Here is a 57,671-nt window from a genome sequence, read left to right as displayed (position 1 = left end):
TCCTCATCTCGAGACGGCACGTGGCCTCGGGGAGATCCCCTCGAACGCCGACACCGGCCAACTGGCCTCCGCCGCCGTCGCCTTCGTCCACGGACTCGTCGTCCAGGCACTCTTCGACCCCGGACGATTTCCCGAGGACGTGCAGATCGCCATGCTCGACGACTTCGTGGCCCGGCTCGCCGGGCCCGGGACCGACACGGCCCCGGGCTCCTCGCGGGATACCTGAGGCACGGGAGGAGCCTGGCGCTGCTGACGGGGTACGAACCCGGGACTGCAGTCCCGGGTCGTCGACTAGCCGCGGTTGTAGGGCTGCTGCCGGTTCTGGCTGTGGTACTGCTCGTCGCCGTAGGGCTGCTGCGGGTAGCCCTGCTGGGGCTGCTGCGGGTAGCCCTGCTGGGGCTGCTGCGGGTAGCCCTGCTGGGGCTGCTGGGGCTGCTGGGGGTAGCCCTGGTTGCCGTAGCTCTGCTGGGGCGGCGGCGGGGTGGCCGGGGTGATGCGGCGCAGCTGGGTGGTGGCATCGTCCATCACCGGGGGCTGGGCGTACTGCGGGGCGGCGGCCGGGGCCTCGGCGGCGGCGCGCTTCTTCTTCCCGCGCTCGCGCAGGTACTCGATGATGATGGGCACCACGGAGATCAGGACGATCAGGACGAGGATCGGCTCGATGTTGGTCTTGATGAGTTCGATCTGGCCGAGCCAGTACCCGGCGAGGGTGACACCGCAGCCCCAGGCGACACCGCCGATGAGGTTGTACGTGAGGAACGTGCGGTACTTCATGCGGCCGGCGCCCGCGACGATGGGGGCGAAGGTACGCACGATCGGCACGAAACGGGCCAGGACGATCGCCTTGGGGCCGTACTTCTCCATGAACTCGTGGGCCTTCTCCAGGTTCTCCTGTTTGAAGAGCTTGGAGTTGGGCCGGTTGAACAGCCTGGGCCCGAAGAACTTGCCGATCATGTAACCGACCTGGTCGCCGATGACCGCGGCCATCACGATCAGCGTGCACACCAGCCACAGCGGCTGGCTGATGTAGGTGCCCTCGGCCACGAAGAGACCCGCCGTGAAGAGCAGGGAGTCACCGGGCAGGAACGCGAAGAGTCCGGATTCCGCGAAGACGATCAGCAGGATGCCGGGAAGGCTGAAGGTCTCGATCAGGTAGTCCGGGCTCAGCCACTCAGGGCCGAGCGCAAGCGTGGTCACGGGGATGTGGCTCCTGCACTGGGGGGTAAGGGCTGGGCTGGCTGCCCAAATTATGAACGCAGCCGTCGAGGCCCAGGTTCCGCGGGGTATCCAGCATGCACTGTCCCCCGCCCCGGAGAAAGCCGTGAGCCGGAGCCATGGGTGATCACCGCTGGTCGTGGCCCGGAAGTGTGCCGGGCCACGACGCTCAGGAGGTGTGTCGCGTGGCGTTCGCGACGATCGCGTCCCGCATGTAGACGGCGAGACCGGGCTTCGCCTGGTCGATGTTTCGCGTGAAACGTTCGTCGTTGACGTACATCTCACCCAGGCAGGTGTGCATCTCGTGCCCGCAGTCGTAGTGGTTGCGGGAGATGCCCTGGCGGTGGGCCTCGGCGGCGTCCATCGCCGCCTCGGAGTCCGCCGGCTCCCCCGCCTCCATCAACCCGACGAACCGCCGGGTGAGGTCGTCGGCCTCGCGCTGGATCCGCTGCCAGTCCTCCTTGCTGTAGGAGGCCGCCCGCCGCTGCGACTGGCGGTAGGCGTCGGTCCCGCCCCATCGCTCCTGGACCTCGTCCGCGTACTGGTCGGGGTCGAAGTCCCCGAACACCTCGAACTTCTCCTCCGGCGTCAGATTGATCCCCATCGTGCGTGCCTCCATCGCGTGTTCCACGGCGGCCGCCATCTTCTGCAGCCTCTCGATCCGGGCGGTCAGCAGGGTGTGCTGGCGGCGCAGGTGCGCGCGCGGGTCCGCGTCCGGGTCGTCGAGCAGCACGGCGACCTCCTCGAGCGGGAAGCCGAGCTCGCGGTAGAACAGGATCTGCTGCAGCCGGTCGAGGTCGGCGTCGCTGTAACGCCGGTGCCCCGCGTGGCTGCGCTCGCTGGGCACGAGCAGGCCGATGCCGTCGTAGTGGTGCAGGGTACGCACCGTGACGCCGGCGAAGCCGGCCACCTGTCCCACGGAGTAGCTCACTTCCGCTCCTTTCCGGTTTCCGTGCTCCAGCCTGGGTCCTCACGCCGCGTGAGGTGCAAGCAGGTTCCTGATTTGTCCGCCTCGTCCCTTTATCGTGCTGTGCGTGTCCGTCGTGCTCGCCGCCATCGGCATGGCCCGCTCGGCCGGCACGGAGCTGGACGGCGACTTTCCTCACCCCCGTCGTTCCCGAGACCAGGAGACACCCATGCCGCTCCACGAAGGCCCGCAGCACGACGAGCGCCCCATGTCCGTCAACCCCTTCCTGGGGCCGGCGAACCCGGTCGGCGACATGACCGAGGCGCCGCCCAGGCACCGGATGCCCACCGCGCCGATGGCGCCGTCGACGGCGTATCAGCTGGTCCACGACGAGCTGATGCTGGACGGCAACGCGCGGCTGAACCTGGCCACCTTCGTGACCACCTGGATGGAGCCCCAGGCCGGGGTCCTGATGGCGGAGTGCCGGGACAAGAACATGATCGACAAGGACGAGTACCCGCGCACGGCCGAGCTGGAGCGGCGCTGTGTGGCGATGCTCGCCGACCTGTGGCACGCGCCCGATCCCTCGGCGGCCGTGGGCTGTTCGACCACCGGTTCGAGCGAGGCATGCATGCTCGCCGGGATGGCGCTGAAGCGGCGCTGGATGCGCCGCAACGTCGACCGCTACCCGTCGCGGGACGCCCGGCCCAACCTCGTCATGGGCGTCAACGTCCAGATCTGCTGGGACAAGTTCTGCGCCTTCTGGGAGGTGGAGGCCCGTCAGGTGCCGATGGAGGGCGAACGGTTCCACCTCGACCCGCGCGCCGCCGCCGAGCTCTGCGACGAGAACACCATCGGGGTCGTGGGCGTCCTGGGCTCCACCTTCGACGGGTCGTACGAGCCGGTCGCGGACCTGTGCGCGGCGCTCGACGAGCTCCAGGAGCGCACCGGTCTCGACATCCCCGTGCACGTCGACGCGGCGTCCGGCGGGATGATCGCGCCCTTCCTCGACGAGGACCTGGTGTGGGACTTCCGCCTGCCGCGCGTGGCGTCGATCAACACCTCCGGGCACAAGTACGGGCTCGTCTACCCGGGCGTCGGCTGGGCGCTGTGGCGGGACGCGGACGCGCTACCGGAGGAGCTCGTCTTCCGGGTGAACTACCTGGGCGGCGACATGCCGACCTTCGCACTGAACTTCTCCCGGCCGGGCGCGCAGGTCGTGGCGCAGTACTACACGTTCCTGCGGCTGGGCCGGGACGGCTACCGCGCGGTGCAGCGGGCCTCACGGGACGTGGCCACGCGCCTGTCCGCGCGGCTCGAGTCGCTGGGTGACTTCCGCCTGCTCACCCGGGGCGACGAACTGCCCGTGTTCGCCTTCACGACCGCGCCGGAGGTGACGGCGTACGACGTCTTCGACGTGTCCCGGCGGATGCGGGAGAACGGCTGGCTGGTGCCCGCGTACACCTTCCCGGCGAACCGCGAGGACCTCTCGGTGCTGCGGGTGGTGTGCCGCAACGGCTTCTCGGAGGACCTCGCGGACATGTTCGCCGAGGACCTGGCCCGGCTGCTGCCGGACCTGCGCCGGCAGCAGCGCCCCCTCACCCGTGACAGGAACGCCGCCACCGCCTTCCACCACTGACCCCGGCTACCGGCTGAGCCGCGCGAACCGGCGGACCGCCAGCGGGAAGAACACGGCGAGCAGCGCCAGCGGCCATACGACGGCGGCCCACACGTGCCCCGGTTCCCCGCCGGGGCTGCCGAAGAGGTCGCGGACCGCGGTGGCGGTCTGGGACAGGGGGTTCCACTGGACGACCGTGCCCAGCCAGTCGGGCATGGACCCGGGCGCGGCGAAGGCGTTGGACAGGAAGCCGACCGGCCAGACCAGGATCTGCACGGCCTGGACCAGCTCCGGCTTCCCGGCCACCAGCGCGAGGTGGATGCCGATCCACAGCATCGCGAACCGGAACAGCAGGAGCAGTCCCACGGCACCCAGGAAGCCCGCGGGACCGCCGTTCACGCGCCAGCCGAGGGCGGCGGCGACGGCGAGCAGCACCGCCAGGCCGAGCGCGGACTGGAGCATGTCGGCGGCGGACCGGCCGACCAGCACCGCGCCGTTGGCCATGGGCATGGAACGGAAGCGGTCGATGACCCCCTTGGTGAGGTCCTGGGTGACGGCGACCATCGTGCCCTCCAGGCCGAAGGCCATCGTGAGCGCGAGCATGCCGGGCACCAGGAAGTCGAGGTACTCGCCGCTCACGCCCCGGCCGCCGCCGACCAGGTAGCCGAACATCAGCAGGAGCATCACCGGGAAGACGAGGTTCACGACGACCGTGACCGGCTGCCGCCCCCAGCGGGCGAGTTCGCGGCGGGTCATGGTCCAGGAGTCGGTCAGCGCGTAGGTGGTCACGCGGCCTCCTTCACTCGGTCGTCGGGCCCGGTCAGGTGCAGGAACACCTCGTCGAGCGTCGGTCTGCGCAGGGCGATGTCCTCGGCCTCGATGCCCGCGTCCTCCAGCGCGCGGACGACCCCGGCCAGGGTCGCCATGCGGTCGGTGACCGGGGCGCTCAGCAGCCGCCGGTCGGTGTCCACGGTGACCACGTCCTGCGGTACGGGCAGCAGGGCGACGGCCGCCCCCAGGTGCCCGGCGTCGCGCAGGACGACGTCGATGCGGTCGCCGCCGGTGGCCGCCTTGAGCTCGTCCGCCGTGCCGTCGGCGATGACGCGGCCGGCGTCCACCACCGAGATGCGGTCGGCGAGCTGGTCGGCCTCCTCCAGGTACTGGGTGGTCAGGAGGACCGTCGTACCGCCGCCGACCAGGGAGCGCACGGAGCCCCACACCTCCGCGCGGCCGCGCGGGTCGAGGCCGGTGGTCGGTTCGTCCAGGAAGAGCACCTCCGGTTCGGTGATCAGGGAGGCGGCGAGGTCGAGCCGCCGGCGCATGCCGCCGCTGTACTGCTTGACCGGCTTGCGTCCGGTGGCGGAGAGCTCGAAGCGCTCCAGGAGTTCGTCCGCACGCGCACGTGCGCGCCGGGCGCCCAGGTGGTGCAGGCGGCCGAACAGCTCCAGGTTCTGCCGGCCACCGAGCTCCTCGTCGAGCGCCGCGTGCTGGCCGAGCAGGCCGATGCGCAGCCGCACCGCGTACGCCTCGCGCACGACGTCGTGTCCCGCCACCTCGATGCGGCCCGCGTCAGGGCGGAGCAGGGTGGCCAGGATCCTCACCAGGGTGGTCTTGCCCGCGCCGTTCGGCCCGAGCACCGCGTGCACCGTGCCGCGCGCGACCGTGAGGTCGAGCCCGTCCAGTGCGGGTCTGCCGTTCTTGGCGCCACTTCCGCCGTACGTCTTGCGTGCTTCCTCGACGGTGATCGCCGCGTCGGCCACTGACACTCCCTCGCTAGTCAAACTTGACTACAAGCAGGAGCGTAATACCCGTCCTCCCCTCTGGTCAAACTTGATTAGCGACTGTCTCCGGGATGCCGCTCCCCCGTCGCGTAGGGGTTCTCCTCACCCTCCGCCAGGACGCCGACGAACGGCTCGCCCTCTCCCCTGAAGGTGTAGGCGCCGCCCCGGATGCGCTCGATCAGGGCACGGGTCCACTCGGCGCCGGTGTCCGCGGAGTGGACCCAGAAGTTCATGATCTCCCCGATGTGGCCCAGTTGCCCGGGCCCGTCCTCGGGCGTGTAGTACTCGGTGACGGCCCTGCGCCACTCTCCGATGGAGCGCACCCGCCGCTCCAGGAGGTCGAGAACCTCCGCGCGGTCGAGGTCGACCATGCAGCCGAGCCCCGCCGAGAGCACGTCCGGCTTCTGGTCGTAGGCGGTCAGCGCCTCCCGCACCAGCCGGAAGTACTCCTCGGTGCCCTGCTCGGTGATCTCGTACTCGGTGCGCGGCGGGCCGCCGGCCGTGGACGGGGCGACCTCGTGCGCGTGCAGCAGGCCCTGCTTGGCCATCTGCTTCAGCGCGTGGTAGATCGAGCCGGGCTTGGCGTTGGACCACTCGTGCGCGCCCCAGTACTCCAGGTCGTTGCGCACCTGGTAGCCGTGGGCCCGCCCGTGCTGGCGCACCGCGCCGAGCACGAGGAGACGGATCACTGACATGTGCCCAGCGTAGGACCCCCGGGGACGGCCCCGGGGGCTGCCCTGCCCGTTCAGAACGGGAAGCCGCTCCGCCCGTGCTGCACCGAGATCCACTTCGTCGTGGTGAAGGCGTCCAGCATGGTGTCACCGTTGAGCCGGCCGCTGCCCGAGTGCTTCTCGCCGCCGAAGGGGACGATCGGCTCGTCGTGCACGGTGCCGTCGTTCACGTGGAACATCCCCGTGTCGATCCGCTTGGCGAAGCTCACGCCCCGCTCGATGTCACCGGTGTGCACGGCACCGCTGAGCCCGTACGGGGTGTCGTTGACGATGCGTACGGCCTCGTCCTCGCCGTCGAACGGGACGAGGAAGGCCACGGGTCCGAAGACCTCCTGCTGCAGCAGGGCCGAGTCCGCGGGCAGGCCGGTGATGACGGACGGCTCGACCAGGTTCTCCCTGCGCGCGCCCCGCACCAGGGCGGTGCCGCCCTCGGCGAGCGCCTGCTCGACGACACCGGTCAGGGCGTCCGCCTGCCGCGAGTTGATCACCGGGCCGATGACGGTCTCCGGGTCCCGCGGGTCACCGGCCTTGAGGGACCTGACCTTGGCGACGAACTTCTCGGTGAACTCGTCGGCCACCACGCGGTCCACCAGGACGCGGTTGGCGGCCATGCAGACCTGGCCCTGGTGGACGTAGCGGCTGAACACGGCCGCGTCCACGGCATAGTCGAGGTCGGCGTCGTCGAGGACCACCAGGGCGCTGTTGCCGCCCAGTTCGAGCACCGAGCGCTTGAAGAGGGAGGCGCAGACGGTCGCCACGTGGCGGCCGACCTGGTCCGAGCCGGTGAAGGAGATGACCTTCGGGACCGGGTGCTCCAGGAAGGCGTCGCCGATCTCCGCGATGTCGGTGATGAGCACGTTCAGCAGACCGCCGGGCAGGCCGGCGTCCTCGAAGATCTTCGCGACCAGCGAGCCGCCGACGATCGGCGTGTTCTGGTGCGGCTTGAGCACCACGCCGTTGCCGAGGGCGAGCGCGGGGGCGACCGACTTCAGGGACAGCAGGAACGGGAAGTTGAAGGGGCTGATCACGCCCACGACGCCGACGGGCACGCGGTAGACGCGGTTCTCCTTGCCGTCCACCGGCGAGGGGATGATCCGGCCCTCGGGACGCAGCGCCAGGTGGACCGCCTCGCGCAGGAACTCCTTGGCGAGGTGCAGTTCGAAGGCCGCCTTCAACCGCGTCCCGCCGAGCTCGGCGACGATCGCCTCGGCGATGTCCTCCTCGCGCTCCTCGACCAGTCTCAGCGCCCTCTCGAACACCGCGCGGCGGGCGTACGGATTGGTCGCCGCCCATTCCTTCTGCGCGCGGGCGGCCGCCCGGTACGCCTGGTCGACCTCGTCGACCGTGGCTATCGTGATCGACGCGAGCTTCTCGTCGTCGTACGGGTTGAAGTCGATGATGTCCCAGGAGCCCGTCCCCTGGCGCCACTCACCGTCTATGTACTGCTGAGCCAGGTCCGTGAAGTACGACGACATGTGATCCCCCTCGATCCCTTGCTGCATCAGCAGAACACCGACCGACCGCGCGGTCTGATTGCACGTCATCGTACTGATGTTTCAACCGAGTTGAGGGGAAACCTCAGGAGAGTTGCAGCAATCCCCGCAGGAGGTCCCGGCTCTCCGACGGACCCGGGCTGTCGTGCTGGAGCTCCTTGAGCGCCTTCTCGTACTGGGCCACGTCCTCGGCCTTGTCGAGGTACAGCGCGCTGGTCAGCTGCTCCATGTACACGACGTCCGACAGGTCGGACTCGGGGAAACTGAGGATGGTGAAGGAGCCCGACTCACCGGAGTGCCCGCCGAGGCCGAACGGCACGACCTGCAGTCGGACATTGGGCCGCTCGGAGACGTCGATCAGGTGCTGGAGCTGCCCGCGCATCACCGCGCGGTCGCCGTACGGCCGGCGCAGGGCGGCCTCGTCGAGGACGACGTGGAACTCGGGGGCGTTCTCGGCGACCAGGTACTTCTGCCGCTCCAGACGCAGCGCCACCCGCCGCTCGACATCGGCGTCGCTCGCGCTCTTCATGCCCCGCCGCACCACCGCGCGGGCGTACTCCTCCGTCTGCAGCAGACCGTGCACGAACTGCACCTCGTACGCGCGCAGCAGCGAGGCCGCGCCCTCCAGGCCGACGTAGGTCGGGAACCAGCTCGGCAGCACGTCCGAATAACTGTGCCACCAGCCCGCGACGTTGGCCTCCTTGGCGAGGGCGATCAGTGAGGTCCGCTCCTGCTCGTCCGTGATGCCGTACAGCGTGAGCAGATCCTCCACATCCCTGGTCTTGAAGCTCACCCGGCCCAACTCCATACGGCTGATCTTCGATTCGGAGGCGCGGATCGAATAGCCCGCCGCCTCGCGCGTGATCCCCCGCGCCTCACGCAGTCGCCTGAGTTGTGATCCGAGCAGCATGCGCCGCACCACCGATCCCGGCTCTCCCGCGCTCACGTTCGCCAGCCTCCCCAACGTCTTCAGGGCCCGCAGTCTGCCACTAAAACACTTCGAGCAGTACTCGCCCGGTTACACAAACGGAATCGAGCCGAGGTTTCCGCTCAGGAAGTGGCACGGAACGGGCAGGGGCGGAGCAACGAGGAGACAGCAGAGCAGCCAGGAGAGGACGGGAAGATGACGGAAAAATTGGCCAACAAACCAGTACGGGCAGGCTGATTTCGGTCAGCTGCACGTGCATCTGCCCTTGCATCTGCTGTACGCATCCGAAACCATGGTCCCCGCACCACCGCCGCTCGCTACGACCGCGAATTCCCGGGAGTGCCTCGCATGGGGACGAATGGATCGACCATGCTCGAGCCGTTACGGCAGGGCCTTCCGCCGCTGAACCTCGCGGCCGCCTCCGACGCCGCCTCCTGCGCCCTCCCCGCCCGCTACGAAGCGGTGCGCGACGCACGGCAGTTCACTCGCGCGACCCTCGACCAGTGGGACCTGAGCGACCGTTTCGACGACGTGTGCCTGGTGGTCTCCGAGCTGGTCACCAACGCCCTGCGCCACGCGCTGCCCGCCGGCGCGCCGCGGATGGCACCACAGGAACCGCCGGTCCGGCTGCACCTGCTGCGGTGGAGCGAGCGACTGGTGTGCGCGGTGCGCGACCCCAGCGACGACAGCCCCGTCGCCCGCGACTCCGGCGACTTCTCCGCCGAGTCCGGCCGCGGGCTGTTCCTGGTCGACTCCTTCAGCGACGGCTGGGGCTGGCACCCGCTGGCGGGCGCGCTCAGCGGCAAGGTGGTCTGGGCGCTGTTCCGGCTCCCGCGTCCCGCCGACCGGCCGGGACCCGGCCGCGCGTAGACCCGCACCGCGCCCCGTCCGCGCGCCGCGGGCCTACACGCGTCACCACCTCCTGGGCGCCTCCGGCCCCTTCCTCCGTACACGCAGGCGCGGACCGCCCGCCTCCGCCCCCGGGCTCGGGCACCCCGCCCGGAAGGTCTCAGCCGACGACCAGGTGGTCGAACTCGCCGTCCTTCACGCCCAGCAGCATGGCCTCGATCTCCGCGCGGGTGTAGACGAGCGCGGGGCCGTCGGGGAAGCGGGAGTTGCGCATGGCGACCTCTCCGCCGGGCAACCGGGCGAACTCCACACAGGACCCCTGCGAGTTGCTGTGCCTGCTCTTCTGCCAGGCCACTCCGTCCAGCCCGGTGGCCGCCATGCCGTTGTACACGCCGGGCGCGTCGGCACCGTCGTACACGTCACCGTCGTACACGTCGTGGTCCACAGGTCGCTCCCCGCTGGTGCACTGGCTGGTGTGGCCATTGATGCAGTAGTCAACTGACCGGGATCATAGCTTTGTTCAAGTGCATATGCATGGGCAGATGCACGTGCACGCGCGGTGTTCCTGCGATTACAGCGCCGACGGTCGTGCTGTGCCCGCTTTGACGGACGCTTTACCGACGCCCCGCCCCCTTAGAGACGCAACCGGGGGCTTTTGTGTTCCCTCGTGTGCCGTTCTGGTGGGGTGGGCCGCGGAGGGTGCGAGGTGTGTCACGGAGGGCTGGCCGGGCGGCGGGCGGTTCCTGTTAGCTGACTCCGGTCGTCCGGCCGACGGGGCCGGCCACAGCAAGGGGGCTTGCAGTGACTTCGGAGGCTTCGGACGCTTCGGTGAGCTCGATGGGCGCGGAGGGCGCCGGGGGCGCGGGAGTCGCTGGTGCGTGTTCGCCGCTCCCGCGCGGGTCGCGCGGGCCTCGCTCCCGGCGCGCGCGGGTGGCCGTCGCGGCCGTGGGTCTGGCCGGCGCGCTCGCGCTGACGGCGTGCGGCGGGGACGGCTCCGGGGACCAGGACGACTCGGCGCGTCCCACCCCGTCCGCCACGGCGACCACCGACGCCGACGGCGGCACCGGGGGTTCCGGGGCGAACGGTGCCCCGGCGGGCGAGCTGGAGGGCAGCTGGCTCACCACGGCCGAGGGCAAGGCCGTTGCCCTGATGATCAACGGCGAGGAGGCGGCCCTCTTCGCCACGGGTGGCACGGTGTGCAGCGGCACCGCGCGGGAGCGGGGTGGAAGCTCCACGATCAGCCTGACGTGCACCGACGGGACCAAGGACCGGGCGAAGGGCGCGGTCGACTCCGTCGACGGGACCACCCTGAAGGTCACCTGGGAGGGCGGCCTCGGTGCCGAGACGTACACGAAGGCCGAGGGCGGCAAGCTCCCGACGGGGCTGCCGACGACCGGGCTGGGTTCGTAGCCCCCTGCCGAGAGCCGGGGCTGGTCCTCCCGGCGCTCCGCCCGGGGCTCCTGCCGACGGCCGGGCCGAGTGCCTGGGGCCGGGCAGTCGCCCGTGGCCGGGCCGACGCTTGGGGCCCTGCCGACAGCCGGGCTGAATTCTCGAGGCCGGTACGCGGGGCCGGGCCGGTACCTGGTGGTGGCCCGCGACCGGCCGGTCCCTGCTGGTGACCCGCACCGGGCCGGTACCTGGTGGTCCCGTGACGGGGAAGACCCCCGCCCGTGCCCCGCGACCGGGACGGCCCCTGGGGCCCGGGTCCGTGACCGGGCTGACTCCCGAGCCCGTGCGGTCGGCCGGGGCCGAATGCCCTGGAGCCGAGCCGGTGTGCGTGACCTGGGTCGGCCCCCGCTGGTGGCCGGACTGCCCTCTGGGACTGCCCATCGATGGAGCCGAGGGCTGCCCGAGGTGGGCGCATGGCCGGGTCCGGGCCCGTCCGTGAACGTCCCGGGCTCCCGGGCCCCGTCCGGACACGGCCCGGGCTCCGTCCGGGCGATGTCGGGTCAGGCTCCGGGGAGGTGTGGGCGTGCCCTGACCTGGGCGCCGTCCGCCGCGCGGGCGCCCTCCTCCCAGCCCGCCGCGTCGCTCACCCCGCGCAACCGGGTGGTGGTCGTCTCCGGGAACAGCCTGTCCGTCCGGTCGGTGACCGCCATGGCGCGGGAGGCGAGCACCGGCAGCAGGTCGTCGCTCACCTGGGTCTCGGCGGCGGCCGCGAGGCGCGTTCCCACGCGGTGGGCGTACGCCGCGAGGAAGGACTGACGGAAGGTCTTGGTCCGCTTCCGTCCGCCCGCACGCTGCGCCGCCTCCGCACTGGTCATCGCGGTGGTGGCCTGCACCAGCAGCGAGGTGTAGAGGAGTTCGACCGCCTCCAGGTCGGGGGCGAAGCCCACCACGGTGGAGAAGCCGAGCGGTTCGTTCCACACGGCCCGGCAGTGGTTGGCGCCGGCGACCGCGTCGAGCAGCACCGCCTTGGCCTGCTCGTACGGCGGCTCCACCCCGATCCTGCAGGCGCCCGGGGTCTCGGCCGAGGGTGCCCGCGCGGCGAGGAGCGCCTCGTCGACGCTGTGCCGCGCCATCAGCTCCTGCGCCTTGGCGCTGAGCGCCTCCGCCTCCTCCGGGAACCCCGTGGCCTCCGCCTTGGCCAGCAGCGCGCGGATGCGGCCGAGCATCCGGGACTCCGGCCGCCGGTCCGACGGGGTGGGGCGGCCCGCCGTCCCGTCGAGCGGTTCCAGGGCGGGCAGCCGCAGCAGCAGGCGGTACAGCTCCAGCACGGCCGTGGCGTACGCGAAGCGGTCGCCGCGCGGGGCGGGGCCGGCTCCCTCTCCCCCGAGCCGGGCCAGCTGGGCACTCCAGCGCGACCCCCGGGGAGTGTCGTCGCGCGGCGCCTGCGCGCGGATCAGCGCGGAGACCAGCCGCACGTGGGTGTCGTCCAGTTCGCGCCGGACGACGCGTACGACGTCGGCGGGCTGCCAGCCGCGCCGCCAGGCGGTCGCCACGAGTTCCTCACCCCGCCGGGACAGCTCGGCGTCGGCCGCCGGATCGGCGGCGAGCAGGGACGCGCCGGTGTCGAGGGCGGTGTCACCGGTGTCGTAGAGGGCGGCGCGGAAGGCGCGGTCGACGGTGCTGGACGTGCTCACGGGTTCGATCGTGCCATGTCTCCGGGACGTCACCCGCAAGTGTCAACTTCGGGTTGACAGTCGCGAACTGTCAACTTACGGTTGACACATGACGACGAACCCCGCCATCAAGTCATCCGTACGTCTCGACGACCTCATCGCGGCCATCAAGAAGGTCCACGAGGAACCTCTCGAACAGCTCCAGGACGCGGTGCTCGCGGGTGAGCACCTCGGTGACGTGGCCGACCACCTGATCGGGCACTTCGTGGACCAGGCCCGGCGCTCGGGCGCCTCCTGGACGGACATCGGCAAGAGCATGGGGGTCACCCGGCAGGCGGCCCAGAAGCGCTTCGTGCCCAAGGAGGGCAACGACCTCGACCCGAACCAGGGCTTCAACCGCTACACGCCCCGCGCCCGCAACACGGTCATGGCCGCACACAACGAGGCGCGGGCCGCGCGGAACGCCGAGGGCCTCCCCGAGCACCTGGTCCTCGGCCTGCTGACCGAGCCGCAGGGGCTGGCGGTCAAGGCGGTCTCCGAGCAGGGCGTCACCGTGGAGGCGGTGCGCGAGGCCGCCCGCGCGGCACTCCCGCCGGCCGTCGAGGACGCCCCCGAGCTGGTGCCGTACGGCCCGGCGGCCAAGAAGGTCCTGGAGCTGACCTTCCGCGAGGCCCTCCGCCTCGGCCACAACTACATCGGCACCGAGCACATCCTGCTCGCGCTCCTCGAACACGAGAACGGCGACGGCCTCCTCAGCGGACTCGGCATCAGCAAGGGGGCCACCGAGCGGTACGTCACCGAGATGCTGGCCCAGTACGTCGAGACGACGCGCACCGAGGACGAGCCCGCGCAGGAGGGCTGACCCGCCGGGCTCCGGTCCGGGAAGGACCGGACAGGGCGGCGGCCCGTGTCCGGGGGATTGTCAGACCCCCCTGCCACACTCACAGCATGGCCGACCGGTGGGCACTCGCTCCGGCCGAGGAAGGCGGCGTGGACGTCGCCCCCCTCGGTCCGGACGGGCTGCCCGCCGGTCCGGTGCGGCGGGAGGCGGATCCCGCCGAGGCCGTGCGGAGCCGTCCCGGTGTCACGCGGTGGGTGTGGCGGTCCACCGCCGAGGTCTACCCGCGCCTGCTCGCCACGGGGGTGCGAGTGGAGCGGGGATACGACATCGAGGCCGCCGAGACGCTCCTGCTCGGTCACGAAGGGCGGTACGGGGAACCCCGTTCGGCCGCGGCCGCGCTGGCCCGGCTGCGCGGCGGCCCCGTACCGCCCGATCCGCCGCAGCGCCAGGCCGAACCGGGCGCCCAGTCACCCCTCTTCGAACCCCGGGGCACCGTCCTGCCGCTGCCCGACCTGCTCGCCGTGTACGCGGAGCAGCAGCGGCGGACCGACGCCACCGCGCACCCGGGCCGGATGCGGCTGCTGACCGCGGCCGAGTCGGCGGGGATGCTGGTGGCCGCCGAGATGAACCGCGCGGGGCTGCCGTGGCGGGCGGACGTGCACCGCGCCGTGCTGCACGACCTGCTCGGCGAGCGGTACGCGGGCGGTGGCGAGCCCCGCCGGCTCGCCGAACTCGCCGACGAGGTGTCCGCGGCCTTCGGCCGCCGGGTCCGGCCCGATCTGCCGGCCGATGTGGTCAGGGCTTTCGCGCAGGCCGGGGTAAAGGTCTCCTCGACCCGCCGCTGGGAGATCGAGTCCGTCGACCACCCGGCCGTCGAACCCCTGCTCGCCTACAAGAAGCTGTACCGGATCTGGGTCGCGCACGGCTGGTCCTGGCTCCAGGACTGGGTGCGCGACGGCCGCTTCCGGCCGGAGTTCCTCGCGGGCGGGACGGTGACCGGCCGCTGGGTGACCAACGGCGGGGGCGCCCTGCAGATCCCCAAGGTGATCCGCCGCGCGGCCGTGGCCGACCCGGGCTGGCGGCTGGTCGTCGCCGACGCGGACCAGATGGAGCCGCGGGTGCTGGCGGCGATCTCCCGCGACCCGGGCCTGATGGAGGTGGCGGGCCGGGAGACGGACCTGTACCAGTCGGTGTCCGACCGCGCCTTCTCCGGCGACCGCGCACAGGCCAAGCTCGCCGTCCTCGGCGCGGTCTACGGCCAGACCTCGGGCGACGGCCTGAAGAACCTCGCCGCGCTCAGGCGCCGCTTCCCCAAGGCGGTGGCCTACGTGGACGAGGCCGCCCGCGCCGGTGAGGAGGGCCGGCTCGTACGGACCTGGCTGGGCCGCACCTGTCCGCCGGCCCCCCGGGCGACGGACGACGCGGCCCAGGAGGCGGGCATCCCGCTCGCGGAGGAGGAGCAGGCCGCCGACGCCCGGCCCTGGGTCCCGGGGTACGCCTCGGCCGACGCCCGCGCCCGTGGCCGCTTCGCCCGCAACTTCGTGGTCCAGGGCAGTGCCGCCGACTGGGCCCTGCTGCTGCTGGCCGCGCTGCGGCGGACCCTGAGCGGCATGGCGGCCGAACTCGTCTTCTTCCAGCACGACGAGGTGATCGTGCACTGTCCCGAGGAGGAGGCGGCGACCGTCGTGGAGGCGATCCGGCAGGCCGCGGACCTGGCCGGTCGTCTGACCTTCGGTGAGACACCGGTGCGGTTCCCGTTCACGGCGGCAGTGGTGGAGTGCTATGCCGACGCCAAGTGATCAGCCCGCCGGCCGGGCCCCGGCCAGCAGTTCCCGCAGTTCCTCCACCACCGCCTGTTCGTCCGTACCGTCCAGTGCGGCGAGCGCGGACCGCCACTGCTCGTACGCCTCGTTCACCCGTCCCCACTCGCGCAGCAGCAGACCGTACTGGTGACGGGCCAGACCGCCGGTGTAGTGGTCGGCGCGGGCGTCCGCGCGGCGGAGCAGTTCGGCGCACTCACGGACGGCCGGGCCGGAGCGCCCCAGCAGCCGCAGGGCCCGGACCAGGCCGAGCCGGGTCTGGGACTCGCCGTGCCAGTAGCCGTGCCCGCCGAGGATGCGCAGGCTCTCCTCGAAGTGTGGCAGGGCGGCGGCCGGTTCGCGCAGGCGCAGGTGGGCGTAGCCGATGTTGCAGTGCGCGGAGTGCTGCACGATGACCGCGCCGATCTCGTCCCCGATGGCGAGCGAGCGCCGGTGCTGCTCGATCGCGGCGCGCGGATCGGTGTGCTCGTACAGGTTCCCGAGATGGCTGCGGGTGACGGCCTCGCCGTAGGGGTCGTTCAACTGCCGTGAGTGGGCCAGGCTCTGCCGCAGCGCCTGCCCCGACTCGGGGTACCGGCCGAGCCCTTCGAGCAGCAGGCCCCGGTTGTTGAGGGAACGGCGGATCCAGGAGACGGACCCGAGCCGACGCCAGATCTCCAGCGCGCGGTCGGTGAGGGTGAGGGCGTCGTTGGTGCGGCCGGTCAGGAAGTGCAGCCCCGCGAGGTCGCTCAGCGCGTACCCCTCGGCGGCCTCGTCCCCGAGCCGCCGCGCCACCCGGAGCGCCGCCCGCCCGAGCACCTCCAGTTCGGGGACGCGGCCGCGGCGCAGGAGATAGGGGTACAGCAGGCGCAGGAGCACGGAGAGGTGGGCGTCCCGGCGGTCCGGGGCACCGTCGGCACCGGCCGCGTCACCGGCGTACCTCTCGACCAGGGCGACGATGTTCTCCAGCTCCCGGTCGCCCCAGGCGAAGGCCGCCCCGGCGTCGGCGAAGGGAGGCACGCTGTCGACCTCGTCCGGGTGCCCGGGCGGCTGGGACGGTGTCGGACGACGGCGGTCCTCCCGGTCCGGACCGGGTTCGGTGATCGCGGCGAGGACCCGTTCGGCGACGGCGGCGTACCAGCGCAGGGCGGCCCCGGCGGCGTCCTCACCGTCACCGGCGTCGGCACCGGCGCGTTCGCGGGCGAAGTCACGGACCAGGTCGTGGGGGGCGTAGCGGCCGTACGCGGTCTCCTCCACGAGGGCCACGTCGACGAGCCGGTCCAGCGCGGCCTCGGCCCGGCGGACGTCGGTGCCGGTGAGCCGGGCCAGCAGGGGGGCGCCGTAGCCGGGCAGGTCGAGGGCGCCGATGCGGCGCAGGGCGAGGGCCGCGTCGCGGTCGGTCTCGCGCTCGGAGACCATGAGCGCGTCGTGCGCGACAGCCAGCGAACGACGCACGCTCAGGTCGTCGTACTGCAGGTGGGGCAACCGGCTTTCGCTGTCGGACAGTTGCCCGGCGAGGGCGTCCGGGGTGAGTGCCCGGCGCGCGGCGAGCCGGGCCGCGACGACGCGAAGGGCCAGCGGAAGCCGCCCGGTGAGCGCCACGAGCGGATGACCGGCGTCCAGCCCGTCCCGGCCGGAGACCGCCCGCAGCAGGGCCGCGCTGTCCTCGTCGGACAGCGGGGCGAGCGGGACGCGGGCGGCGCCGTCGAGCGCGGTGAGCGGCGAACGGCTGGTGACGAGGACCGCGCAGCCCGCACCGGCCGGCAGCAGCGGCCGTACCTGCGCGGCGGTCGCGGCGTCGTCCAGCACCAGGAGCGTGCGGGTGGGCGCGAGCAGGGAGCGCAGCAACGCGGCCGCCGCGTCGGGGTCCTCCGGGATGCGGCAGGGCTCGGTACCGAGGTCGCGGAGGAGCTCGGTGAGTGCCTGGACGGGAGTGAGCGGGGCCATGCCGGGGGTCGCACCGTGCAGGTTGACGTAGAGCTGGCCGTCGCTGAAACGTCTCTTCAGGCCGTGCGCGACCTCGAGCGCGAGCGCGCTCTTGCCCACCCCGGCGGTTCCGCTGATCACGGCGACGGCGGGCAGGTCCGTGCGCGGGGCGCGGGTGAGCACACGGACCAGTTCGTCCCGTAAGTCGCCGCGGCCGGTGAAGTGGGCCGGGGCAGGGGGAAGTTGCGCGGGGCGCGGCGCGGCGACGCCATGGGGGGTGCCCGTGGGGAGGTCGCGGTCACGGCCCTGCCCGTGGCGCTGTTCCTGGCGCTGTTCCTGGCGCTGTTCCTGGCGCTGTTCCTGGCCGGGACCCAGTTCGCGCTCCTGACCGCGCACTGTGCCGCGGCCGTGGCCCTGCCCGTCCCTCCGAGCACGCTCCTGACCGCGGCCGGCGTCCTGCCCCTCACCCCGGCATGCGTCCCGGGCAGGATCGCCCTTCCCCCGCAACACCTCCACGTGGGCCTCGCGCACCTCCGGCCCCGGTTCGATGCCGAGTTCGTCCGCCAGCCGGGCCCGCAGATCGCGGTGGACCACCAGCGCCTCCGCCCGGCGGCCGGTGCGGTGCAGGGCGAGCATCAACTGACGGTGGTACGCCTCCCGCAGCGGATGCCCGGCGGCCAGCGCCGCCAGCTCGGGCACGAGGTCGGCCAGGCGCCCGCCGCCGAGGGCGAGCTCGGCGTCGTACCGCCATTCCAGGAGCAGCAGCCGTGCCTCGCACAGCCGCCGCACCAGGGCGTACCCGCCCACCTCCGGGGGCAGCCCGGTCAGCGGGCTGCCCCGCCACAGCGCGAGCGCCGCCGTACACGCGCGCATCACGCGCTCCCAGTCCCGCGCGGCGTGCGCGGCGCGGGCGGCGGCGGCGTGCGCGTCGAAGACCTGCACGTCCACCTCGCCCTCGGCGACCCGCAGCACGTACCCGGTGGGCACGGTGACCAGCCGCCCGGGGTCCTCGAGCAACCGCCGCAGCCGGGCGACGTGATTGTGCAGCGAGGGCTGCGCGGAGGCGGGCGGCGCACCGCCCCACATCGCGTCCTTCAGCACCTCCACGGAGACGACCCGCCCGGCATCGAGCAGCAACACCGCCAGCAGAACCCGCAGTTTGGGGCTGCCGATGTCCCGGACGGAACCGGGGAGGTCACCCCCGTCCCCGCCGTCGTACAGAACCGGCGCCCCCAGCAGTCCGAACCGCAGCCCGCGCCGTGTCACGCCGTACCACTGCCTTCCGGGTGACCGAACGGAGAACCATTGGCCACATGTTAGCGATCCGTTGGCACGTACTGATGTGATCACTACATCGGATCCGGCCCGGGGGCGCGCGCGTAGAACGCGCAGCTCGGGGGAGTGTCGCCGCCGCGGCCCGGTCCGGACACGAGGGCTCCCGGTCGGCGGAGGTGCGCGACCGGGCCCTCGCCCTCATCCCCGTGATCGAGTGGCCCCGCTCTGTCGCCCGCCCGTGTCGTCCGGTGGGTCAGATGACCGGCGGCCGCCCGAGCCGGGTGAGCCGCCACACCGTCCGCCAGCGCATGGCACGCCGCTCACCGGCCGGCTCTCGTAGCCCCTCCACGAACCCGCCGAACCAGGCGCGCAGTCCGTGGACCGACCGGTTCCGCAGGAGGGTGAGCAGCACCCACACCCCGAGGTGGACGGGCACGAGCACGAACGGCAGCCGCCGCCGGACCAGCCACACCCGGTTCCGCGCGGTCACCCGGAAGTAGATGGCGTGCCGGGCGGGCGAGGTCTTCGGATGCCGGAGGAGCAGTTCGGGCGCGTAGAGGATCCGCCACCCGGCGTCGACGGCGCGCCAGGCCAGGTCGGTCTCCTCGTGCGCGAAGAAGAACTCCCCGGGCCAGTCGCCGATCTCGTCGAGCATCGTCATCCGCAGCGCGTGCCCGCCTCCGAGGAAGCCGGTGACGTAGCCGCCCCTCGTCGGATCCGACTTCCCGAGCCGGGGCACGTGCCGCTGCTGGGTCTCCCCCAGCTCGTCGGCGATCCGAAACCCGACGATCCCGAGCCGTTCGTCGGCGGCGTACAGCTCCTGCACGCGGCGCAGTACGTCGGCGTCGACCAGCAGGCCGTCGTCGTCCAGCTCGACGACGACGTCCACGTCACCGAACTCCCGCAACCGCTCGATCCCCGCGTTCCGCCCGCCGGGACAGCCGAGATTCTCCTCCAGCTCGACGGTGGTGACCTCACCGGGCAGGGACAGCCGACGGGCGAACTCGGGCAGCGGACAGCCGTTCCCCACGATCACGATCCGCGCGGGCGGCACGTCCTGCTTCGCCACGGACTCCAGCAGCGCGTCCACCTCGGCCGGCCGGTTCCCCATGGTCACGACGGCGACGGCGATCCTCGGCGTCGTCTCCACGTCCTCACCCCAACTCAACCGGCTTTCCGCTGACGGGCGATGGTAGCCGTTCACGGTAAGGACGCCTCAGGTACGCGCGGCAGACCCCGCGACGTGAGCACACTCCACGTGCGGGGCGAGAGGCTGCCCGCAGGCGGTCGGCCACACGAAAAAGCCAGGCCACAACCCGTGTGACCTGGCCCTTGCCGGAGCCGCCTTCGGGATTCGAACCCGAGACCTACGCATTACGAGTGCGTTGCTCTGGCCATCTGAGCTAAGGCGGCGTGCTGTCTGCACCATGGTGCGATCAGCGACGTCGGTAAGTCTACACAGTTTCCAGGGGTGCTTCGTACCGGCCCCGGAGGCGGGCCGAGGTGGCCGCCTCCGGGGGTCGTCGCACTGCCTAGGAGCAGCGCTTTCCGTCCGTGGGCGGGGTGCCGTCGAGCAGGTAGGTGTTGATCGCGGAGTCGATGCAGGCGCTGCCGCGGCCGTAGGCGGTGTGGCCGTCGCCGTCGTAGGTGAGGAGGCGGGCCGAGGAGAGCTGGCCGGCCAGGGCCTCGGCCCAGCGGTACGGGGTCGCCGGGTCCCGGGTGGTGCCGACGACGACGATCGGGGCCGCGCCCTTCGCCTCGATGCGCTGTGCCGCCCCCGTCGCCTCCACCGGCCAGTACGCGCAGTTCAGCGAGGCCCAGGCGAGGCCCTCTCCGAAGACCGGGGACGCCTTCTCGAAATCGGGGAGGGCCCGTCGCACCTCGTCCGGGGACGCGAAGGCGGCCGGGAGGTCGAGGCAGTTCACGGCCGCGTTGGCGAACATCAGGTTGGTGTACTCGCCATCGGCATCCCGTTCGTAGTAGCTGTCCGCGAGGGCGAGGAGCCCTGACCCGTCGTTCTCCCGCATCGCCGCCGTCAGGGCCTCGCGCAGCCGCTGCCACGCCCCCTCGTCGTACATGGCGGCGATCACGCCGATCGTCGCGAGCGACTCGGTGAGCCCGCGGCCGTCCGCGTCGCCGGCCGGGACGGGGCGGGCGTCGGCCTTGGCGAAGAACGCCTTGAGCTTCTTGCCGGCACGCTCCGGAGAGGTGCCCGCGCCGCCGAGGGGACAGTCCCGATGCCGTACGCAGTCCTTCGCGAAGGCGGTGAACGCCGTGTCGAAGCCCTCCGTCTGTTCCAGGTTGAGCCGTCGCGCGGGCAGCGAGGGGTCCATCGCGCCGTCCAGGACGAGACGGCCCGCGCGGTCGGGGAACAGTCCGGCATAGGTCGCCCCGAGGAAGGTGCCGTACGAGGCGCCGACGTAGTTCAGCTTCCTGTCGCCCAGCGCCGCCCGCACGATGTCCATGTCCCGGGCCGCCTCGACGGTGGACACGTGGCGCAGCAGCTTCGGCGCGTCCGCCCCGCAGCCCTCGGCGAAGGTCTTGTACGCCGAGACGAGCGCGCCGGTCTCCTTCGCGTCGTCCGGCGTCACGTCCGTCCGCGTGTACGCGTCCATCCCGGGCCCGTCCAGGCACTCGACGGGTTCGCTGCGGGCGACTCCGCGCGGGTCGACGGCCACCATGTCGTAGCGGGCGCGCACGTCCGCCGGGTAGCCGATGCCGGCATACGCCTGGACGTAGCCGACCGCCGAACCCCCCGGGCCGCCCGGGTTGACCAGCAGGGAACCCAGGCGCTTGCCCGGCCCCGTGGCCTTCTTGCGGGTGACGGCGAGCCGGACGTCGCCGGCGGACGGCTCCGCGTAGTCGAGCGGGGCCTTCAGCGTGGCGCACTGGAAGCCGGCGGCACCGCAGTCGCGCCAGGCCGGTTTCTGCTCGTAGTACCGCGTGAGTCCCACCGGTGTGGAGCGCGGCAGAGGGGCGAGGGCCGCTGCCGCCTCCTCCGCCACGGAACTCGCCGTACGCGTCGTGCTCCCTGAGGAGCAGCCCGAAACGAGCAGCGCGACGGCGGCGAGCAGGGTGGCTCCGGTACGGGTCCTGCGAGGGGTGCGCCTTGTGTCCATACGGCGAGCGTAACTGTGTGCAACGGAATGAGTGCTCTGCGCGCACGCCGTGCCCCGTACGAGTTACCCCGTCGCGCGGCCGGAGCAGTGGGCGCCCGGCTCGTCAGCCCGCTCTGAGGGCCATCGTCATCGCCTCCACGGCGAGCAACGGGGCCACATTGCGGTCCAGGGCCTCGCCGCACGCAGCGATCGCCTCGATGCGGCGGAGCGTGGACTCCGGCGAGCTGCCGCGGGCCAGGCGCTCCAGCGCGTCCTCGGAGTCCGCGTTGGCGATGGCCACGCGGGAGCCGAGCTGGAGGGCGAGGACGTCGCGGTAGAAGCTGGTCAGGTCGCTCAGCGCGACGTCGAGGCTGTCCCGCTGGGTGCGGGTCCTGCGGCGCTTCTGCATGTCCTCCAGGTCCTTGACCACGCCCGCCGTGCCGCGCGGCAGGCGTCCGCCCTGGGCCGCGCCGAGCGCCGCCTTGAGCTCCTCGGTCTCCTTGCCGTCCGTCTCCTCGGCGAGCTGCTTGGCGTCCTCGGCGGCGGCGTCGACGAGTTCCTGGGCGGCCCTGAGCGCGCCGCCGACGTCCTCGACCCGCAGGGGCAGCTTCAGCACGGAGGCCCGGCGCGCGCGGGCGGCGGAGTCGGTGGCCAGGCGGCGGGCCCGGTCGACGTGGCCCTGGGTGGCGCGGGCGACGGAGGCGGCGACGTCCGGCTCGATGCCCTCCCGTCGGACGAGCATGTCGGCGACGGCGTCCACCGAGGGCGTGCTCAGGTTGAGGTGGCGGCAGCGGGAGCGGATCGTCGGCAGGACGTCCTCGATGGAGGGCGCGCACAGCAGCCAGACGGTGCGGGGGGCGGGCTCCTCGACGGCCTTGAGGACGGCGTTGGCGGACTTCTCGTTCAGCCGCTCGGCGTCCTCGACGAGGATCACCTGCCAGCGGCCGTTCGCCGGTGCGGTGAAGGACTTGCGGACGGTGTCGCGCATGGCCTCGACGAGGATCTGGGAGCCGACGGCGGCGATCGAGCTGACGTCGGCGTGGGTGCCGACCAGCGCGGTGTGGCAGCCGTCGCAGAAGCCGCAGCCGGGGGCTCCGCCGAGGGCGCGGTCGGGGCTGACGCACTGGAGAGCGGCGGCGAAGGCACGCGCCGCCTGGTTGCGTCCGGCGCCGGGCGGGCCGGTGAACAGCCAGGCGTGCGTCATCCTCGACGCCTCGGGCGGGGGTGTACCGGCCGCCGCGGCGGTGACGAGCGCGTCGGCGTCCCGGGCGGCGGCGGCGAGCTGATCGCTCACCCGTTCCTGCCCGACGAGGTCGTCCCACACGGTCATGGGCCGGCGCTCCCTTCCGTCGCGTCCGTCACGTCTGGCCTACGGGTCCCATTGTGCGGGTGGACACTGACAGCGGCCGCACCCGGCCGGTCAGCCGCGGGCCGTCGCCGGTACGGGGACCCGCACCCCGCCGCGGTCCGCACACCCGCTCAGCCGCGAGCCGCCGCAGGTGCAGGGAGCCGGGGACCCACCGCGGGTACGGGATCCACGACCCGCCGCGGGCCGCCCGAACCGGCCGGCCGCGAGCCGACCGCCCGGATCGGGCCGGCCGCTGCGGGCCCCGCGCCAGCGGTTCGCTGCGGGGCCGGTCAGCGCCGGCGGTTCGCTGCGGGGCCGGTCAGCGCCGGCGGCCCCGGCCGCCGCTCCGGCCGCCGCCCTCGTCGTCGCCGTGCTCGTCGTCGTGACGGCCGAGGAGTTCGTCCGCCAGGCTCGGCAGGTCGTCGAGCGGGGTCTCCTCCGCCCAGTCGGAGCGCTGCCGGCGCCGGCGCGGCGCGCGCTCCGGGTCGACCTGCGGCAGCTCGCGCGTGCGGTCCAGCGGGCCGCCGGAGTCACCGGGTCCGGCGGATCCGCCCGCCGGGCGCTCGTCCTGGAAATAGCCGGGCGGAACCCGGTCCGCGGGCGCCGGCCCGTCATCGCGCACCGGCGGGAGCACGGCGGTCTCGTCCGCCGCGCCCGGCGGCACGGGCGGGAGGACCGCCGTCTCGTCCGTCGCCCCCGGCGGGACCTGCGGCCTGGGCAGTTCGGTCGTGACCTCGGCTTCGGAAACCCCGGCACCGGACCGCCCCGACCGCTGCCCGGTGTCCTCGTCCGGCACCCGTGGCAGCGCGGCCGTCTCGTCCACGGGCCCGCCCGCGGCGTTCGTCGGCGTCACCACCGGCGTCGGCACGGTCAGCGCGTCGTCGGCCCCCGGCCGGGACGCCCCGGGGCCGTCGGGCCCACCCGTCGGCTTCGGTCCCGCCTTCGGTTCCGCCTTCGGTCCCGCTTCCGCCGCGGCCGCCGCCCGTTCGGCCAGCCGCCGGGCCTCCTCCGCACGCAGCAGCGCCTCCTCGGCCCTGCGCTGCTTCTCCAGGCGCAGCGCCTCGGCCTCGGCGTGCAGCCGCGCCTCCTCCTCGGCCTGCTTGCGCCGGCGTTCCTCCTCGGCCCTGCGGCGGGCCTCCTCCTCGGCGCGCGCCTTCTCCTCGGCGAGCAGCCGCTGACGCTCCTCCTCGGCACGCCGCCGCGCCTCCTCGGCGCGCTGCCGGGCCTCCTCCGCCTGCCGTTCGGCCTCGCGCCGCTGCGCCTCCTCCAGCTCGCGCCGCTTGCGCTCCTCCTCCTCGGCGCGCAGCCGCGCCAGCTGCTCCTGGCGCTCGCGCTCCAGGCGCTCCTCCTCGGCCTTGCGGGCCGCCTCCTCCTCCGCCTTGCGGCGGGCCTCCTCCTCGGCCCTGCGGCGGGCTTCCTCGCGGGCCCGGATCTCGGCCTCGGACAGCGGCAGCACCTGGTCGAGCCGGTGCCGGATCACCGTGGTGACCGACTCCGGCTCCTGACCGGCGTCGACCACCAGGTAGCGGCCGGGGTCGGCGGCGGCCAGCGTGAGGAATCCGGCCCGCACGCGCGCGTGGAACTCGGCCGGCTCCGACTCCAGCCGGTCCGGCGCCTCGGTGAAGCGTTCCCGCGCCGTCTCCGGCGCCACGTCCAGCAGTACCGTCAGATGCGGGACGAGGCCGTCGGTCGCCCAGCGGTTGATGCGGGCGATCTCGGTCGGCGACAGGTCCCGCCCGGCGCCCTGGTAGGCGACGGAGGAGTCGATGTAGCGGTCGGAGATGACGACCGCGCCGCGCTCCAGGGCGGGCCGTACGACGGTGTCGATGTGCTCCGCGCGGTCCGCGGCGTACAGCAGGGCCTCCGCGCGGTGCGAGAGCCCGGCGCTGGAGACGTCCAGCAGGATCGAGCGCAGCCGCTTGCCGACGGGGGTGGCACCGGGCTCGCGGGTGAGGACGACCTCGTGTCCCTTGTCCCTGATCCACTCGGCGAGGGCTTCGGCCTGGGTGGACTTGCCGGCGCCGTCGCCGCCCTCCAGGGCGATGAAGAAGCCGGAGGCGGCGGGCGTCTGCTCGGGGTCGTCGCCGCCGAGCAGCGCGTCACGCAGGTCCTGCCGCAGCGGCACCCCCGAGCGGTCGTCGACCTTGGCCAGCACCAGCGCGGCCACCGGCAGCAGCAGCGCGCCGACCAGCATCAACGTGAACGCGGCACCGCCGTGCGCGAAGACGAACCGGCCGTTCTCCAGCCGGTGCGGTCCGATGGCCGCGGCGACCAGCGGGGCGGCCACCGCGCCGAGCGCCACCAGGACCCGGACCACGGCGTGCAGGTGCTCCGTCGTACGGACCCGGCGCTGCTCCTCGGTCTCCTGGTCGAGCAACGTGTGCCCGGTGTGGGCGGCGATCCCCGCACCGGTACCGGCCAGTGCCATGATCAGCAGCACACTGGTGACGTCCGGCACGAGTCCGGCTGCCAGCAGCGCGAGACCGGTGAAGGCGAGGGCGAGCGCGAGCAGCCGGCGTCGCGACAGGCCCGGCAGCAGGGCGGGCGCCGTACGGATGCCGACGACGACACCGCCGGTCAGCGCGGCGACCAGCAGGCCGTAGAGCACGGGGCCGCCGCCCAGGTCCTTGGCGTGCAGTACCGACACGGCGACGGCGGCCGACACCGCGGCGGCGACGGACGCGGAGGCGAACACCAGGAGCGCCAGCGCGCCCGTACGGCCCTTGTCGGATCCGGCGGCGCTCTTCGGGCGGCGCAGGCCCTCCAGCGGCGACCTCGGGCGGGGGGTGCGGGTGCCGGGCAGTTCCAGGAAGGTGACGACGGACAGGGACGCGGCGAACAGTCCGGCCGCGACGTAGGAGGCGAGGGCGGCCCGGTGCTCGCCGAACCATTCGATGCCCGTGCCGAGCAGGTTGTTCAGCAGGGCGGCGACGACGAGCGCGACGGCCGCGAGCGGTATCGCCACGAAGTTCGTGCGCAGCGACAGGCGGCGCAGCGCGTCCATGTGGTCGGGCAGCGGCCGGACGGTCGCGCCCTCCGGGGGCGGCGCGGGCAGCAGGGCGGGCGCGGCGCCCTCCCGGCACACCGTCCAGAACCGTTCGGCGACACCGGTCACGAAGGCGGTGACGAGGAGGGCGGCCAGTGCGTTCCCGGGTGTCCAGTCGATCCACAGCGGCGCCACGATCAGCAGCGCCGCGCGCAGTCCGTCGGCGCCGACCATGGTCCAGCGGCGGTCCAGCGGCCCGTCCTGCGAGGTGAGCGAGGTGAGCGGGCCGAGGAGCACGGCGCCGAACAGCAGGATCGCCAGGATGCGCACCCCGAAAACGGTCGCCACTGCGAACGCGGCGCCCCGGTACCCACCGCCGAACGCCCCCTCGGCGACAGCCGCCTGAAGGGCGAGCAGGACCAGCACCAGGAGGGCGAGGACGTCACCCACCCCGCCCACCAGTTGTGCGCTCCACAACCGTTTCAGCTGCGGTCGGCGCAGCAGGGCGCGGACGGCACGCTCGCGGGAGTCCGCGACAAGGGCGTCGTCAGGGGCCGGTTGAGGGGCCGTAGGCTGCTCGGCTCGCGTCATGCGTTCAGCCTATCGGCCCGCGTCGGCACCACGGGCGCGACGCGCCTGACATGCACACGCCCCGGCAGCAATGAACTGCCGGGGCGTTCGCATTCCGAACGCCGGGCGAAGGCCGCCCGGCGTCAGTTGGAAGAGGTCAGTCCTCCGCGCCGTTCGAGGCGGTCGCCTTCCTGGCGGCGGTCTTCTTCGCCGTCGTCTTCGCGGCCGTCGTCTTCTTCGCCGCGGTCTTCTTCGCGGCCGTCGCCTTCTTCGCCGGCGCCTTCTTGGCCGCCGCCTTCTTGGTGGCCTTCTTCGCGGTCTTCTTGGCGGGGGACTTCGCCCGCTTCTCGGCGAGCAGCTCGAACCCGCGCTCCGGCGTGATCGTCTCGACGCTGTCGCCGGAGCGCAGGGTCGCATTGGTCTCGCCGTCGGTGACGTACGGACCGAAGCGGCCGTCCTTCACCACGACCGGCTTCTCGCTGACGGGGTCGGTGCCCAGCTCCTTAAGCGGCGGCTTGGCCGCGGCACGGCCACGCTGCTTGGGCTGGGCGTAGATCGCCAGCGCCTCCTCCAGCGTGATCGTGAAGAGCTGTTCCTCGGACTGCAGCGACCGCGAGTCGGTGCCCTTCTTCAGGTACGGGCCGTAGCGGCCGTTCTGCGCGGTGATCTCCTGGCCCTCGGCGTCCGTGCCGACCACGCGCGGCAGGGACATCAGCCGGAGCGCGTCGTCGAGGGTCACCGTGTCCAGGGACATCGACTTGAAGAGGGAGGCGGTACGCGGCTTGACCGCGTTCTTGCCGGTCTTCGGAGTGCCCTCGGGAAGGACCTCGGTGACGTACGGACCGTAGCGGCCGTCCTTGGCGACGATCGTGTGACCGGTCGCCGGGTCGGCGCCCAGCTCGAAGTCTCCGCTCGGCTTGGCGAGCAGTTCCTCGGCGAGCTCGACGGTCAGCTCGTCGGGCGCCAGGTCGTCCGGGATGTCGGCGCGCTGGTGCTGCTCGGTGTCCTTCTCGCCGCGCTCGATGTACGGGCCGTAGCGCCCGACCCGCAGCACGATGCCGCTGCCCACGGGGAACGACGACACCTCGCGCGCGTCGATCGCTCCCAGGTCCGTCACCAGCTCCTTGAGGCCGCCGAGGTGGTCCCCGTCGCCGTTGCCCGCCTCGGCCGCGCCGCCGTTGCCCGTGCCCTCACCGAAGTAGAAGCGCTTGAGCCACGGCACGGCCCGCGCCTCGCCGCGCGCGATGCGGTCGAGGTCGTCCTCCATCTTCGCGGTGAAGTCGTAGTCGACGAGCCGGCCGAAGTGCTTCTCCAGCAGGTTGACCACGGCGAAGGACAGGAAGGACGGCACCAGGGCCGTGCCCTTCTTGAACACGTAACCGCGGTCGAGGATCGTGCCGATGATCGACGCGTACGTCGACGGGCGGCCGATCTCCCGCTCCTCCAGCTCCTTGACCAGCGACGCCTCGGTGTAGCGGGCCGGGGGCTTGGTGGCGTGCCCGTCGACCGTGATCTCCTCGGCCGACAGCGCGTCACCCTCGGCGACCTGCGGCAGCCGGCGCTCGCGGTCGTCGAGCTCGGCGTTGGGGTCGTCGGCGCCCTCGACGTACGCCTTCAGGAAGCCGTGGAAGGTGATCGTCTTGCCGGACGCGCTGAACTCGACGTCCCGGCCGTCGGCGGCCGTGCCGCCGATCTTCACGGTCACCGAGTTGCCGGTGGCGTCCTTCATCTGCGAGGCGACGGTCCGCTTCCAGATCAGCTCGTACAGCTTGAACTGGTCACCGGTCAGCCCGGTCTCGGCGGGCGTGCGGAAACGGTCACCCGAGGGACGGATCGCCTCGTGCGCCTCCTGCGCGTTCTTGACCTTGCCCGCGTAGGTGCGCGGCTGCGGCGGCAGGTAGTCGGCGCCGTACAGCTGCGTGACCTGGGCGCGGGCGGCGGCCACCGCCGTCTCGCTCAGGGTCGTCGAGTCCGTACGCATGTAAGTGATGTAGCCGTTCTCGTACAGCTTCTGCGCGATCTGCATGGTGGCCTTCGCGCCGAAGCCGAGCTTGCGGCTCGCCTCCTGCTGCAGCGTCGTCGTACGGAACGGGGCGTACGGCGAGCGGCGGTACGGCTTGGACTCGACGGAACGCACGGCGAACCGCGCGTCCTCCAGGGCCGCGGCCAAGGCGCGGGCCTCCGCCTCGTCGAGGTGGAGGGTGTTCGCGCTCTTCAGCTGTCCCAGGGAGTCGAAGTCGCGGCCCTGCGCGACCCGGCGCCCGTCGACGGACTGCAGGCGCGCGACCAGCGACGACGGGTCCGTGCGGTCGCCCTCGCGGCCCGTCGCGAAGGTGCCGGTGAGGTCCCAGTACTCGGCGGAACGGAACGCCATGCGCTCACGTTCCCGCTCCACCACCAGCCGGGTGGCGACGGACTGGACCCGGCCGGCGGACAGCCGGGGCATGACCTTCTTCCACAGGACCGGCGAGACCTCGTAGCCGTAGAGGCGGTCGAGGATGCGGCGGGTCTCCTGGGCGTCGACCAGCTTCTGGTTGAGCTGGCGCGGGTTGGCCACGGCCGCGCGGATCGCGTCCTTGGTGATCTCGTGGAAGACCATCCGCTTGACCGGGATCTTCGGCTTGAGCACTTCCTGCAGGTGCCACGCGATGGCCTCGCCCTCGCGGTCCTCATCGGTGGCGAGGAAGAGCTCGTCGGACTCCTTCAGCAGGTCCTTGAGCTTCTTGACCTGGGCGCGCTTGTCCGCGTTGACCACATAGATCGGCTGGAAGTCATGATCGACGTCCACGCCGAGTCGGCGGACTTCGCCGGTGTACTTCTCGGGCACCTCCGCGGCGCCGTTGGGAAGGTCGCGAATGTGCCCGACGCTCGCCTCGACGATGTAGCCGGGGCCCAGATAGCCCTTGATCGTCTTCGCCTTGGCAGGCGACTCGACGATGACGAGTCGGCGGCCGCCGTTCGCGGTCTCGCTGGTCGGGGACAACTTCGCTCTTCTCTCCGGTCGACGCTGGGGCCTCCCCAGGCGATCTCCCCGGGGTCGGGTCATGGTGACGCTGCGGAGTGTGACGGTACATCCCGCCCCCGTGTCAAACGGGAAAAGCCCGCAACGGCCACTCGAACGGTAACCCGACTACCACCGTTCCTGCCGCCCGGAGTGTCCAGACTCCGCCCGCCCTCATGCGGAGCGCAACGTGTCGGTTACCGCGAGCGGCCGGTGTTCCCCGCTCGTCAGAGGCGGGTGAAGCACCACGCGCCGAGGGCCAGGGCGGTCACCGCGACGAGCCCCGCGACGGTGACGGATGCGACGGGGCTCACACCCTGGGCCACCGGACGGTGCTGCCGTGCGCGTGTCACGGTCCAGGCCAGCAATGTGGCTCCGAACAGGCAGAACACCATTCCCGCGAAGATCGCCGGTCCGCTCTCCATGTCCCCCGAGCTCCCCTTTCCCGTCCTTCGGCACCGGCCCGGGCGTGACGCTTCCACGCCCGGGCGGCGTGCGGGCGAACCGGAGGTGAACGTGAGGGCCACGGGCCGCAGCGACACGACCGGAACCGGTCCCTCAGGCCCGTCGGCAGAAATTCCGGATCCCTGGGAAAGGCGCGCGGAGCCACCGGTGCCTATGGGAACGACGCGACTCATGACAGCAAAGTGACACCTGAGGCCGACCGGACCCGCCGCCCCGCCCCCCGGTGTCAGCCCACCGGCTCCAGGAAGCCCTGTTCCACCAGCGAACGGATCTGGGCCGGCGTACGGTCGCGCAGCAGTACCGGGTCCTCACCCAGGAGCTGGGCGATGGCGTCCAGGATCCGGCCCGCGCCCATGGTGCCGTCGCACACGCCGGCGAAGCCCGCGCCGATCGTGTCCACCTTGGTGGCCCGGCGCATCCCGCGGTTCTGCCGCAGGACGACGTGCTCCGGGTCCTCGGCGCCGGGCATCCCGACCTGCTCCTGCACGACCTCGGCGGCCAGCGCGAAGCGCGCTTCCAGCAGCGCCGCGTCGTCGTGCGCCCGCAGATAGTCGATCCGGTCGAAGTGCGCCCGGACCGTCTCGCCGAGCGGCTGCTCGACCGGGTGCGGCCACTCCTCCACCGTGACCGACTCCGCGGCGGAGCCCGACTTGCGCAGCGTGATCCAGCCGAAGCCGACCGCTCTCACCTTGCGCGCCTCGAACTCGTCCAGCCACGCGTCGTACCGCGCCAGGTACTCGGCCCGGTCGCCGCGGTGGTCGCCGGCGTCCCTCAGCCACAGCTCGGCGTACTGGGTGATGTCCTGCACCTCGCGCTGCACGATCCAGGCGTCGCACCCGCGGGGCACCCACGACCTGAGCCGGTCCTGCCAGTCCTCCCCCTCGACGTGCTGCCAGTTGGCGAGGAACTGCGCGAACCCTCCCTCGTTCAGCCGTTCCCCCGCTTCCTGAACGATCGTGCGGCACAGATCGTCCCCGCCCATCCCGCCGTCGCGGTAGGTGAGCCGGGCGCCCGGGGAGATCACGAAGGGTGGGTTGGAGACGATCAGGTCGTACGTCTCGTCGTCCCGGACCGGCGTGAACAGCGACCCTTCGCGCAGATCGGCGGCCGGAGCCCCGGACAGGGCCAGGGTGAGCGCGGTGATGTGCAGCGCGCGCGGGTTCACGTCCGTGGCCGTCACGCGCGTGGCGTGCCGGGCTGCGTGCAGCGCCTGGATGCCGGAGCCGGTGCCGACGTCGAGCGCGGAGGCCACGGGCGTGCGGACGGTGATGCCGGCCAGGGTCGTGGACGCACCTCCGACGCCGAGGACCACGCCCTCGTCGCGGCTGCCGATGCCCCCGGCGCCGCCGACCGCGCACCCGAGGTCGGACACCACGAACCAGTCCTCACCGGCGGGCCCGCCGTACGGCCGTACGTCCACGGCCGCGGCGAGCTCGTCCGCGCCGACGCGCGTCAGCCACCCGCTCTCCAGGCAGACGTCCACGGGCAGGACCTCCGCCACGCGCGCCTGCGGCACCGGCTGCCGCAACAGGAAGAGCCGTACGAGCGTCTCCAGCGGGGTGTCCCCGCGGGTGGCCCTGAGGGCGGGCACGGTCTCGCTGCGGGCCAGCGCCGCGTACGCGGGGGCGCCGAGCAGTTCGAGCAGTCCGTCGGCGGTGAAGGAGGCCCCGAGCAGGGCGTCGCGCAACCGCGCGGCGGCTTCGGGGCGGTCGGACGAGGGCAGGGGCGGCAGGCTGGCGTCACTCACGCCCTCCATTGTGGCCGCCGCCCCCCTTCCCGCGCGCCCCGCGGCAGCGTCCCGGGGCGCTTCGTCGCCGACGCGGCGTCAGCTCTTGGTGGCCCCGGCCGACGCGGTGGCCGTCTGGCAGCTCGGCTGCCGGGACATCGCCTCGCCGACCTCGCCCTCCTCCAGGGTGCTCAGGGCGTCGTTGCCGCTCTTGCTCAGCTTGTCCAGCTCGGCGGCGATGTCCTTGAGCCCGTCGGCGAACTCCGCCTGGTCGTCGGTGTCGAGGCCGTCGACCTGCTTCCTCAGGGAGGCGTACGACGCGGAGATGCCGTTGAGCTCCTTGACCGCGTCCGTCTGCTTCTTCTCGCCGTCCTCGACGTCCGGCGGGCCGGCCTTGTTCACGGCGGCACCGATCGCCTTGTAGGCGTCGGACATGTCCTGGAAGGCCTTCGAATCGGCCTTCTGGACCTCTTCCGGCGTGCTGTTGTCCGAGGTCTCCTTCTGGATCGCCGCGTTGGCCGACTTGATCTTCGCGGCCTGCGGCTGCACCGAGTCGCAGACCTCCTTCGCCCAGGAGTCGAGCTTCTCGTTGCTGTCGTCGCCGCCGCATCCCGTCAGCGCCAGTACCAGTACCGCACCGCCGGACAGTGCGGCCGCGAGCTTCTTGTTCACCGGATTGGTCCCTTCCATGGCCTTCGGCCCCGGAACATACACGCCGGATGGACTACACCCACCCGCCGAAGGTCCGTTAAGAAACTTTTGAATCCGTTTGCACCAAGCGAGAGAAGGCTCACGGCCGAAGTGCGGACATCGGCAACGGGCGGACGGCGCTCCCCTGCGCGCCGTCCGCCCGCACCGTGATCCGGTGTTCGCCCTCCGCTGCTAGGAAACCACCGCCGGATCGGGCGACTTGGGTTCCGGCTCGGAGTTGTCCTCGTCGCCCACGGCGATGCCGCGCCGCTTGGAGACGTACACCGCGCCGACGATCACGACCAGCGCCAGCACCGCGATGAGCACCCGCATCCCGACGCTCTTGTCCGCGCCGTAGGAGAACTCGATGACCGCGGGCGCGATGAGCAGCGCCACCAGGTTCATCACCTTCAGCAGGGGGTTGATCGCGGGTCCGGCGGTGTCCTTGAAGGGGTCGCCGACGGTGTCGCCGATGACGGTGGCCGCGTGGGCCTCGCTGCCCTTGCCACCGTGGTGGCCGTCCTCGACGAGTTTCTTCGCGTTGTCCCAGGCGCCACCGGAGTTGGCGAGGAACACCGCCATCAGCGTGCCCGCGCCGATCGCGCCGGCGAGGAAGGCGCCCAGGGCGCCCACGCCGAGGGTGAAACCGATGAAGATGGGCGCCATCACGGCGAGCAGACCGGGCGTGGCGAGTTCGCGCAGGGCGTCCTTGGTGCAGATGTCGACGACCTTGCCGTACTCCGGTTTCTCGCTGTAGTCCATGATCCCGGGCTTCTCGCGGAACTGCCGCCGCACCTCGTAGACCACCGAACCCGCCGACCGCGACACCGCGTTGATCGCCAGTCCCGAGAACAGGAAGACGACCGCCGCGCCCGCGATCAGACCGACGAGGTTGTTGGGCTGGGAGATGTCCATCATCAGGCTCAGCGGCGCGCCCTCGCCGCTGAGCTGCTCGCCCACATCCCTCGCGCCGGTGGTGATGGCGTCCCGGTACGAGCCGAACAGCGCCGCCGCCGCCAGGACCGCCGTGGCGATCGCGATGCCCTTGGTGATGGCCTTGGTGGTGTTGCCGACCGCGTCCAGGTGGGTGAGCACCTGGGCCCCCGCGCCCTCGACGTCGCCGGACATCTCGGCGATGCCCTGCGCGTTGTCGGAGACCGGGCCGAAGGTGTCCATGGCGACGATGACACCGACCGTGGTGAGCAGGCCGGTCCCGGCCAGTGCCACCGCGAACAGCGCCAGCATGATCGACGTACCCCCGAGGAGGAACGCCCCGTAGACGCCGAGGCCGATCAACAAGGCGGTGTAGACGGCCGATTCCAGGCCGACGGAGACACCGGCGAGGACTACGGTCGCCGGGCCGGTGAGCGAGGACTTGCCGATGTCCCGGACGGGACGCCGGGTGGTCTCGGTGAAGTAGCCCGTGAGCTGCTGGATGAGCGCGGCGAGCACGATGCCGATGGCCACCGCGACGAGCGCGAGGACCCGCGGGTCGCCGCTCCTGCCCAGGATCGCGTCGTCGGTGACACCGTCCAGATCGGCGTACGACGACGGCAGATAGACGAACACGGCGATCGCGACCAGGACGAGCGAGATCACCGCGGAGATGAAGAACCCGCGGTTGATCGCGCTCATGCCGCTGCGGTCGGCGCGCCTCGGCGCCACGGCGAAGATGCCGATCATGGCGGTGACGACACCGATCGCCGGCACCAGCAACGGGAACGCCAGTCCCGCGTCGCCGAACGCCGCCGAGCCCAGGATCAGCGCGGCCACCAGGGTCACGGCATACGACTCGAAGAGGTCGGCCGCCATGCCCGCGCAGTCGCCGACGTTGTCGCCCACGTTGTCGGCGATGGTCGCGGCATTGCGCGGATCGTCCTCCGGAATGCCCTGCTCGACCTTGCCGACCAGGTCGGCGCCGACGTCGGCGGCCTTGGTGAAGATGCCGCCGCCGACCCGCATGAACATCGCGATCAGCGCGGCACCCAGGCCGAACCCCTCGAGCACCTTCGGCGCGTCGGCCGCGTACACGAGCACCACGCAGGAGGCGCCCAGCAGACCGAGGCCCACGGTGAACATGCCGACGACACCGCCCGTGCGGAAAGCGATCTTCATCGCTCTGTGCGAGACGGCGGTGAGATCCTTCTCCGGCTCACCCTCGGCCGGAGTGGCTTCGCGCGCCGCCGCGGCGACCCGCACATTGGTGCGCACGGCGAGCCACATACCGATATAGCCGGTGGCCGCCGAGAACGCCGCTCCGATCAAGAAGAAGACCGACCGTCCGGCACGCTGATTCCAGTCGTCCGCGGGCAGCAGCATGAGCAGGAAGAACACGACGACGGCGAATACGCCGAGGGTGCGCAGCTGACGGGCCAGATAGGCGTTCGCGCCCTCCTGGACCGCTGCCGCGATCTTCTTCATGCTGTCGGTGCCCTCGCCGGCCGCGAGCACCTGGCGCACCAGGACTCCCGCGACCACGAGCGCCGCCAGCGCGACGACCCCGATGACCACCACGAGCAGGCGGTTGTCGTCGGTCAGCACGGCCGCCGCGAGGGATGTGGTGTGGCCCGACTCGTATGAGATGGAAAGCCCCGCCATTCGTCCTCCTTGACGCTTGGGCTGAGCTCAAGATGTGGACGGGATTGTAGGTACCGGAACCTGATCAAAACAGAGCGCGCGAAATACAAATGGCCTGCGCGCACTCTTCCCATTGATCGTCGGGCGGCCAGTCGCCCGAAATCGGTAATGCCTTTGAGGCATTCACGTGACCGAAATTCCAGGACGCCGGTCGATCGTGAAGTAATTCACGCGATCAACCGCTCGTGACCACTGTAAGGGCGAGCACCGGCACCCGCACATGCCGAAGGGCCCCACTCGTGGGGCCCTTCGGGTGAAAAAGTCGCCGTACGGGTGAACCGGTCAGGCGAGGAGAGTGGCCGGCGGCACGGTGGGCCACCTCATGCGGATCGATCCGCCGTGCTCCCCGGCGCTGACCTCGACGTCGTCGACGAGACCGCTGATGACCGCGAGGCCCATCTGGTCCTCCTCGGTCTCCATGTCCGCGTCGCCGGGTCCGTCACCCGCGCGTCCGCCGGGGACCGCGTGGGGCGCCTCGTCGCCGACCTCGATGGAGAACTGCTTCTCCTCCTCGATCAGCAGCACCTTCACGGGCGACGAGATGCCGCCGTGCTGGTGCAGTCCCACGGCCCTGCTGCACGCCTCGCCGACGGCGAGGCGGACCTCGTCGAGGACGGCCTCGTCCACTCCGGCCCTGCGCGCCACCGCCGCCGCCACGAGACGGGCGGTCCTGACATGCTCCGGCAGCGCGCTGAAGCGGAGTTCAACGGTGGCCATGCATCCCCCTCGCAACTACGGGCGTGCTGTGGAGAGGCCGGGCCGCCGAACGCCCGGCCCTCCTCGTGGTTCTCTTCCGCCGCCCGGGCGCCACGGCCCAGGAGCGTGGTGGTCAGTCGGTGGCCGCCACCGCTTCCTCGACCGAGGTGTGGATCGGGAACACCTTGGTGAGGCCGGTAATACGGAAGATCTTGAGAATGCGCTCCTGGTTGCAGACCAGGCGCAGCGAGCCCTCATGGGCTCGAACCCGCTTCAGGCCGCCGACCAGCACGCCGAGTCCGGTGGAGTCGAGGAAGTCCACACCTTCCATGTCGACGACAAGGTGGAAACTGCCGTCGTTCACCAGCTCGACCAGCTGCTCGCGCAGCTTGGGCGCGGTATATACGTCGATTTCGCCACCGACCCTGACGATCGTGCGATCGCCCATGGTCTCGGTCGACAGGGACAGGTCCACGGATCCTCCAGCACCTAGCTATCGAGCGGTCGCCCTTGGGGCATCTCGGCTCAGCCCCCGGGACGGTTCGCCAGCCGCGATGGCATTCAATCACTTACCGGCAGGCGTGCACGACGCCTTGGCCCCATTGTCCGTCACGCCAGTGACACACTCGGTGCCGATGGCCAAGAATCACCGATCCGACAGACCCCCGGCGGGGGCCCCGTCCAGGACCGCCCCGGGGGTGGTCCTGGACCGGCTCGCGTCCGGACCGAGCCGGGCTTCGCGCATCACTCATACGGAGCACTTGCCCCCGCGCGAGGGTCGCCATGCCGTCTGGCCGGACCGGATCCGCACGGAGGTCGTCGCCGCCGTACAGGCCGCGGGTATCGGCCACCCCTGGGCCCACCAGGCACGCGCCGCCGAGCACGCCCTGGACGGCGAGTCCGTCGTGGTCGCCACCGGGACGGCGTCCGGCAAGTCCCTGGCGTACCTCGCGCCCGTCCTGTCGGCGCTCCTGGACGGCGCCGAGGCACCGAACGGCCGCGGGGCGACCGCCCTGTACCTCGCCCCCACGAAGGCCCTCGCAGCGGACCAGTGCCGGTCCGTGAAGGAACTTTCACAACCACTGGGCCATTCGGTGCGTCCGGCGGTCTACGACGGCGACACGCCGTTCGAGGAACGCGAGTGGATCCGCCAGTACGCCAACTACGTCCTGACCAACCCGGACATGCTGCACCGGGGCATCCTGCCCTCCCACCCCCGCTGGTCCTCCTTCCTGAAGTCGCTGAAGTACGTCGTCATCGACGAGTGCCACACCTACCGGGGGGTGTTCGGCTCGCACGTCGCCCAGGTGCTGCGCCGGCTGCGCCGCCTGTGCGCCCGCTACGGCGCCTCGCCCGTCTTCCTGCTGGCCTCCGCGACCGCCGCCGAGCCTGCGGTCGCCGCCCGCCGCCTGACGGGCCTGCCGGTGGTGGAGGTGGCCGACGACGCCTCACCGCGCGGTGAACTGGTGTTCGCACTGTGGGAGCCCCCGCTGACCGAGCTGCACGGCGAGAAGGGCGCCCCGGTCCGCCGGACGGCCACCGCCGAGGCCGCCGATCTGCTGACCGACCTCACCGTGCAGGGAATCCGCTCGGTCACCTTCGTGCGCTCCCGGCGTGGCGCCGAGCTCATCTCCGTGATCGCCCAGGAGCGCCTCGCCGAGGTCGACCGGTCGCTGGCCCGGCGCGTCGCGGCGTACCGGGGCGGTTATCTCCCCGAGGAACGCCGTGCCCTCGAACGGGCCCTGCACTCCGGCGAGCTCCTCGGCCTCGCGGCGACCAACGCCCTCGAACTCGGCGTGGACGTCTCGGGCCTGGACGCCGTGGTGATCGCCGGCTATCCGGGCACCCGGGCCTCCCTGTGGCAGCAGGCCGGCCGCGCCGGACGGTCCGGGCAGGGCGCCCTCGCCGTCCTGGTCGCCCGCGACGATCCCCTGGACACCTTTCTCGTCCACCACCCCGAGGCCCTCTTCGCGAGGCCGGTGGAGTCCACCGTCCTCGATCCCGACAACCCCTACGTGCTCGCCCCGCATCTCTGCGCGGCGGCCGAGGAAATGCCGCTGACCGAGGAGGACCTGGCCCTCTTCGGCCCGGCGGCCGAGGAACTGCTCCCGCAGTTGGAGGCCGCGAAACTGTTGCGCCGGCGGACGAAGGCCTGGCACTGGACCCGCCGCGAGCGGGCCGCCGATCTGACCGACATCCGCGGTGAGGGCGGCCGGCCGGTGCAGGTCGTCGAGGCAGGCACGGGCAGGCTGCTCGGCACGGTCGACGCGGGCTCCGCGCACACGAGCGTCCACGAGGGCGCGGTCCATCTGCACCAGGGCATGACCTATCTCGTCCGCTCCCTCGACCTGGAGGACTCCGTCGCCCTGGTCGAGCGGGCCAGCCCGACCTACACGACGGTGGCCCGGGACACGACGTCGATCTCCGTGCTGGAGACGGACACCGAGATCCCGTGGGGCGCGGGCCGGCTCTGCTACGGCTCCGTCGAGGTCACCAACCAAGTGGTCTCCTTCCTGCGCCGGCGCCAGATCACCGGCGAGGTGCTGGGCGAGACGAAGCTCGACCTTCCTCCCCGTACGCTGCGCACCCGCGCGGTGTGGTGGACGGTCACCGAGGACCAGCTGGACCGGGCCCGGATCAGCCCGGAGATCCTCGGCGGTGCACTGCACGCCGCCGAGCACGCGTCGATCGGCATGCTTCCGCTCTTCGCGACCTGCGACCGCTGGGACATCGGCGGCGTCTCGATCCCGCTCCACCCCGACACCCTGCTGCCCACGGTCTTCGTCTACGACGGTCACCCGGGCGGCGCGGGCTTCGCCGAGCGCGCCTTCCACACCGCCCGGGCCTGGCTCACGGCCACCCGCCAGGCCATCGCCTCCTGCGAGTGCGACGCCGGCTGCCCGTCCTGCATCCAGTCCCCCAAGTGCGGCAACGGCAACGACCCTCTGCACAAGCGGGGAGCGGTGCGACTGCTCACGGTGCTGCTGGAGGGGGCGCCGGAGGAGACGGAAGGTGCTGCCGGGGCGTCCGGTGGCCCGGGGACGGAGGAGTGACCCGAGCGGGCGCCCGGACCCCTGCCGCACCCGGAGCCGGGACCGCCGGCTGAGCTTCCACCGGACCGGCCGGTCCCGCCCGTGCCCTGGCCTCCACCGTGAACGGCCCCGGGCCCGACGCCACCGACACGTCCGACACCTCTCCGGTGATCACGCACCGCACGAGCCGTGTGCCCTGCGCCCGGGCCACCCGGTCCGCCCGCGCGCAGGCCGCCGTGGCGCCCTGTGTCCAGTGGTCGGCCGCGGCGAGCGCCGCCAGGTCCGCTCCGCCGGCCGCACGGTGCCGGACCACGACGACCTGCCCGAGGGCGAGGACGACGCCGAACACCACACACAGCACGGCGACGACTCCGACACTCCACACGGTCGCCGACCCCCGGTCGGAGCGGTGCCCCGCGGCCCGGCCGTCGGGGCCGTCCCTCGGCCACCGCCTGCCGGGCCGGGTCCTCACGTCTTCGCTCCCGTCGTCTCCTCGACCGCCGCGACGGCCTCCTCCCGCAGGTCGAAGGGCAGCCCGTGGAGCACCGGGGGTCGGGCCACGACGACCACCCGGACCTGCCCGGCCTCCCGGTTCACCACCACCCTGGCGCCGGGCGGCGCCGCCTCACGGGCCACCGCGACGACCGCGTCGTGCGGATCCTGCCGGGCCGCCGCGCGGGCGCCGACGCGTGCCGCGTCCACGCACTGGATCTGCGCCGCCACCACCAGCAGACCCCAGACCAGCGCCGTCGCGAACATCACCAGCACGGGCAGCACCATGGCCGCCTCCGCCGTGACGAACCCGCGGTCGGCACGACGCTCACATCCGGCCATCGAGCGCCTGCTGCACGATGTTCCGCAGCGCCGTGCTGACCGGTCCGCTGTTGACCACCTTGTAGAGCACTACGGCGAACGCCACCGCCGCCACGATTCCCATGGCGTACTCCGAGGTCACCATTCCGGCGTCCCTCCGTGCCGCACGCGCCTTGCACACCAGGGCACCCAGTCGTGCCCGCACCGTCTGATACATCTCAACCCCCGTCAGGAGAAGTCGCACTGATCTCGTAGGTACCGCTCGTTCCGCCGACTCCGCCGGCTCTGTCGCCCTCTACGCGTCACGCACCACCTCCCCCCAGCACCCCGCCCGCGAGTCCGATCACGACGGGCAGCACGCCGATCGCGATGAACGCGGGCAGGAAACACAGCCCCACCGGTGCGCTGACCATGACGGCCGCCCTCCGGGCGCGTGCCGTCGCCGCGCGGGTCCACTCCGCGCGGGCCTCGGCCGCGAGCCGGCCCACGGGGGTGGCCAGGGGCAGCCCGGACACATCGGCCCGTTCCAGCAGCCGGGCCAGCGGCACGGCGCCCGGCAACGACGCCAGCCGACGCCACGCCGCTCCCGGTTCACCACCCAGCCGTACTTCCGCCGCGCCCCGGGCGAGCGCACCCCCGACCGGTCCGCCCAGGGTCTCCCCGACGGCCTGCGCCGCGAGCACCGGGCCGGCGCCCGCCGCGATGCAGGCGGACAGCAGGTCGGCGGCCAAGGGGAGCCGGCCCGCCGCCCCGACGGTGTCCACCCCACCGGTGCCCGCCCCGTGCGCGCCTGCCGCCGCCCTACGCAGCCACCACCACAGCCCGGCCGCGGCGACCAGCCCGACCGCCGCTCCGGCGAGTCCGCCCACCAGCACCCACCCCGCACACGCCACGCCCGCATGCGGCACCCAACGCCGCACGGCGCGCAGCAGCGCGAGGTGCGAGGCAGGAGCCGTCCGCTCCAGCGCCAGCACCTGGGCCAGGCGCCGCCGCACTCGGCGCTCGCACCGCGTGCGGTCCCACCATCCCGCCAGCCAGACGAGCGCGGTCACGATCCCCACCGCAACCCCCAGCCTGTGGACAACGTCTCCGCTCATGCCGCCGCCTCTTCCGCGCCCCGCATGATCCGCAGCGCCCACCACAGGCCCAGGCCCTCCAGCACCCCGCCGGCCACCAGACAGGCCAGTCCCGACGACGTGTGCAGCAGGATGTGCAGCGGGTCGGCACCGAGAGCCGCGCCGAGCGCCAGGCCGACGACCGGGAGACCGGCGAGCATCACCGCCGTGGCGCGCGCGCCGGCCAACTGAGCGCGCAGATCGGCCCGCTGGTCCCGTTCGGCACGCAGCGCCGCCTCCAGCCGGTCGAGCCCTGCCGCGAGCCCTGCGCCCTGGTCCACGGCCACCCGCCAGCACGCGGCGAGTCCCCGCAGCCCCTCGGCACCGGGCTGCCGTGCCGCCGCCGCCAGCGCGTCCGGGACGTCCCCGCCGAACCGTGCCGCCGCCAGCACGGCCGCCTGCATCTCGCCGAGCCCGTCGGAGTCCCGTGCGGCCGGCAGCAGCGCCTCGCCCGGCTGCCGGCCGGCGCGCACCTCACCCGCGAGCGCCCCGCACAACGCGATCACGGCGTCGCCACGCCTCTCCTGGGCCCGGCGCTCCCCGATGGCCCGCCGCAGCCGCCGCAGCAACGGCACCCCGGCCGCCCCCGCGACGACCGGCAGCACCGACCCCCCGAGCACCGCCAGCACCAGCCCGGCGGCCAACGACCACCACTCCACGCGCAGCCGCCCGCGGATCCGCGCCCACTCGCGAAGCGCCCGGGTCCGCCCCGGAGGCCCGTTGTCCACGGGGCTCCCGCCGGCCAGCAGCAACCGCGCCCGCCCGGCAGCCGCCTGCCCTCCGCCCAGCAACCACGCCGCGCATCCCAGACAGGCCACGGCCGCGCCCGTCGACACCTCCGTCGCGCCGTTCATCCCCCGCTCCCCTCGCGTCCGTCATCGGTCGAGCCCCGGAGCAGTTCCCGCAGTCGCTCCCAGCCCCGCTCGCGGACGAAGGCCTCCGGCCCCCACCGCAGCGCCGGCACCGTCCGCACCAGACCCGAGGGGTCCCGCTCCAGCACGTGCACCTCCGCGATCCGCCGCCGGCCGCCCCGGTCGCGTACCAGGTGCAGGACCACGGAGAGGGCAGCGGCGAGCTGGCTGTGCAGGGCGAACCGGTCGAGTCCGGCGGCCGTACCGAGCGCCTCCAGCCGGGCGGGCACGTCACCCGCCGCATTGGCGTGGACCGTGCACGAGCCGCCCTCGTGGCCCGTGTTGAGGGCCGCCAGCAGATGGACCACCTCCGGGCCGCGCACCTCGCCCACGACCAGCCGGTCCGGCCGCATGCGCAATGCCTGCCGCACCAGGTCCTCGAGGGTGACGAGACCCGCGCCCTCCTGGTTGGCGGGCCGTGTCTCCAGGCGCACGACGTGCGGGTGGTCGGGCCGCAGTTCCGCCGAGTCCTCCGCCAGGACGACGCGCTCGTCCGGACCGACCAGCCCCAGCAGCGCGCTCAACAGCGTCGTCTTGCCGCTGCCGGTGCCGCCGCTGACCAGGAACGACAGCCGTGCGTCCAGCAGCGCACGCAGTACGCGGTCCCCACCCGGCGGGACGGTCCCGGCCGCCACCAGTTCGCCGAGCGTGAAGGCGCGTGGCCGTACGACCCGGAGCGACAGGCAGGTGCCGCCCACGGCCACCGGGGGCAGCACCGCGTGCAGGCGTGTCCCGTCGGGCAGCCGGGCGTCGACCCAGGGCCGGGCGTCGTCCAGACGCCGGCCGGCCACGGCGGCGAGCCGCTGGGCCAGGCGGCGGACGGCCGTCTCGTCGGGAAAGGCGATCTCGGTGAGCTCCAGCCCGCCGCCGCGGTCCACCCACACCCGGTTCGGCGCCGACACCAGCACGTCGGTCACGGCAGGGTCGGCGAGCAGCCGCTCCAGCGGCCCACTGCCGACCAGCTCGGACCGCAGTTGCTCGGCCGCTCCCAGCACTTCGGCGTCCCCGAGCACCCGCCCCTGGTCCCGCAGCGCCTGCGCCACCCGCGCGGGCGTCGGCTCGGCCCCGCTCTCGGCCAGCCGTCGCCGTACCCCGTCGAGCAGACCGGGTGGCATCCCGGCCCCGCCGCTCACCGCCGGACTCCTCATGCCGCTCATGCCGCCCTCGCCTCCACCAGCACGCGCTCCCAGAACTCCTGGCAGAAGCGGGCCAGCGGACCCCTGCCCGACGCCCCGGGCGGCCGGCCCGTGTCGTACGGACGGTGCAGGGCGGGCTCGACGGGGACGTCGCCCGCGAGGGGCAGGCCGAGCAGCCGGGCCACCTCCCGGTCGTCCAGGCCGGGTGCGTACGGGCCGCGCACCGCCACGCGCAGGTCGCGCAGGACCATGCCGACGGCGGAGGCGACGCGGCCCGCCGCGGCGACGGCGCGCAGCTCCGCGGGGACCACGAGGAGCCCGAGGTCGAGCTGGGCGAGGATCTCGGCGACCCCGTCGTCGACGCGGCGCGGCAGATCGACCACGACGGTGCCGCCCCCGCGCCGGGCGGCGGCGAGCACCGCGCGTACGGCCCGGGGCGGTACGGCGAGGCAGTCGCCGCGGTCCCAGCTGAGGACCCGCAACGAGTGCAGTTCCGGCAGTGACTCCTCCAGGGCTCCACCGCCGACCCGTCCGTGCGACGCGGCGAACGCGGGCCAGCGCAGCCCCTTGGCCGTCTCCCCGCCGAGGGCCACATCGAGTCCGCCGCCCAGGGGGTCCGCGTCCACCAGGAGTGTGCGCAGTCCTTCGCGGGCGGAGGTGACGGCGAGGGCGCACGCGAGCGTGGACGCTCCGGCGCCGCCCCTGCCGCCGATGACCCCGACGGTCAGAGCGGGCCGCCCGACACCTTCGGCCACGTCGGCGATGCGGTCGACGAGCCACTGCTCGCCGTCGGGCAGCATCAGCACGTGGTCGGCGCCGATCTCGACGGCCCGTCGCCAGACTCCGGAGTCGTCCTGGTCGCGGCCGACCAGCACGACGCCCGGCCGGCGTGCCGCTCCGCGCACCCGCCCCGCGGCGTCGTCGCCGACGAGGACGAGGGGCGCTGCCTCCCAGCTGCCCCTCGGTTCCGGCACCCCGTGATGGACCTCGGGCGTGGCACCGGCCGCCGCGCACAGGCGCAACAGGTCGTCCAGGAGCCCGGCGTCCTCGGTGACGATCAGCGGTGCGCCCTGCCGGCCTCCCCCGGAGGCGGGCGGCGGGTCGTGCGTGATGGTTCCGTTCATGTTCGTCCCCCTTTGCTGTGTGGTCCCGCGATGCCCCTGCGGCCTCGCGGTTCCCGGACGGGTGAAGAGCCGGCGAGCGGCCTTCCTGCGAGCGGCCGGCGGAAACCGGCCCGGCGCGACCCGGCAAACGGAACCGGCCGTGAACTCGCGGCGGGCGGGTCGCGCCGGAATCACGGTGCAGCCATCCGGAAAAACTCGTGGATCTTGGTCGAAAACTGTGGACGGGACGACGGCTGTGAATATCGCGGTCACCCATACCGGTGAGTCCAGGGCGCCTTCTGTGCGAGTTCCGCAGGGCAGTCCGATGGCTACCATGGGTAATCAGTCATGCGCATGACAAATCTGCCCCGACGACACCAGGCATGGCACCTCAAGTGGGGCAGAAGCGTGGAAAATGCGTCCGGACATGCGACGACCCCCGCCGGGGGGGAGAGCGGGGGTCGTCCCCACGGCCGACTCGGGGGGGGAGGAGTCGGGCCGGGTTAGCACGGTCGCGAACGATCCGTGACTTCCATGGTGTACCCGAGAGCCTTCTCAGGCAAACCCACACGCCCCACCTTACGCCGAATGGGCTGCCCCTATGCTCATGGCGTGGAAAACCACTCCTTGCCTCGCACAGCCGCCTTCTTTGACCTGGACAAGACGGTCATTGCGAAGTCGAGCACGCTCACGTTCAGCAAGTCCTTCTACCAAGGCGGCCTGATCAACCGCAGGGCGGTCCTGCGCACCGCATACGCCCAGTTCGTGTTCCTCGCCGGCGGCGCGGATCACGACCAGATGGAGCGGATGCGCAAGTATCTGTCCGCCCTGTGCCGCGGCTGGAACGTGCAGCAGGTGAGGGAGATCGTCGCCGAGACGCTGCACGACCTGATCGACCCGATCATCTACGACGAGGCCGCCACCCTCATCGAGGAGCACCACACCGCGGGGCGCGACGTCGTGATCGTGTCCACGTCGGGCGCCGAGGTGGTCGAACCGATCGGCGAACTCCTCGGCGCCGACCGGGTCGTCGCCACCCGCATGGTCGTGGGCGGCGACGGGTGCTTCACCGGCGAGGTGGAGTACTACGCGTACGGGCCGACGAAGGCCGAGGCGATCCGGGAACTGGCCGAGTCCGAGGGCTACGACCTGGCCCGCTGCTACGCCTACAGCGACTCCGTGACCGATGTGCCGATGCTGGAGTCCGTGGGCCACCCGCACGCCGTGAACCCGGACCGCGCGCTGCGTCGCGAGGCCCTCGCGCGGGACTGGCCGATCCTCGACTTCCACCGGCCGGTGCGACTGAAGCAGCGCTTCCCCGCGTTCGCCGTACCGCCGCGCCCCGCGCTCGTCGCGGCTGCCGCGATAGGAGCCGCGGCGGCCACCGCGGGCCTCGTCTGGTACGCCAGCCGGCGCCGCGCCCCGGCGGCCTGACCGCTCCGTTTCACGGGCCGCGCGGGCGATCGCCGCCCGCCTTCGTCATATCGGCGCCCGTTTGGCACGCGTTTGAACACAAAAGTAAAGAAGCAGGCCCGGAACTTCCGCCCGCTTCGGAACCGGAGTACAAAGGACGTGTCGGCCCGCGAGACCAAGGGCATCCGAGAGGATCACCTTTACCACGCATTCGGCCCCACGGACCGAGCATGAACACCGGGAACCCACGCGACGTCGACCCGTCGATTACGGGCCAGCCGCACCAGGTGACGGGCAAAGTCCCCGACCTGATGGGCATATATCGAGGACGCTTGGTAACGCGGTGAACATGCCAGCGGCGGTACGAGTATTCGTACCGCCGCATCTTCGCGCGGTTCCCTGGAGCGGCATTCAGGCCGTCCCGTTCACGCCGCTCCGCGCTGCAGTGCCTCGCACACCGCGGTCGACTCGCGCGCCCCGAGTGTCACGGCCCGCCCACAGTGGGCGATCCAGGCGGCCACTCCCTCGGGGGTGCCGGAGACATAGCCCTCCAGTGCCTCCAGATAGGCGTCCCGTCCCAGCTCGGCATGTCCGACCTCGGCGGGGCAGACCGACTTCGGGTCGAGTCCGCTGCCGACCAGAACGACGCGTTCGGCCGTGCGCGCCACCAGCCCGTTGTGGGAGGTGAAGGGGCGCAGGGCGAGGAGTTCGCCGTGCACCACGGCGGCCGTCACCAGCGCCGGTGCGGAACCGCCCGCGACGATCAGCTCGGACAGCCCCTCCAGCCTGCCGTGTGCCTCCGCCGCGCTCGGCAGCGGCAGTCCGATCAAGGGCTCGTCGACCGGTTCGCCCTCCTGCCGGGGCCGCCCGGTCCGCTCCGCCTCGTCGGCCGCCGCGACCAGGTGCAGCCGTGCCAGCACCCGCAGGGGCGACTGCCGCCAGATGGACAGCAGTTGCCCCGCCTCGGCGGTCAGGCGCAAGGCGGCGCCCATGGTGCGCGCCTCGTCGTCGCCGCTGAAGTCGCTGCGCCGGCGCACTTCTTCAAGGGCCCAGTCGGCGCCCGACAGCGCCGCCGAGCCACGGGCGCCGCGCAGCGCCGCCTCGGAGGTGATCTCGTTGCTGCGCCGCCGCATGACCCGGTGCCCGTAGACCCGGTCCACGGCCTTGCGTACGGACTCCACGGAATCGGCCACACCGGGCAGGGCACCCAGGGCCGCGAGCGGGTCGGCGGTCGCGCCTGTCGTACTCATGAGTACGACACTACGCACCCGGAGCGCCCGCCCCACGATGGAGTGGTCTTCTTCACGCCCTGCTGTGACGCAGAGGCACCGGTACCTTACTCTTGGTGAACATGAAAATTGCTTTCGTAGGGAAGGGCGGCAGCGGAAAGACGACCCTGTCCTCCCTCTTCATCCGTCGGCTCGCGGCGTGCGGCGCCCCGGTGATCGCGGTCGACGCCGACATCAACCAGCACCTCGGGACCGCGCTGGGCCTGGACGAGGCGGATGCGGCCGCCCTGCCCGCGATGGGCGAGCACCTGCCACTGATCAAGGACTACCTGCGCGGGACCAACCCGCGCATCGCGTCCGCCGAGACCATGATCAAGACGACGCCGCCCGGCGAGGGTTCCCGGCTGCTGCGGGTGTGCGAGGACAATCCGGTCTACGACGCCTGCGCCCGCCCGGTGGAACTCGACGGCGGGACCGTCCGTCTGATGGTCACCGGCTCCTTCACCGAGGCCGACCTGGGAGTCGCCTGCTACCACTCCAAGACCGGAGCGGTGGAGCTGTGCCTGAACCACCTGGTGGACGGCCCCGGCGAGTACGTCGTGGTCGACATGACCGCCGGCTCGGACTCCTTCGCCTCCGGCATGTTCACCCGCTTCGACATCACGTTCCTCGTGGCCGAGCCGACCCGGAAGGGCGTCTCCGTCTATCGCCAGTACAAGGAGTACGCGCGCGACTTCGGCGTGGCCCTCAAGGTCGTCGGCAACAAGGTGCAGGGCCCGGACGACCTCGACTTCCTCCGGGCGGAGGTCGGGGACGACCTGCTGGTGACAGTGGGGCACTCCGACTGGGTCCGGTCCCTGGAGAAGGGCCGGCCGCCGCGGTTCGAACTCCTGGAGGAGCCCAACCGCCACGCCCTGCGCCTGCTGCACTCGGCCGCCGACGCGATGTACGGACTGCGGGACCGGGAGCGCTACACCCGCCAGATGGTGCACTTCCATCTGAGGAACGCCCGGTCGTGGGGGAACGAGCGCACGGGGGTCGACCTGGCGGCCCAGGTCGACCCCGGCTTCGTGCTCGGCGAGAGCGTCACGGCGCCCGCCTGACGCTCACCCCTTCGCCGCCGGGGACCCGGGGGCCCCCTTGGGAGCCGGGGCGGGGCCGCCGGACAGGAAGGACGCCCAGCCCTTCTTGGGGGCCTCGCCGACGCCCAGCGTGCGCAGCTTCGCGAGCGTCGCCGGGTCCTGGGCGTCCAGCCAGTCCGCCAGCTGCCGGAAGGAGACACAGCGGACGTCGGGCTTGTTGCACACCGTCTCGACCACCTCCTCGACGGCGCGCATGTAGGTGCCGCCGTTCCAGGACTCGAAGTGGTTGCCGATGATCAGGGGCGCCCTGTTGCCCCGGTAGGCCCGCTCGAAGCCCTGGAGCAGGCCGTCCCGCATCTGGTCGCCCCAGAGCGCGTGTTTGGCGGGGTCGCCCTGGGTGGTGGTACCGGACTGGTTGACCATGAAGTTGTAGTCCATGGTGAGCTGTTCGAAGCGGTGCCCGGGAAAGGGCACGAGCTGCATCGACAGATCCCACAGCCCCTGCTTCTTCTTCGGCCACACCTGGTTGTTGACCCCGCTGGTGTCGTAGCGGAAGCCGAGTTCCCGCGCGGCCCTCATGAAGTTCTTCTGCCCCTCCAGGCACGGGGTGCGCGCGCCGATGAGCTCCTTGTCGTAGTCGAAGGGCAGCGGCGCCGCGTTCTTCATGCCCGCGTTGGTCTTCCAGGTCCTCACGAAGCGCTTGGCCTGGGCGATCTCGTCCTTCCAGTCCGCCACCGACCATGCGCCGACCCCGCCGGCGCTGCCGCAGAAGTGCCCGTTGAAGTGGGTGCCGATCTCGTTGCCCTCGAGCCAGGCCAGACGCAGCTGCTCCACGGTGTCGGCAATGCCCTGCCGGTCGTTGAAGCCGATGTCGGAGCGGCCCGGGGAGTGCTGAGGCGGCCGGTACAGATCACGCTTCTCCTCCGGGAGCAGGTACACGCCGCTCAGGAAGTACGTCATGGTCGCGTTGTTCTCCCGGGCGACCTTGCGGAAGTGGGAGAAGAGCCGCTGGCTGTCCTCGCCCGCGCCGTCCCAGGAGAAGACGACGAACTGCGGGGGCTTCTCACCCGGCTTCAGCCGCTCGGGCCGGGGCAGGTGCGGCTGCGCTCCGGTGTACGCGGTGGAGCCGTCGCCGATCAGCCGGACGACGTTCTTCGGCGCGGGGGCCGGGTGGGCCTTCTCCTGGTTCCGCGCGTGCTCGCCGGTGCCGTCGGGGCCGGTGCCGCAGCCGGCGAGCGAGGCGACGCAGACCGCGGCGATCACGGTGCCCGCGGCGATCCTGTGGGTGGCGGCCATCCGCCCACCTTCTTCCTTCTCTCGGGCCGAGCTCGATGAGGGCGTTGTCTGGTGCTGTGCCGGTCCGTGCCGACAGCGCCGCCAACGTCGCATGGAAGGAAGAACGAATTAATACGACAAGCCGATGAAATAACCACTTCACTCGCTGGGGTGATTGATTCCCCCATTTGCCCGGAAAGTCTATGCCAGCGCTTTACTCGGAATTACGATTCATTTACTGATTGTTGCCACGCCGTGCCGTTCCGGGGCTCCCCCTCGGCCACGACCGCCCCGCCACCGAGCGCGTCCACCAGTCGAGCGACCGCGCAGACCCGAAGGAGACGGGACACCATGTCAGCCTGCGTTCCCGCCCGCACCCTCGATTCGGACCACACCGAGCGCACCCATCCGCCTCACAGCCCGCCCCCCGGGCCCCGCCGTTTCCGCATCGCGGGCGCCGATGTGTCGGCCGCGATCGCGGTCTTCCTGATCGCCCTTCCCCTGTCCCTGGGTATCGCCCTCGCCACCGGCGCACCGCTCCAGGCCGGCCTGGTCGCCGCCGCCGTGGGCGGAATCGTCGCCGGGCGGATCGGCGGCTCCCCGCTCCAGGTCAGCGGTCCGGCCGCGGGACTCACCGTCGTCACCGCCGACATCATCCAGCAGTACGGATGGCGGGCGACCTGCGCCATCACCGTCCTCGCCGGCCTCGCCCAGCTCGGTCTCGGCTGTCTGCGGGTGGCCCGCGGCGCGCTCGCCGTGAGTCCCGCGATCGTGCACGGCATGCTCGCCGGCATCGGTGTCACCATCGCCGTCGCCCAGTTGCACATCGTCCTCGGCGGCACCCCGCAGAGCTCGGTCCCCGACAACCTCCGCGCCCTTCCCGCCCAGTTGGCGAACCTGCACCCCGCGGCCCTGTCGGTGAGCGTGCTGACCCTCACTCTGCTGCTGCTCTGGCCGCGGCTCCCCGGACGGGCCGGACGCCTGCTGCGTGCGGTTCCGGCCGCACTCGTCGCCGTCGCCGGGGCGACCACGGTCGCCGCGGCGGCCGGGCTCGTCCTGCCCAAGGTGGATCTGCCGTCCTGGCGCAACCACGCCCTGGCCGGACTGCCCGAGGGGCCCGTGCTCGGCCTCGTCACCGCCGTGCTCACCACGACGCTGGTGTGCAGTGTGCAGTCGCTGCTCGGCGCGGTGGCCGTGGACAAGCTGGTGTCCGGCCGCCTCGGGGCCGGCCCCGTCGGGCGGTCCGACCTGGACCGCGAACTGCTCGGGCAGGGCGCGGCCAACATCGTCTCCGGCTCCCTCGGGGGACTGCCCGTGGCCGGAGTCGCGGTGCGCAGTTCCGCGAACGTCCACGCGGGTGCCGTGAGCCGGAACTCCACGATGCTGCACGGCGTTCTCGTGGTGGCGGCCGCGCTGCTGATGGTCCCTCTCCTGGAGTTCATCCCGCTCGCCTCCCTCGCCGCCCTGGTGATGGCCGTCGGTATCCAGATGGTGTCCCTGCACCACATCCGCACGGTGACCCGCCACCGCGAAGTGCTGGTCTACGCCGTGACCACCCTCGGCGTCGTCGGCTTCGGCGTCCTGGAGGGTGTGGCTCTCGGCATCGCCGTCGCCGTCGCCGTCGCCCTGCACCGCCTCACCCGCACGCGCATCACCCACGAGGAAGGGGAAGGATCCCATCACGTTCATGTCCGGGGGCAGTTGACGTTCCTCGCGGTGCCACGGCTCAGCCGCGCGCTGCATCACGTGCCCCAAGGCGCCCAGGTCGTCGTGGAGCTGGACGGCTCCTTCATGGACCACGCGGCGTACGAGACGCTCCAGGACTGGCAGAGCACCCACACCGCACGGGGCGGCACCGTGGAGATCACCGGTCGCCGCGCCGGGTTGCGGATCGCCGAACCGGCGGTCCTCACCTCCGGGGAACCCGCCGGCGGACCCGAGGAGCCGGTCACGTCCGGCGCCGACTGCCGCTGCCGGCCCTGGACGGCCTGGCGCAACCACCAGTGCGAGCGCCCGCGGGCACTGCCGGACGGCGACCGGCCGCCGGGCACGGCCGACGGCAAGGGCGTAGAGGACCGAGCGCGCGGCGCGGAATCGGCCGCTGAGGGCGAGCCGGAGCCGGACGGCACCGGTGGCGAGCAACTGGTGCGGGGCATCAGCGCGTTCCAGCGCAACACCGCTCCCCTGGTGCGCGGCGAGCTGGCCCGGCTGGCGCGCGAGGGGCAGCAGCCCGGCCAGCTGTTCCTGACCTGCGCGGATTCGCGAGTGGTCACCTCCATGATCACCTCCAGTGGCCCCGGAGACCTGTTCGTGGTGCGCAACGTCGGCAACCTCGTGCCCCCGCCCGGCACGGAGAGCGGCGACGACTCGGTGGCCGCCGCCATCGAGTACGCCGTGGAGGTGCTGGCGGTGCGCTCGATCACGGTGTGCGGGCACTCGGGGTGCGGTGCGATGCAGGCACTGCTCGACTCCGATCCGGGAGGCACCCGCACGCCGCTGAGACGCTGGCTGCGGCACGGGCATCCCAGCCTGGAGCGCCTGGGCGACACGGGCCGGCCCGCGCCGCGGCTGACCGGGAGGGCCCCCGCCGACGCGGTCGAGGCGCTCTGCCTGACGAACGTGGTGCAGCAACTGGAGCACCTGCGCGCCCACGAATCGGTGGCACGGGCCCTGAAGGACGAGGCCCTGGAACTGCACGGGCTGTACTTCCACGTGGGTGAGGCCCAGGCCTACCTCCTCACCGAGCGGGGAGAGGAGAGGGTGTTCGACCGCGTCCGTGCCGCCGACCTGGCGATGTGAGGCGGGGCGTCCGGGTGTGAGAGGCATGTCACCTCTTGAACCGGCTCGCTCCGGGGTCCGTGGGAAGAGGTGTCGCAGACCGCGCCACTCGGCGCCCGACAGGTCTAAACCAATTGGCCGTCGGACCTTGTCAGCGCACCCCCGGGTCTGATGAGCTGTGGCCTGGGACACAACGGACACCCCTGGGAAAGGCAGATGCCGTGAGCAATGAAAGCCTGGCCAACCTTCTGAAGGAGGAGCGTCGCTTCACTCCCCCCGCCGACCTGGCCGCGAACGCCAACGTCACGGCGGAGGCATATGAACAGGCCAAGGCTGACAGGCTCGGCTTCTGGGCCGAGCAGGCCCGCCGGCTGAGCTGGGCCACGGAGCCCACCGAGACCCTGGACTGGTCGAACCCGCCGTTCGCCAAGTGGTTCCAGGACGGCGAGCTCAACGTCGCCTACAACTGCGTGGACCGCCATGTCGAGGCCGGGCACGGCGACCGGGTCGCCATCCACTTCGAGGGCGAGCCGGGCGACAGCCGCGCCCTCACCTACGCCCAGCTCAAGGACGAGGTCTCCAAGGCCGCCAACGCCCTGCTGGAGCTGGGGGTCCGCAAGGGCGACCGGGTCGCCGTCTACATGCCGATGATCCCCGAGACGGCCGTCGCCATGCTGGCCTGCGCCCGCATCGGCGCCGCGCACTCCGTCGTCTTCGGCGGTTTCTCGGCGGACGCGCTGGCCACCCGCATCAAGGACGCCGACGCCAAGGTCGTCATCACGGCCGACGGCGGCTACCGGCGCGGCAAGCCCTCCGCGCTCAAGCCGGCCGTGGACGAGGCCGTCAGCCGGGTGGAGAACGTCGAGCACGTCCTCGTCGTCCGCCGCACCGGCCAGGACATCGCCTGGACCGAGGGCCGCGACCTGTGGTGGCACGACCTGGTGGAGCGGCAGAGCGCCGACCACACCCCCGAGGCCTTCGGGGCCGAGCACCCGCTGTTCATCCTCTACACCTCGGGTACCACGGGTAAGCCCAAGGGCATCCTGCACACCTCCGGCGGCTACCTGACCCAGACGGCGTACATGCACTGGGCCGTCTTCGACCTCAAGCCCGAGACCGACGTGTACTGGTGCACGGCGGACGTCGGCTGGGTCACCGGCCACTCGTACATCGTCTACGGCCCGCTCGCCAACGGCGCCACCCAGGTCATGTACGAGGGCACCCCGGACACCCCGCACCAGGGCCGCTTCTGGGAGATCGTGCAGAAGTACGGCGTGACGATCCTCTACACGGCGCCCACCGCGATCCGGACGTTCATGAAGTGGGGCGACGACATCCCCGCGAAGTTCGACCTGTCCTCGCTGCGGGTGCTGGGCTCCGTCGGTGAGCCGATCAACCCCGAGGCGTGGATCTGGTACCGCAAGAACATCGGCGCGGACCGCACCCCGGTCGTGGACACCTGGTGGCAGACCGAGACCGGCGGCATCATGATCTCCCCGCTGCCGGGCGTGACCGACGCCAAGCCCGGCTCCGCCCAGACGCCGCTGCCCGGAATCGCCGCGACCGTCGTCGACGACGAGGCGAACGAGGTGGCCAACGGGGGCGGCGGCTACCTGGTCCTCACCGAGCCGTGGCCGTCGATGCTGCGCACCATCTGGGGCGACGACCAGCGGTTCATCGACACGTACTGGTCGCGTTTCGAGGGCAAGTACTTCGCGGGTGACGGCGCCAAGAAGGACGACGACGGCGACATCTGGCTGCTCGGCCGCGTCGACGACGTGATGCTGGTGTCCGGCCACAACATCTCCACCACGGAGGTCGAGTCCGCACTCGTCTCCCACCCGTCGGTCGCCGAGGCGGCCGTGGTCGGCGCGGCGGACGAGACGACCGGCCAGGCCATCGTCGCTTTCGTCATCCTGCGCGGTACGGCGGCGGAGAGCGAGGACCTGGTCGGCGAACTGCGCAGCCATGTGGGCGCCACGCTCGGCCCGATCGCCAAGCCCCAGCGGGTCCTCCCGGTGGCCGAGCTGCCGAAGACCCGCTCGGGCAAGATCATGCGCCGCCTGCTGCGCGACGTCGCGGAGAACCGCCAGCTGGGAGACGTCACCACGCTGACGGACTCCACGGTCATGGATCTCATCCAGGCCAAGCTGCCCGCGGCGCCCAGCGAGGACTGAGCGGGCGGCGGACGATCATGACCGGGGGCGCCCCGCGCAGTCATGCGCGGGGCGCCCCGGGGTACCCGCAGGATGCTCCTGGTGCGTCCCATGAGCACGTTAGATAAACTAAGCAAAAAGCTGTCTCATGGGGCGCCGGGAAGTCTGGTCGGCACGCGATTCGTGCTGCCCACCGAACTGAGGACTTCCCCGTGACCGCGCCCCGCACCCCCACACCCCGCAAGGCCTTCGGACGTCTCTCCCTGCCCGAGCGGTCCTTCGTGGCGGACGCGCTGCGCACCGAGACCGTCGGTGGCGTACTCCTGCTCCTGGCCGCCGTCGCCGCGTTGATCTGGGCGAACGTTCCCGCGCTGCACGACAGCTACGAGAGCGTCAGCGACTTCCACTTCGGCCCCGGGGCGATCGGGCTGAACCTGTCCGTGGCGCACTGGGCCGCCGACGGACTGCTCGCCATCTTCTTCTTCGTCGCGGGCGTCGAGCTCAAGCGCGAACTCGTCGCCGGCGATCTGCGCGACCCCAAGGCCGCCGCGCTCCCGGTCGTCGCCGCCCTGTGCGGCATGGCCGCACCGGCGCTGGTCTACGTGTTCACCAGCACCGCGGGCGGTGGCTCCCTGGCCGGCTGGGCCGTACCCACCGCCACCGACATCGCCTTCGCGCTCGCCGTCCTCGCCGTCATCGGCACCTCCCTGCCGAGCGCGCTGCGTGCCTTCCTGCTCACCCTCGCCGTCGTCGACGACCTGTTCGCGATCCTGATCATCGCGGTCTTCTTCACCGACGACCTGAACTTCGTGGCGCTCGGCGGTGCCGTCGCGGGCCTGGCCGTCTTCTGGGTCCTGCTGCGCAAGGGCGTACGCGGCTGGTACGTGTACGTGCCACTCGCACTGGTGGTGTGGGCCCTGATGTACAACAGCGGCATCCACGCCACCATCGCCGGCGTCGCCATGGGGCTGATGCTGCGCTGCCACCGCCACGAGGGTGAGGAGCACTCCCCCGGCGAGCACATCGAGCACCTCGTCCGGCCGCTCTCGGCGGGCCTCGCGGTCCCGCTGTTCGCCCTGTTCAGTGCGGGAGTGGCGGTTTCCGGCGACGCGCTCGCGAAGGTGTTCACCCAGCCCGAGACGCTCGGCGTCGTCCTCGGGCTCGTCGTCGGCAAGACGCTCGGCATCTTCGGCGGCACCTGGCTGACGGCCCGGTTCACCAGGGCCTCGCTCAGCGACGAACTCGCCTGGGCGGACGTGTTCGCGGTGGCGACCCTCGCCGGGATCGGCTTCACCGTCTCGCTGCTCATCGGGGAGCTCGCCTTCGAGGACGACGCGGCGATGACGGACAGCGTCAAGGCGGCCGTCCTGGCCGGCTCGCTGATCGCCACCGCCCTCGCGACGGTCCTGCTGAAGATACGGAACTCCAAGTACCGCAAGCTGATCGAGGAGGAGGAGCGCGACGAGGACCTCAGCGGGGTACCGGACGTCTACGAACAGGACGACCCCGCGTACCACCTGCGCATGGCGGAGATCCACGAACGCAAGGCCGCCGAGCACCGGCGACTCGCCCGGGAGAAGGCCGCCGAGCGGGACGCGCTTGCCGAAGTGACCGACGGGGCAAGCGAGGACCACGAGGGTCCGGCATGATCTGACGAGACGGTACAAAAGACGGAACCGTCCGCGCAGGCACGAGGACCGTACGCAGAGCGTACGCAGGAGAGGGAGACCGCGATGAGCGCACCCGACGGCAGCCCGGTCGGCGCCGAACGCAGCATCGGCCAGCTGTTCGCCTCGGCGACGGCTGACATGTCGGCGCTGGTGCACGACGAGATCGCGCTGGCGAAGGCGCAGCTCAAGCAGGACGTCAAGCGGGGCGCCACCAGCGGCGGCGCCTTCACGGCGGCAGGAGTGCTGCTGCTGTTCTCCCTGCCGATGCTGAACTTCGCCCTCGCCTACGCCATCCGCACCTGGAGCGAGTGGAACCTCGCGGTCTGCTTCCTGCTGTCCTTCGCGGCGAACGTGCTGATCGCCGGGGTCCTCGCGCTCATCGGCGTCACCTTCGCCAAGAAGGCCAAGAAGGGCCGCGGCGCCCAGAAGGTCGCCGCCTCCATGAAGGAGACGGCGGGCGTGCTGCAGAAGGCCAAGCCGCACCCGCGTCCCGCCCTGCCGGAGGACCGGGCCCCCCAGGCCATCGAGGCTGTGGCACGCTCGTCCTCATGACGGACCCCGCCACCCCTTCGGCGCAACCCGCTTCGGCCGTACGCCTGGACATCCCCGGCGGCTCGGGGCTCATCCACCGCGACGTCGCCGCCAACGGCGCCCGCTTCCACATCGCGGAGCTGGGCGACGGCCCCCTGGTGCTGTTGCTGCACGGCTTCCCGCAGTTCTGGTGGACCTGGCGGCACCAGCTGACGGCGCTCGCCGACGCGGGCTTCCGGGCCGTCGCCATGGACCTGCGGGGCGTCGGCGGCAGCGACCGTACGCCGCGCGGTTACGACCCGGCCAACCTGGCGCTGGACATCACCGGGGTGATCCGCTCCCTCGGTGAGCCGGACGCCGCCCTGGTCGGACACGACCTGGGCGGATACCTGGCCTGGACGGCGGCGGCGATGCGCCCCAAGCTCGTACGGCGGCTCGCGGTGGCGTCCATGCCGCATCCGCGGCGCTGGCGGTCGGCGCTGCTCTCGGACGCCAGGCAGTCGGCCGCGCTGTCCCACATCTGGGGGTTCCAGCGGCCCTGGATCCCGGAGCGGCAGCTGACCGCGGAGGACGGGGCGCTGGTGGGGAAGCTCATCCAGGACTGGTCCGGGCCGCACCTGCCGGACGACGAGGCGCTGGAGAACTACCGGCGGGCCATGTGCATCCCGTCCACGGCGCACTGCTCGATCGAACCGTACCGGTGGATGGTGCGCTCCCTGGCCCGTCCGGACGGCATCCAGTACAACCGCAGGATGAAGCGGCCGGTGCGGGTGCCGACGCTGCACCTGCACGGCTCGCTGGACCCCGTGGTGCGCACGCGGAGCGCCGCCGGCTCCGGGCAGTACGTCGAAGCGCCCTACCGCTGGCGGCTGTTCGACGGGCTGGGCCACTTCCCGCACGAGGAGGACCCGGTCAGTTTCTCGACGGAACTGATCAACTGGCTGAAGGATCCCGAGCCGGATCGGTGACCGTTCCGACGCGGTCGGTGCCGCTCCCGGCGCCGACCCCCTGAACACTTGTCCTACGAATGCCAATTGCCCGGCGCATAGGCCAATTGGGGTCCGACGGCGAGGTTATCGACCATGGGCCGGGGGCAGACGTCGGGGTATGGGCTGGACGCACGACTACAGTGACGCAAGCCGCAATCGCCGTTCGGCGAGCGGTGTGGGTTCCCACCAGCGAGGCGGTGCACCTCAGATGGCAGCAACGGACCTCAGGGTGGGAATCCCGCGCATCCTCCGCCGCCGGGCCCGCTGGGTCTCGGTCCGGCTGCGCCACCCGCGCGGCTGACACCCGCGCGGAGGGCGCGCTGACGGTCCGCAGGGCTGACGTCCCGCACGGCTGACGGCTCGTAGAGCTGCCGCACGCACAGCCTCGTGGCTCCTAGAGCGCGCAACTGTCGCTGTCCACCTGCTGGTTGGCGCTGCGGCCCTTGGCGATGTCCTCCCGGATCTCGTCAACGGTGAGCGCGTAGCCCGTCTCGGCGTCGTCGAGGGACTTCGCGAACACCACGCCGTGGACCTCGCCGTCGGGGGTCAGCAGCGGTCCGCCGGAGTTGCCCTGACGGACCGTCGCGAACAGGGAGTACACGTCGCGGCGGACCGTGCCGCGGTGGTAGATGTCGGGGCCGTTCGCCGTGATGCGCCCGCGCAGGCGCGCGGCACGGACGTCGTACGCCCCGTTCTCCGGGAAGCCGGCGACGATGGCGTCGTCGCCGCTGCTCGCGTCCTCGGTGGTGAACCGCAGCGCGGGCGCCTTCAGATCGGGTACGTCGAGGACGGCGAT

At 72.2% G+C, this 57,671-nt stretch carries 46 protein-coding genes and 1 tRNA gene (2 of these 47 only partly in view); 15 read left to right on the top strand and 32 right to left on the bottom strand.

The features are described from left to right. Positions 1–226: the 3' end of a TetR/AcrR family transcriptional regulator gene (locus BU52_RS14920; protein ID WP_037933797.1), read on the top strand. 407 nt of this gene lie to the left of the window's left edge; 226 of the gene's 633 nt are visible here — the last part of the coding sequence; the start codon falls outside the window, past its left edge; it ends in the stop codon at positions 224–226. A gap of 65 nt (positions 227–291) precedes the next feature. Here the strand turns inward: BU52_RS14920 and BU52_RS14915 are convergent, their stop codons facing one another. After that, a complete protein-coding gene (locus tag BU52_RS14915; protein WP_037933792.1) occupies positions 292–1,197 on the bottom strand; it encodes a DedA family protein in 906 nt (301 codons plus the stop codon). Between the two features lie 187 nt (positions 1,198–1,384). Then, on the bottom strand, positions 1,385–2,146 hold the full coding sequence (locus BU52_RS14910; RefSeq protein ID WP_037933789.1) for a MerR family transcriptional regulator: 762 nt from the start codon (positions 2,144–2,146) through the stop codon (positions 1,385–1,387). Between the two features lie 205 nt (positions 2,147–2,351). Here BU52_RS14910 and BU52_RS14905 point away from each other — a divergent pair, with 205 nt between their 5' ends. Then, positions 2,352–3,761 (top strand): glutamate decarboxylase, encoded by a 1,410-nt coding sequence (locus tag BU52_RS14905; RefSeq protein WP_037933888.1) that lies wholly within the window; start codon positions 2,352–2,354, stop codon positions 3,759–3,761. Positions 3,762–3,767: 6 nt separating this feature from the next. Here the strand turns inward: BU52_RS14905 and BU52_RS14900 are convergent, their stop codons facing one another. The 5 genes from BU52_RS14900 to BU52_RS14880 form a co-directional block, all read right to left on the bottom strand. Further along, a complete protein-coding gene (locus BU52_RS14900; RefSeq protein WP_037933787.1) occupies positions 3,768–4,529 on the bottom strand; it encodes an ABC transporter permease in 762 nt (253 codons plus the stop codon). Beyond that, on the bottom strand, positions 4,526–5,500 hold the full coding sequence (locus BU52_RS14895) for a daunorubicin resistance protein DrrA family ABC transporter ATP-binding protein (protein ID WP_037933785.1): 975 nt from the start codon (positions 5,498–5,500) through the stop codon (positions 4,526–4,528). The genes BU52_RS14900 and BU52_RS14895 overlap by 4 nt, the downstream gene beginning before the upstream one ends. 74 nt (positions 5,501–5,574) lie before the next feature. Next, positions 5,575–6,216, bottom strand: a complete 642-nt coding sequence (locus BU52_RS14890) for a PadR family transcriptional regulator (RefSeq protein WP_037933782.1) — start codon at positions 6,214–6,216, stop codon at positions 5,575–5,577. A 50-nt stretch (positions 6,217–6,266) separates the two neighbouring features. Beyond that, on the bottom strand, positions 6,267–7,727 hold the full coding sequence (locus tag BU52_RS14885) for an aldehyde dehydrogenase family protein (RefSeq protein ID WP_037933885.1): 1,461 nt from the start codon (positions 7,725–7,727) through the stop codon (positions 6,267–6,269). A 103-nt stretch (positions 7,728–7,830) separates the two neighbouring features. After that, a complete protein-coding gene (locus BU52_RS14880) occupies positions 7,831–8,655 on the bottom strand; it encodes a helix-turn-helix domain-containing protein (RefSeq protein WP_051858220.1) in 825 nt (274 codons plus the stop codon). Positions 8,656–9,042: 387 nt separating this feature from the next. Here BU52_RS14880 and BU52_RS14875 point away from each other — a divergent pair, with 387 nt between their 5' ends. Beyond that, entirely contained in the window at positions 9,043–9,543 is a 501-nt protein-coding gene (locus BU52_RS14875) for an ATP-binding protein (protein WP_037933774.1), read from the top strand. A gap of 139 nt (positions 9,544–9,682) precedes the next feature. On the opposite strand, the gene BU52_RS14870 is transcribed toward BU52_RS14875, so the two are convergent. Beyond that, positions 9,683–9,967, bottom strand: a complete 285-nt coding sequence (locus BU52_RS14870) for a DUF397 domain-containing protein (RefSeq protein ID WP_037933773.1) — start codon at positions 9,965–9,967, stop codon at positions 9,683–9,685. A gap of 485 nt (positions 9,968–10,452) precedes the next feature. Between BU52_RS14870 and BU52_RS14865 the strand changes: the two genes are divergently transcribed. Next, a complete protein-coding gene (locus tag BU52_RS14865) occupies positions 10,453–10,932 on the top strand; it encodes a hypothetical protein (protein ID WP_037933770.1) in 480 nt (159 codons plus the stop codon). A gap of 539 nt (positions 10,933–11,471) precedes the next feature. Here the strand turns inward: BU52_RS14865 and BU52_RS14860 are convergent. After that, positions 11,472–12,605, bottom strand: a complete 1,134-nt coding sequence (locus tag BU52_RS14860) for a DUF2786 domain-containing protein (protein WP_037933766.1) — start codon at positions 12,603–12,605, stop codon at positions 11,472–11,474. 88 nt (positions 12,606–12,693) lie between these two features. Here BU52_RS14860 and BU52_RS14855 point away from each other — a divergent pair, with 88 nt between their 5' ends. Then, a complete protein-coding gene (locus BU52_RS14855; protein ID WP_037933765.1) occupies positions 12,694–13,446 on the top strand; it encodes a Clp protease N-terminal domain-containing protein in 753 nt (250 codons plus the stop codon). A gap of 86 nt (positions 13,447–13,532) precedes the next feature. Next, complete coding sequence (locus tag BU52_RS14850; RefSeq protein ID WP_037933762.1) at positions 13,533–15,224, top strand: bifunctional 3'-5' exonuclease/DNA polymerase; 1,692 nt, start codon at positions 13,533–13,535, stop codon at positions 15,222–15,224. Here the strand turns inward: BU52_RS14850 and BU52_RS14845 are convergent, their stop codons facing one another. The 13 genes from BU52_RS14845 to bldG all read right to left on the bottom strand — a co-directional run bounded on the left by BU52_RS14845 (position 15,225) and on the right by bldG (position 36,117). After that, positions 15,225–18,416: an AfsR/SARP family transcriptional regulator gene (locus BU52_RS14845; RefSeq protein ID WP_037933760.1), complete on the bottom strand. Its 3,192-nt coding sequence runs from the start codon at positions 18,414–18,416 to the stop codon at positions 15,225–15,227. Between the two features lie 262 nt (positions 18,417–18,678). Continuing rightward, positions 18,679–19,575 carry a glycosyltransferase family 2 protein gene (locus BU52_RS14840; RefSeq protein ID WP_037933758.1) on the bottom strand — a complete coding sequence of 299 codons (897 nt, stop codon included), beginning with the start codon at positions 19,573–19,575 and terminating at the stop codon, positions 18,679–18,681. Between the two features lie 189 nt (positions 19,576–19,764). Next, positions 19,765–19,838 (bottom strand) — tRNA-Thr (locus BU52_RS14835). Between the two features lie 119 nt (positions 19,839–19,957). Beyond that, a complete protein-coding gene (locus BU52_RS14830) occupies positions 19,958–21,544 on the bottom strand; it encodes an alpha/beta hydrolase (protein WP_037933757.1) in 1,587 nt (528 codons plus the stop codon). Positions 21,545–21,647: 103 nt separating this feature from the next. After that, positions 21,648–22,853: a DNA polymerase III subunit delta' gene (locus tag BU52_RS14825; protein WP_037933755.1), complete on the bottom strand. Its 1,206-nt coding sequence runs from the start codon at positions 22,851–22,853 to the stop codon at positions 21,648–21,650. A 337-nt stretch (positions 22,854–23,190) separates the two neighbouring features. Further along, a complete protein-coding gene (gene tmk, locus BU52_RS14820; protein ID WP_037933752.1) occupies positions 23,191–26,448 on the bottom strand; it encodes a dTMP kinase in 3,258 nt (1,085 codons plus the stop codon). Between the two features lie 136 nt (positions 26,449–26,584). Further along, positions 26,585–29,410: a type I DNA topoisomerase gene (gene topA / locus BU52_RS14815; protein ID WP_037933747.1), complete on the bottom strand. Its 2,826-nt coding sequence runs from the start codon at positions 29,408–29,410 to the stop codon at positions 26,585–26,587. A gap of 245 nt (positions 29,411–29,655) precedes the next feature. Then, on the bottom strand, positions 29,656–29,853 hold the full coding sequence (locus BU52_RS14810) for a hypothetical protein (RefSeq protein ID WP_037933744.1): 198 nt from the start codon (positions 29,851–29,853) through the stop codon (positions 29,656–29,658). Between the two features lie 266 nt (positions 29,854–30,119). Beyond that, on the bottom strand, positions 30,120–31,649 hold the full coding sequence (locus tag BU52_RS14805) for a DUF7059 domain-containing protein (RefSeq protein ID WP_200881193.1): 1,530 nt from the start codon (positions 31,647–31,649) through the stop codon (positions 30,120–30,122). A 69-nt stretch (positions 31,650–31,718) separates the two neighbouring features. Continuing rightward, positions 31,719–32,309 (bottom strand): hypothetical protein, encoded by a 591-nt coding sequence (locus tag BU52_RS14800; RefSeq protein WP_037933742.1) that lies wholly within the window; start codon positions 32,307–32,309, stop codon positions 31,719–31,721. Between the two features lie 192 nt (positions 32,310–32,501). Further along, entirely contained in the window at positions 32,502–34,907 is a 2,406-nt protein-coding gene (locus BU52_RS14795; protein WP_037933740.1) for a sodium-translocating pyrophosphatase, read from the bottom strand. A 321-nt stretch (positions 34,908–35,228) separates the two neighbouring features. Next, positions 35,229–35,663 carry an ATP-binding protein gene (locus BU52_RS14790; protein WP_037933739.1) on the bottom strand — a complete coding sequence of 145 codons (435 nt, stop codon included), beginning with the start codon at positions 35,661–35,663 and terminating at the stop codon, positions 35,229–35,231. Between the two features lie 112 nt (positions 35,664–35,775). Then, a complete protein-coding gene (bldG, locus tag BU52_RS14785) occupies positions 35,776–36,117 on the bottom strand; it encodes an anti-sigma factor antagonist BldG (RefSeq protein WP_003991900.1) in 342 nt (113 codons plus the stop codon). Between the two features lie 79 nt (positions 36,118–36,196). Here bldG and BU52_RS14780 point away from each other — a divergent pair, with 79 nt between their 5' ends. Further along, a complete protein-coding gene (locus tag BU52_RS14780) occupies positions 36,197–38,695 on the top strand; it encodes a DEAD/DEAH box helicase (protein WP_078903239.1) in 2,499 nt (832 codons plus the stop codon). Here the strand turns inward: BU52_RS14780 and BU52_RS14775 are convergent. From BU52_RS14775 to ssd, 7 genes are all read right to left on the bottom strand, one after another. Beyond that, a complete protein-coding gene (locus BU52_RS14775) occupies positions 38,616–39,023 on the bottom strand; it encodes an Rv3654c family TadE-like protein (RefSeq protein WP_407702042.1) in 408 nt (135 codons plus the stop codon). The genes BU52_RS14780 and BU52_RS14775 overlap by 80 nt on opposite strands. 119 nt (positions 39,024–39,142) lie before the next feature. Continuing rightward, positions 39,143–39,508, bottom strand: coding sequence for a TadE family type IV pilus minor pilin (locus tag BU52_RS14770; protein ID WP_037933734.1), 366 nt, complete (start codon positions 39,506–39,508; stop codon positions 39,143–39,145). Further along, on the bottom strand, positions 39,495–39,704 hold the full coding sequence (locus BU52_RS33585; RefSeq protein ID WP_078903238.1) for a DUF4244 domain-containing protein: 210 nt from the start codon (positions 39,702–39,704) through the stop codon (positions 39,495–39,497). The genes BU52_RS14770 and BU52_RS33585 overlap by 14 nt, the downstream gene beginning before the upstream one ends. An 85-nt stretch (positions 39,705–39,789) precedes the next feature. After that, positions 39,790–40,584, bottom strand: a complete 795-nt coding sequence (locus BU52_RS14760) for a type II secretion system F family protein (RefSeq protein WP_037933728.1) — start codon at positions 40,582–40,584, stop codon at positions 39,790–39,792. Further along, complete coding sequence (locus BU52_RS14755) at positions 40,581–41,456, bottom strand: type II secretion system F family protein (protein ID WP_037933726.1); 876 nt, start codon at positions 41,454–41,456, stop codon at positions 40,581–40,583. Before BU52_RS14755 ends, BU52_RS14760 begins: the two co-directional genes overlap by 4 nt. Next, positions 41,453–42,670 (bottom strand): TadA family conjugal transfer-associated ATPase, encoded by a 1,218-nt coding sequence (locus BU52_RS14750; RefSeq protein ID WP_051858200.1) that lies wholly within the window; start codon positions 42,668–42,670, stop codon positions 41,453–41,455. Before BU52_RS14750 ends, BU52_RS14755 begins: the two co-directional genes overlap by 4 nt. Beyond that, positions 42,667–43,773, bottom strand: coding sequence for a septum site-determining protein Ssd (gene ssd, locus BU52_RS14745; RefSeq protein WP_037933723.1), 1,107 nt, complete (start codon positions 43,771–43,773; stop codon positions 42,667–42,669). Before ssd ends, BU52_RS14750 begins: the two co-directional genes overlap by 4 nt. Before the next feature lie 567 nt (positions 43,774–44,340). Between ssd and BU52_RS14740 the strand changes: the two genes are divergently transcribed. After that, positions 44,341–45,186, top strand: a complete 846-nt coding sequence (locus BU52_RS14740) for an HAD family hydrolase (protein WP_200881192.1) — start codon at positions 44,341–44,343, stop codon at positions 45,184–45,186. Between the two features lie 404 nt (positions 45,187–45,590). Here the strand turns inward: BU52_RS14740 and BU52_RS14735 are convergent, their stop codons facing one another. Further along, positions 45,591–46,415: a Fic family protein gene (locus BU52_RS14735; protein WP_037933719.1), complete on the bottom strand. Its 825-nt coding sequence runs from the start codon at positions 46,413–46,415 to the stop codon at positions 45,591–45,593. A gap of 101 nt (positions 46,416–46,516) precedes the next feature. Here BU52_RS14735 and BU52_RS14730 point away from each other — a divergent pair, with 101 nt between their 5' ends. Continuing rightward, positions 46,517–47,497, top strand: coding sequence for an ATP-binding protein (locus tag BU52_RS14730; RefSeq protein ID WP_037933717.1), 981 nt, complete (start codon positions 46,517–46,519; stop codon positions 47,495–47,497). A 3-nt stretch (positions 47,498–47,500) separates the two neighbouring features. Here BU52_RS14730 and BU52_RS14725 read toward each other — a convergent pair whose 3' ends face one another. Continuing rightward, positions 47,501–48,772, bottom strand: a complete 1,272-nt coding sequence (locus tag BU52_RS14725) for a polysaccharide deacetylase family protein (protein WP_037933715.1) — start codon at positions 48,770–48,772, stop codon at positions 47,501–47,503. A gap of 330 nt (positions 48,773–49,102) precedes the next feature. Between BU52_RS14725 and BU52_RS14720 the strand changes: the two genes are divergently transcribed. From BU52_RS14720 to BU52_RS36320, 6 genes are all read left to right on the top strand, one after another. Then, positions 49,103–51,550 carry a SulP family inorganic anion transporter gene (locus BU52_RS14720; RefSeq protein WP_037933713.1) on the top strand — a complete coding sequence of 816 codons (2,448 nt, stop codon included), beginning with the start codon at positions 49,103–49,105 and terminating at the stop codon, positions 51,548–51,550. 200 nt (positions 51,551–51,750) lie between these two features. Further along, positions 51,751–53,706, top strand: a complete 1,956-nt coding sequence (gene acs / locus BU52_RS14715; protein ID WP_037933711.1) for an acetate--CoA ligase — start codon at positions 51,751–51,753, stop codon at positions 53,704–53,706. A gap of 191 nt (positions 53,707–53,897) precedes the next feature. Then, positions 53,898–55,334: a Na+/H+ antiporter NhaA gene (nhaA, locus tag BU52_RS14710; protein ID WP_037933710.1), complete on the top strand. Its 1,437-nt coding sequence runs from the start codon at positions 53,898–53,900 to the stop codon at positions 55,332–55,334. Between the two features lie 84 nt (positions 55,335–55,418). Beyond that, complete coding sequence (locus BU52_RS14705) at positions 55,419–55,907, top strand: phage holin family protein (RefSeq protein ID WP_037933707.1); 489 nt, start codon at positions 55,419–55,421, stop codon at positions 55,905–55,907. Next, positions 55,904–56,854 carry an alpha/beta fold hydrolase gene (locus BU52_RS14700; protein WP_037933705.1) on the top strand — a complete coding sequence of 317 codons (951 nt, stop codon included), beginning with the start codon at positions 55,904–55,906 and terminating at the stop codon, positions 56,852–56,854. The genes BU52_RS14705 and BU52_RS14700 overlap by 4 nt, the downstream gene beginning before the upstream one ends. A gap of 139 nt (positions 56,855–56,993) precedes the next feature. Then, positions 56,994–57,176, top strand: a complete 183-nt coding sequence (locus BU52_RS36320; RefSeq protein WP_078492825.1) for a hypothetical protein — start codon at positions 56,994–56,996, stop codon at positions 57,174–57,176. A gap of 93 nt (positions 57,177–57,269) precedes the next feature. Here the strand turns inward: BU52_RS36320 and BU52_RS14695 are convergent, their stop codons facing one another. Further along, positions 57,270–57,671: the final stretch of a MarP family serine protease gene (locus BU52_RS14695; protein WP_037933703.1), read on the bottom strand. It continues 798 nt past the right edge of the window; 402 of the gene's 1,200 nt are visible here — the last part of the coding sequence; its start codon lies off the right edge, out of view — the gene reads right to left on this strand; the stop codon is at positions 57,270–57,272.

It is taken from the genome of Streptomyces toyocaensis, from assembly GCF_000725125.1.
GTDB lineage: Bacteria > Actinomycetota > Actinomycetes > Streptomycetales > Streptomycetaceae > Streptomyces > Streptomyces toyocaensis.
This window is presented reverse-complemented; position numbering and strand designations above follow the sequence as displayed.

Bases quoted from the DNA above. Each gene is read 5' to 3' on its own strand.
- BU52_RS14905 (WP_037933888.1), top strand. From the start codon at position 2,352: ATGCCGCTCCACGAAGGCCCGCAGCACGACGAGCGCCCCATGTCCGTC.
- BU52_RS14890 (WP_037933782.1), bottom strand. From the start codon at position 6,216: ATGTCAGTGATCCGTCTCCTCGTGCTCGGCGCGGTGCGCCAGCACGGG.
- BU52_RS14885 (WP_037933885.1), bottom strand. From the start codon at position 7,727: ATGTCGTCGTACTTCACGGACCTGGCTCAGCAGTACATAGACGGTGAG.
- BU52_RS14880 (WP_051858220.1), bottom strand. From the start codon at position 8,655: ATGCTGCTCGGATCACAACTCAGGCGACTGCGTGAGGCGCGGGGGATC.
- BU52_RS14875 (WP_037933774.1), top strand. From the start codon at position 9,043: ATGCTCGAGCCGTTACGGCAGGGCCTTCCGCCGCTGAACCTCGCGGCC.
- BU52_RS14855 (WP_037933765.1), top strand. From the start codon at position 12,694: ATGACGACGAACCCCGCCATCAAGTCATCCGTACGTCTCGACGACCTC.
- BU52_RS14850 (WP_037933762.1), top strand. From the start codon at position 13,533: ATGGCCGACCGGTGGGCACTCGCTCCGGCCGAGGAAGGCGGCGTGGAC.
- BU52_RS14830 (WP_037933757.1), bottom strand. From the start codon at position 21,544: ATGGACACAAGGCGCACCCCTCGCAGGACCCGTACCGGAGCCACCCTG.
- BU52_RS14825 (WP_037933755.1), bottom strand. From the start codon at position 22,853: ATGACCGTGTGGGACGACCTCGTCGGGCAGGAACGGGTGAGCGATCAG.
- tmk (WP_037933752.1), bottom strand. From the start codon at position 26,448: ATGACGCGAGCCGAGCAGCCTACGGCCCCTCAACCGGCCCCTGACGAC.
- BU52_RS14810 (WP_037933744.1), bottom strand. From the start codon at position 29,853: ATGGAGAGCGGACCGGCGATCTTCGCGGGAATGGTGTTCTGCCTGTTC.
- BU52_RS14805 (WP_200881193.1), bottom strand. From the start codon at position 31,649: ATGGAGGGCGTGAGTGACGCCAGCCTGCCGCCCCTGCCCTCGTCCGAC.
- BU52_RS14800 (WP_037933742.1), bottom strand. From the start codon at position 32,309: ATGGAAGGGACCAATCCGGTGAACAAGAAGCTCGCGGCCGCACTGTCC.
- BU52_RS14795 (WP_037933740.1), bottom strand. From the start codon at position 34,907: ATGGCGGGGCTTTCCATCTCATACGAGTCGGGCCACACCACATCCCTC.
- BU52_RS14790 (WP_037933739.1), bottom strand. From the start codon at position 35,663: ATGGCCACCGTTGAACTCCGCTTCAGCGCGCTGCCGGAGCATGTCAGG.
- BU52_RS14780 (WP_078903239.1), top strand. From the start codon at position 36,197: ATGGCATTCAATCACTTACCGGCAGGCGTGCACGACGCCTTGGCCCCA.
- BU52_RS14770 (WP_037933734.1), bottom strand. From the start codon at position 39,508: ATGGCCGGATGTGAGCGTCGTGCCGACCGCGGGTTCGTCACGGCGGAG.
- BU52_RS33585 (WP_078903238.1), bottom strand. From the start codon at position 39,704: ATGTATCAGACGGTGCGGGCACGACTGGGTGCCCTGGTGTGCAAGGCG.
- BU52_RS14760 (WP_037933728.1), bottom strand. From the start codon at position 40,584: ATGAGCGGAGACGTTGTCCACAGGCTGGGGGTTGCGGTGGGGATCGTG.
- BU52_RS14755 (WP_037933726.1), bottom strand. From the start codon at position 41,456: ATGAACGGCGCGACGGAGGTGTCGACGGGCGCGGCCGTGGCCTGTCTG.
- BU52_RS14750 (WP_051858200.1), bottom strand. From the start codon at position 42,670: ATGAGCGGCATGAGGAGTCCGGCGGTGAGCGGCGGGGCCGGGATGCCA.
- ssd (WP_037933723.1), bottom strand. From the start codon at position 43,773: ATGAACGGAACCATCACGCACGACCCGCCGCCCGCCTCCGGGGGAGGC.
- BU52_RS14740 (WP_200881192.1), top strand. From the start codon at position 44,341: ATGGGCTGCCCCTATGCTCATGGCGTGGAAAACCACTCCTTGCCTCGC.
- BU52_RS14735 (WP_037933719.1), bottom strand. From the start codon at position 46,415: ATGAGTACGACAGGCGCGACCGCCGACCCGCTCGCGGCCCTGGGTGCC.
- BU52_RS14730 (WP_037933717.1), top strand. From the start codon at position 46,517: ATGAAAATTGCTTTCGTAGGGAAGGGCGGCAGCGGAAAGACGACCCTG.
- BU52_RS14725 (WP_037933715.1), bottom strand. From the start codon at position 48,772: ATGGCCGCCACCCACAGGATCGCCGCGGGCACCGTGATCGCCGCGGTC.
- BU52_RS14720 (WP_037933713.1), top strand. From the start codon at position 49,103: ATGTCAGCCTGCGTTCCCGCCCGCACCCTCGATTCGGACCACACCGAG.
- BU52_RS14705 (WP_037933707.1), top strand. From the start codon at position 55,419: ATGAGCGCACCCGACGGCAGCCCGGTCGGCGCCGAACGCAGCATCGGC.
- BU52_RS14700 (WP_037933705.1), top strand. From the start codon at position 55,904: ATGACGGACCCCGCCACCCCTTCGGCGCAACCCGCTTCGGCCGTACGC.
- BU52_RS36320 (WP_078492825.1), top strand. From the start codon at position 56,994: ATGGGCTGGACGCACGACTACAGTGACGCAAGCCGCAATCGCCGTTCG.